The organism is Pseudorhodoferax sp. Leaf265, from assembly GCF_001422365.1.
Taxonomy (GTDB): Bacteria; Pseudomonadota; Gammaproteobacteria; order Burkholderiales; family Burkholderiaceae_C; genus Pseudorhodoferax.
The window spans coordinates 444,327-499,559 of the sequence record NZ_LMMT01000040.1 but is presented as its reverse complement, the minus strand read 5'-3'; the positions used below and the strand labels follow the sequence as shown (position 1 = coordinate 499,559).

Here is a 55,233-nt window from a genome sequence, read left to right as displayed (position 1 = left end):
GAGGCGCCGCACGTAGGTGGCGTCCTTGTTGATCTGGTCGGCCAAGCGCGTCGAATTGCCAGCGCAGTAGACCTGGCGAAGCAGTAGCAGCAACGCCTGAAAGCGCTCGTAGTTCTCCATTGCGTGATGGTGCCGAGGCACTACCTACAGGTAAACGACCCAGGGGTATTGACCAAGACAATACCTTGGGGTATCTTCTCGCCATGGACAACCTCAAGACTCGCATCCTGGGCATGAAGACCGAGGAGCGCGACCAACTCGCCAGTTCTGCCGGCACCACGCGCGGGCTGCTGAACCAGATCGCGTTCGGAGGAAAGCAGATCGAGCTGGGCCTCGCCGACTGCTTCGTCGCCCTCTTGCCGGGTCTCACGCTGGACGGGATTCCGCTCACCGAGCGCGCCCGACGTCAGGCCAAGGTCCGAGCATCCGCGAAGAGGCGTCGACCCGCGGTCGCCGAAGCAGAGCAGGGCGTCTGAGCTATGTGGTCCGCTGCCGCGTCCTGCGCCGTCTTCTCTTTCGCAGGCGCCTGCTGCGCCGTCAGCGAGAGGCCCACCGCTGCATGCGTTCTCGTCGGCGTTGCTGCCGACGCGCTGGTCTCGGGCCATCCATTCGGGTAACGCATCCAGTACGTGCACCCACTCACCAACCGAATCACAAGAACCCAGGGAGTTTGACAGATGGCCTACCGCAACCGTGACCTTGTCCGTGAGCCGCTCGCGTTGATTCGTGGCAGCTGCGACGAGCAGGAGGAGATGGATTTCCTCATCGAGGAATACGGCGGTGTTTCTCGGGCCGAGGCGTATCGGCTGGCTCTGCTGGACATGGCGCGGATGAAAAGACATGCGAGGAATTCTTTGTCGCCGTCCCGAATTGGCCAATCTCTTGACAAGAGCTCGTTCGGCGGACTCGTCGCGGCGTAGCGCCTTATCCATTCATTCAAGGTCGCAAATGAAGGCAGACAACGAGCAACACGACATCGCGACCGTATCCGGCGAAGGCTTTGATGCGCAAGACATTCAAGCTATCAAAGATGAAGCAACGCGGCTTGGCATCTCATTCGATGAGGCCTGCAAGCAGATTCTGCTCGAGCGCGCCCGCCAAATCCGCCGGACCCCTCGCATGAGCGTGCTCGGGAAACTGATCCGTAACTGTTCAGTTCATTAAGAGTTACTCAATAGTTACTCCGAGTGATTTTTCTCACGAAATCAGGAGGCCGCATGCACACGGACCTGTTCGGCTACACCCCCCCCCTGAGCCCATTCAAGGACATCCGCAATCAGCGCAGTGGCGTGGCCGAGGAGAAGGCCATGCTGTGTAAGCGCCTCAACGCGATGCTCCGCCGCATCCCGCAGTCCGTCGCGCACGGCTCCATTCAGAAAGTCCGCGACTACCAGGCCAGCCACAAGGCTGCCAAGAAGACGCTCGAGGACAAGCGCGCCAGCGTGCAGCAGCTGATGTCCGCCATCAACAGCATGGAGCGCTTCGAGTGAACCCCCTGCACCTCGTCCGCGCGACTGACCCGCTGTCGTCCATCCTGGCGGCAGAGCAGGTGCCCAACTTCGCCGAGCACCAACACCGGCAAATCCTGGCCGCTCTGGAATTTCTTTGCGCCGGCCCGCAGCTCGGAGCAACCGCGCGTGAGATTGCCGAGCACTCCGGCCTGACTATGGAGCAGGTGGCCAGGCGCATGCCGGATCTGAAGGCGGCGGGCAAGGCCGCGGTGCTGCAGTACGAAGGCGGCGACCTGATGCGTGGCCGCTGCCGCGTCTGGGCGCTGGCAAAGGCGGCCTTGTGAAGCGCCCCTCCTTCCAGTTCTACCCGGCCGATTGGACGACCGACCTGGCGCTGCGCCGCTGCTCTCCCGCGGCCCGCGGCGTGTGGATGGATGTGCTCTGCGCCCTCCACAACTCCGACGATCAGTATGGCCTGTTGCGCTGGCCCCTCAAGGAGATCGCCAGCACCATCGGTGCGTCGATGGCAGCAATGCGTGAGCTGGTGGAGAAGGGGGTTCTGAAGGGATCCGACAAGCGCATTGATGAGGCCTTGGTGTACGTTCCGAGGCACGGCCGCAAGGATGGCGAACCCGTCACTTTGATCGACACCCAAGCCGGCCCGCTTTGGTACTCCAAGCGCCTCGTGAAGGATGAATACATCCGCACCATTCGCGGCGAATCCTCGCGCTTCGTTGCTGCCGATGGTGACGGGGCAAAGGCAACACCAAAGACTGCACCAAAGCCCCCCTTTGGTGACGGCACTACATCTTCATCTTCATCTTCCCCTTCGGGTAATTCAGAAGCTGACGCTTCTGGCGGCAAGCCGCCGATGACCCACGACGAGATCATCTTCGGCTACGGGCTGGCCATGCTGGTCAACGCCGGCACCCCGGACAAGAACGCTCGATCGTTCCTCGGCGGACTGCGTAAGGCCCATGGCGACGAAGCCTTGATCGACAAGCTGCGCGACTGCGCCAAGGCCAAGGTGCTGCAGCCGCTCGAGTGGCTGGCTGCGGCCTTGCCGCCGGGTGGACACAAGGCCAAGCCAAGGCCTGAGCTCGTTTCCTTTGCCGAACAGGAGCGCCGGGCAGGTTGGGCGCGCTGGGAGGAGATGAGCGGGCAGCGCCACCCCGAGCTGGAGAGGCTCCGCAACGCGGGCGACGTGATCGACGTTCTGCCGGCCAACACCACCACGAGGATCGAACATGTCCCTGCCTAACAAGGCCATCGACCATCTTTTCCAGCGGCTGTCCGGCGTCTACATGGCCGCCTGGGATCGCGAACTTGGCAACTCGCCGTTGAACGACGTGAAGTCGGCCTGGGCGCACGAACTCGCGGAATTCGGCCGTTCGCATGAAGCCATGACCCGCATCGCCTGGGCGCTGGACAACCTGCCAGACCGCCCGCCGAGCGCGCCTGCGTTCAAGCGCTTGTGCCGCCAGGCGCCCGCGGCCGAGACGCCGCAGCTGCCGATGCCCAAGGCCGACCCGGAGCGCGTGAAGGCCGAGTTGGCGAAGATGGGGCATCTGCGCAAGCCCGCCGAGTCCAGCAGCGCCGGCTACCACAAGCAATGGGCGCACCGCATCCTGGGCCGCCATGCACAGGGCGACAAGATCCTTCCGTACACGCTCAAGTGCGCTCAGGATGCCGTGCGCTCGCACCTGCAGCCGGAGGTCGCTTGAGTGCCGCCGCCATGCCCAGCCTGCGAGCTTGTCGCACACAAGCCGCTGTGCGGCTCGTGCCGGATGCAGTGCCTGGAGTGCTGCACGCGCCTCGTGCTCAGCACGCACCCGGACAAGAACCTTGCCGAAGCCATGCTTGCGGCCATCGCGAGGGTGACGGGTTCGCCTTCTCGGGCGGACGTGCTTGCGTGCGTCGGCCAGACATTGACGAGACGCCGCTCAGCAGCGACGAAATCTGGCACGGCCTCGTGCGAGGCCTGATCGCGGAGGCCGCATGCTGACCGTCTCCATCCCACTGCGCACGACCAACGGCCAGAACGCGCGCGAGCACCACATGGCGCGCGCACGCCGCGTGAAGGCCGAGCGCAGCGCTGTCGGCTGGCTCATGCGCCGCCACAAGGCCCCGGTCGGCCCGGTAACGGTGCTGCTGCGTCGCGTGTCGCCGCCCGGCGCCACTGGCCGTTGGGTTCCTCTCGACGAGCACGACAACCTGCGGGGCGCGCTCAAGGCGCCGGTCGATGCCGTGGCCGCCTGGCTCGGCCGCGACGACGCCGACGCGTCCATTCAATGGAAGTACGCCCAGCGCCCGGGCGAAAAGGGCGAATGGGCTATCGAGATCGAGGTGACCGCATGAAAGTCCTGCTGGATCCGAAGTACGAGGAGCGCACCATCGTGTTGGACGCAACGCGCGCGGCCAAGATGGGCGATGCCGTCGAGAAGGCCTGCAGCCACGACCGAGGATCCTGGCAGCGCCAGTTCTGGCTGAACGCCTATGCCAGCGAAAAGCTCCGGGCCAAGTTGGAGGCCAAGCGGTCATGAAGGCCATCCTCATCAAGACTCCGAAGGGCCTGCGCGGCAGTACGCAGCTCGACCAGGACGCCTGGGCCAAATTCCGCCGCAAGCTGGAGACGATGCAGCCGGGCAAGTGGCTCCGCTTCGAGTGGTCCAGCCCGCGCAACGGCAAGCACCACCGCAAGCTGATGGCGCTGCTGCAACTGGTGGCCGAGAACAGCGAGGTCTACCCGACCGTCGAGAAGGCGCTGATCGCCGTCAAGCTGGTCACGGGCCACTTCGACCTCATGGTCGATCCGAAGACCGGCGAGATCGTCCAGATCCCCAAGTCCATCAGCTACGAGGCGATGGGCCAGGAGGACTTCGACTCCTGGTACAGCCAGGCCATCGACGGCGTGCTGCAGCACATCCTGGCCACCATGCCGCGCGAGACGGCCGAGCGGTTGCTGGACCACATTGTTGAGGGCTGGGCCTGATGCTCGCGGCCCGCAACCCCAGCAAGCGCGAGCAGCGCCGCCGCGACGAGCACGACGCTGAGAAGCAGCGCCGCAAGGATGGGCTCCGTGCTGCACTCGTGGCCACGCAGGGCAGAGCGGCCAGCATGGGCCCAGCCCAGCTGACCCCTGCCGCCAAGGACGTGCCGGCACGCAACCCGGCGCTACTGGAGATGGCCCAGGGCCGCCCGTGCCTGCTGATCGCCGTCCCGGACTGCCACGGCATGCGTGAGGACACCAGCACCACGGTGGCCTGCCACCAGAACCAGGGCAAGGGCACCAGCCAGAGGCGCCCGGACCAGTACAGCGTGTGGGGCTGCCGCGCCTGCCACACCTGGTACGACCAGTCCGGCGCGCCGCGCGAGACCAAGCGCGCCCGCTTCCTGACCGCCCACATCCGCCAGGTCGACCACTGGCGCTACATCGCCACCAGCAAGGCCGAGCCGGAGCGCGCCCGCCGTGCCGCGCAGTGGGCACTGGACCGGCTGAACGCGACGCCGGTGTTTGACCTGGAGGCCGCGCCTTGAACGCCGCCGTCATCGAACTCCGCGCCATGCGCGACGAGCTGCGCAGAGCCGGCCGCGGCATCGAAGCCATGGTCATCCAGCGGGCGGTCGACCGCCTGCTGCGCCGGATCGGCAAAGCCAACGCCTCGGGCGCAGCCGAAAGCACGCCGCCCGCCGCGCCAGAGGTGGTCGTAGTCCAGCAAGAGGGAGCCCGCATGCAAGAACCGAACGCCCAAGCCGTGTCGCCCATCCAGGCGCCAGAGGATGCCGACGACTTCGACAGCCCGGTCATCCGCACGCTGGTCGCGGCCGACGGCCTGCCCATCCCGCCCGCCGCCGCCAAGTCCCCGGCCTCCATCTTCCAGCTGGCAGACCGCCCGATCCGCGTGCGCGCGCCCAAGAACGAGGAGCCGATCAGCGCCTGCTACGCGCACCTGTCCGTAGCATCGGGCGTCACCAGGGTTGCCGGCGCGGCGTACCCGATCCGGTGGACGCAGGCCGACCACCAGCGCGAGGTCGAGCGGCGCCAGCGCCAGCGCCCGCCGCGGCCCACCAAGGGCGCGCGCACCAAGAGCAAGAAGCTCCGCAACCTGATCGGGGATGACGATGAAGCGTGAGGCCGCCAAGGCATTGCCGGGCCGGCCCCTACCGCCCGCCGAGCTGTTCGAGGGCGAGTACGCCGCCTTCGCTCCGGCGCCCGAGGTGCTGGAGTGGATCCAGGCCGAGGTGATCGCCGAGGACGGCCGCATCCACAACCCAGACCACATGCACCTGGAGGACTGCGGCCTACAGGTGCTGTGGGCCAGCAGCGGCTTCATCAAGCAGGGACGCACGGTCATCGGCCAGGCCGAGCAGGTCGCCTTCCGCTGCGGAGCCTGGCAGAAGGGCCGGCAGGAGCAGCAGATGCGCGCATGGTTCGGCGAGGTGCCCGCCTTCCTCATCACGCTGGACGCCCGCTACTGCGCCACGTGCACCGACGTCGAGTTCTGCGCGCTGGTCGAGCACGAGCTTTACCACCTCTCGCACAAGGCTGACCCGTTCGGCGCGCCGAGCTTCACCAAGGAGGGCGACCCCAAGATCGAGATCCGCGGCCACGACGTGGAGGAGTTCACCGGCGTGGTCCGGCGCTACGGCGTGGGCTCGCCCGACGGCAACCTCGCCCAGATGATCCGGGCCGCCCAGAAGTCGCCAGAGGTTGCGCCCATCCGCATCGCCCAGGCCTGCGGCACCTGCCTCCTGCGTGTTGCGTAATCCCGACAGGCCCCATACATGGCAAAACTCACTGAACCGATGAAGCTGGCGATCGTCCAGGCGCTGGCCTGCTACGACACGCCGTCCGAAGTGGCCGAGGCCGTAAAGGAGCAGTTCGGGGTGGTCATCACTCGCCAGCAGGTGGCTGGATACGACCCCACGAAGGGATCCTGTAAGGGGATGGCCAGGAAGCTGCGCGACGTGTTCGACCAGACCCGCAAGGCGTTCCTGGCCGACGTCTCGACCATCCCGATCGCACAGCAGGCCGTGCGCCTGCGTGCCCTCCAGCGGGAGTTCGAGCGGGCCAAGATGCGGGGCAACACGGCCATGGTGGCGCAGCTGCTCGAGCAGGCGGCAAAGGAATGCGGCGGCGTGCTGACCAACCGGCGCGAGCTGACCGGCAAGGGCGGCGGCCCGATCCAGCAGGCGAACCTGTCCTCTGAGGAGTTCGCGGAGGCGGCGCGCCGCATCGCCGCGGAAGTGTGAGGCGGGAGTTCACAGCCGGCGAGGCCCTGGCCGCCCAGGAGATGGCGCGCCAGGATCTGTACTTCTTCAGCCGCTGGATGTTCCTGCAGCGCAAGGGCTTCACCTGGCAGCGCGCGCGGCATCACAAGCTGATCTGCGACGCGCTGATGCGGGTCTACCGGGGCGAGTGCAAGCGGCTGATCATCAACATCCCGCCGCGGTACTCCAAGACCGAGCTGGCGGTCGTGAACTTCATCGCCTGGTGCATGGGCAAGGTGCCCGACTGCGAGTTCATCCACACCAGCTACTCCGGCGCGCTGGCGGTCAACAACAGCACTGCGGTGCGTGGCGTGGTGCAGCACGAGGCGTTCGGCGGCATCTTCCCTGGCCTGCAGTTGGCCAGCGACGCGCAACACCACTGGAAGTCCACCAAGGGCGGCGTGCTGTACGCCACGGGCACGGGCGGAACGATCACGGGGTTCGGCGCCGGGAAGCACCGCGAGGGGTTCGGCGGCGCCATCGTCATCGACGACCCGCACAAGGCCGACGAGGCCAGCTCGGATGTGATCCGCCAGGGCGTGATCGACTGGTTCCAGAACACCCTGGAGAGCCGCAAGAACAGCCCGGACACGCCCATCATCGTCATCATGCAGCGGCTGCACGAGAAGGACTTGGCCGGCTGGCTGCTGGGCGACCGCGGCAAGGATGGGACGGGGCCAGCGGTGGCTGGCGGCAATGGCGAAGTCTGGGAGAACCTGCGGCTGTCCGCCTGGAACGACGACGACACGCCGCTGTGGCCCGAGAAGCACAGCGCCGAAGACCTTCGCCGCATGGAGAGGGCCGCGCCGTACGTGTTCGCCGGCCAGTACCGGCAGCTGCCCGCGCCGCCCGAGGGTGGGGTGATCAAGCCGGACATGCTGGTCGAGGTCGACGCCGTGCCGCACAACGTGGTCGAGTGGTGCCGGGGCTGGGACTTGGGCGCCTCAGCTAAGGGCGACTTCACCGCAGGCGCGCGCATGGGCCGCCTGGCTGATGGCCGCTACGTCATCGCTGGAATGGTGCGCGAACAGTTCGAGACCAACAAGCGCGACACGCTGATCAAGACCACGGCCGACAACGACGGCCGCGGCCGCGTGAAGCAGTCACTGCCGCAAGACCCTGGCCAGGCCGGCAAGAGTCAGGTGCTGGCCTTTGCGCAACTGCTGGCCGGGCACGCCGTGCACTTCAGCCCCGAGACCGGCGACAAGGTCACGCGCGCGACACCGCTGGCAAGCCAGATCAACGCCGGCAACGTGCTGATCGTGAAGGGCGCATGGAACGACCCGTTCAAGGAGGAGTGCCGACTGTTCCCGAATGGCAGCTATGACGACCAGGTGGACGCGGCGTCGCGCTCGTTCAACCAGCTGCTGCATACTTCGGCCGGCATATTCACATAGGTCGGAAGATGGACAAGAAAGAAGAAAAAGAGGCGAAGGATTTCTCAACGGCTGCGCTGTGCATCGCATTGGGCTTCGCTCTCGGAGGGGTGCTATTCGTGCCAATCTCGAAGTTTTTGCCTGAAGCGTTTCAAACCTCAATCGAGGTGAATGGGCAGTTTGGAGACTTCATAGGCGGCCTGCTTAATCCCGTTATTGCCCTCTTGGCATTCGTCTGGCTGCGTAAAGGGGTAATCGCCCAGCGCGAAGAACTGTCGGCAACTAAAACGGCGCTGGATTCTTCAGCTACCGCCCAGTCAACTCAAGTCCAGATTGGTGCCGTGACAGCAATGCTTCAGGTGTTGACTGTGCGGATGAATGTGTTGGATACGAACCTGGACAGAATTCGTGGCGCGATGGAGAGAACTCAGCAACTCCAAGCTAGCGAGCCACGGGAGAACGTGCTAGGGGCAGCCATGAGGGGTGAGCAGACCTATTTGGAGAAAAAGCAGGCGCAGCTGCGTCGGGATTACCAACTCACTCAAGCCCGACTGATAGAGGCGCACGATCAGCAGGTTTTCTACTTTGACTTTCTAAAAACTCTGGCCCCGGAATTTGCAAAGCAGAAGGAAGACGAGAAGCAGAAGCCGTCTGAGGGGCATGCTCCCTAGCATGGGCGCATGCCCGATCAGCTCGCCGTCAACACCTACGAACTAGCCCGCGCCCGCGAGGACTTCGCTCGGGCCTTCGGCGCACTGGACGCCAAGCGCCCGACGGCCTGGGCGCAGTACGGTTACCCCGAGCACATTAGCTTTCCGCAGTACCTGCAGGCCTACTCGCGCGGCGGCCCCGGCCACGGCGCCGTGCACCGGCTGCTCGACAAGTGCTGGCAGGGCAACCCTCGCATCAAGTCGCCGACCAGCGACGAGGAGACGCCGTGGGAAGTCGGCGTCAAGAAGCTGCTGGACGGCATCCTGGCCTGGAAGAAGTTCAAGGATCTGGACCGCCGCAACATGGTCGGGCGCTACGCCGCGCTGATCTACCGTGTCGGCGACGGGAAGGCGCTGCGTGAGCCCATGGAGACGGCGCAGCGCCTTGTCAACATCGTCCCGCTGTACGAGGACCAGATCAAGGTCACGCAGTGGCACAACGATCCGAACCAGGAGAACTTCGGCCAGCCGGCCATGTTCCAGTACCGGATGCGCAGCCCTAGTAATCTGGCCATCGATACGCAGGGCCGGCCGGACGAGTGGGCGGATGTGCACCCAAGCCGCGTGCAGATCCTGGCCGAGGGCAGCGCGGGCGACATGTTCGACGGCGTGCCGCTGCTGCAGGCCGGCTTCAACGACCTGGTCGACCTGGAGAAGATCACGGGCGGCTCGGCCGAGAGCTTCCTGAAGAACTCGGCCCGCACGCTGGTTTTCGAGTACGAGAAGGACGCGGCAGTCTCCACCATCGCCCAGCCCGGCGCCGACGGCACGCCGGCCAAGACCGTCCGGCAGGTGCACAGCGACCAGACGCGCGAGCTGAACCGCAACCAGGACAGCAGCATCGTCATCCAGGGCGGCAAGGCCAACACGCTGCAGACGTCGATCAGCGACCCGCGCGGGGCGTTCGAGGTGGCCGCGTGCTCGTTCGCGGCCTCGGTCCAGATCCCGTTCACGATCCTGTTCGGCCAGCAGACTGGGCGCCTGGCTAGCGACGAGGACAAGGAAGACATGGCCGCCCGGTGCACCGCGCGGCAGAAGAACGAGCTGACGCCCATGCTGACCGAGTTCGTCGCGCGCATGCAGGCGGCTGGGATCATCGAGAAGGGCGAGTTCGAGATCGAGTGGCCGGCCGTCAATGCCCCCAGCGACAAGGACAAACAGGAGATCCTGGAGAAGGCCACGTCCTCCATGCAGAAGGCCTTCCAGGCTGGGCTGACCGAGCCGCTGTTCGACGCCAACGAACTGCGCGCCATCGTGGAGTACGAGCCGCGCGCCGATGACGGCATGCCGGAAGAGGGCGACCCCGAGGAAGACGCGCAAGCTGACCCGGACGCCCAGCGCCAGGCCAAAGCGCAGAAGGGCGCCGCGCCATGAGGATCAGTCGGGACAAGTCGCACCCTGCGTTCAATTCGCGATGCAGAGGCTCGCGTGTGCTGCTCGACGGTGTCGAGCAAACCGGCGTGCTCACGGCCGACGAGGAGCGGGGTTACATCGTCCGCTACTGCAGGGACGCGGCGGGAAGATTCTTCCTCAACGAAGACCGCACGGAGGTCGTGCGCGAGCAGGTCTCCGGCGCGGTCCGCGTCGACCTGCCGGCGCGGTTCTGGGCGTGACGCCGGTCCGCACGCCGAACCCGATCGTTCCCGGCACGACGCGGGACCGCACCGGCGCCGCCGGCATCCTGCACCGTGCGGTGGCGGACATCAACGCCCGCTTCCGAGGCCTGCAGGTGGATGTCCTGGCCATCTTCTCGCGCGTGCCGATCTACGCCGCCAACGACGTCGGCGACATCACGCTGTACGGCCTCACGCCGGAGCAGATGCAGGCCATCTCGGCCGAACTGCTGGCGGCCGTCGAGCGCTGGATCGCATCCGGCCGCGACCCGGCCTACAGCTTCTGGTGGGGCGCCTACGACCAACAGGCCGCGCAGCTCGGCGCAGCGCAGAGCGCTGCCAACCTGGCCAACCTGTCGGCCTCCTACGCGGCCAGCCGGTCGCTCGAGCAGATCATCTACAGCACGCCTTACAAAACCCGCCTGGGCATGGCGCAGGTGCGCAGCTACGAGTACTGGACGGGCCTGGCTGTCGCTCAGAAGACCGAGCTGGCCCAGATCATCGGCCGCGCCGTGGTGGACGGCAAGAACCCGAAGGCCGTGCGGACCGAGATCATGGAGCGCCTGGGCGTGGGCCGCGCGCGCGCCGCGCTCTACGCGCAGACCGACATCACCAACACGCTGCGCGAGGCGCGCCAGGCCGAGGCCGACTACGCCGAGGCCGAGCTGGGGCTGAAGACCGGCCTGTTGTGGACGTCGGCCCTGCTGCCCACAACGCGCGCGTGGCATGCGTCGCGCAACGGCAAGGTCTACACGACCGATGAGGTGCGGGACTTCTACTCCAAGAACGGCAACCGCTTCCGGTGCCACTGCGCGCAGACCGAGTGCCTGCTGGACGCCGAAGGCAAGCCCATCCTGACGAAGAAGCTGAAGTCCACGATGGCCAACGAGTTGGCCGCCTGGAAGAGGGCGAACCCGGAATAGTCGGTCGGAGGCAGATGCTGCGCAGCCTTCTCCGCAGCCTCTGCGGCGGCCTGCTCGGCGGCCAAGCGCTTCTCCTTGGTCACGTACGCGCCAAGTATCTGGAAGGCGGTGTCGTCGTGGTCCGGGATCACGGGGGGCTGCGGTGACGGCGTCATCCCGGCAGTGTAAGTGGCCTCCCTAGCATGGCTCGCATGTCCAAACGCGTCCACATCCTCTCGGCCGTCAACGCTGCCAACGTCAGCAAGGAAGGATCGATCTACACGATCCGAGACGTGTGCGGCGCCGTCGACGACATTGTCATGAACCGCCGCCTGTACCCGGCTGATCAGCTGGCGGCCGGCGCTCTCACGTTGGAGGGCAAGCCGGCACCGGCCGGCCATCCGAAGAACGCGGCGGGCCAGCACATCAGCGCGCTCAACGGCGAGGCCCTGGCCAACGCATGGATTGGCAGCTATGTGCGCAACGCGCGCCACGCCGCCGGCCGCACGCTGGTCGACGTGGTCGTGAACGAGGCGCAGGCCCGCGCGCACCCCGACGGGGCAAAGCTGATCGAGCGCCTGGACGCGGCCATCGCCGGAACCAATTCCGAGCCGATCCACGTGTCCACCGGTTTGATGCTGGACGAGATCAAGGCCAACGGCGAAAGCCACGGCAAGGCCTACGACACGATCGCCACGAACCTGCGCTACGACCACCTGGCCATTCTGCTGAACGAGCAGGGCGCGGGCACGCCTCAGGAGGGTGTTGGCATGTTCCTGAACAGCGCCGGCCAGCCAGAGGAGGTCGAGACCGTCACGGTCAACGCTGGCCCCGAGGACAAGCGCCACGCCGGCCTCATGGGGCTGATTCGCAAGCTGATCACGAATGGCGGCGACGTCTCGTTCGACCAGATCGTCGATGGCATCCGCCTGCTGTTGCCCAAGGACGCCTACCCCCGCGAGGTGTTCCAGCGCTACGTGGTGTGGGCCGACTACTCCACCGACAAGCTGTTCCGCCAGGACTATGCGGTCGGTTCTGACGGCTCCGTAGCATTTATTTCTGACCCCGTCGAGGTCACTCGAAAGGTCGAGTACGAGCCCGTCACCAACACGCAAAAGGACGATCCAGTGAAAGAACAAATCCTCGCCGCGCTGAATGCAGCAGGCATCCACACGGCAGGCCTGGACGACCCCCAGCTGCTGACCGCCTACAACTCGCTCGTGGCCAAGCCGCACCAGGACGCGCTCACGGCCACGAACAGCAAACTCGCCGCCCTGGAGCTTGCGGCCAACGCCACGAAGGACGCAGAGCTGACAGCCCTGGCGACCGAGCTGGCCGCCAACACCTCGCTCAAGCCCGAGGACTTCAAGGCCATGGGCCTGGAGCGCTGCAAGGAGCTCAAGGCCAACGCCAAGGCCGCGCCTGTCGTTGTCGGCACGACCACTGCCACGAACGCCGCCGCCGAGTTCGAAGGCTACGACCTCAACGCGCTGTAAGGAGCACGATCCATGAACCGCATCTTCCGCAGCGGCAGCGGCGTCCCGCGCCCCCGCACCATCTCCGACAAGACCGTCTCGGGCGCACTGCTGCCCGGCACCTTCGTCCAGATCGGCGCCACCCAGCTGACGCAGGCAACCTCCGCCAGCGGTGGCCGTCTGGCCATCCTGGGTGACCGCGACTTCTACAGCACGCAAGGTGTCGGCACGAACACCGATCCCCTGATGACGCCCTACGCCTCGGGCGAAACGGGCATCGCCTACCTGCCCAAGCCCGACGACGAGTTCGCCGTCGCCTTGGCTGCCGGCACCTACACCACCGGTCAAGAGCTGACGGTCGGTGCTGCCGGCCGCCTGACCGCCGCTGCGTCCGGCGGCATCGTCGTCGCCCACTACGACCAGGGGGGCAAGACCGTCATCGCTGGCGAGCTGGCCGACGTGGTCATCGCCAACTTCTACACCAAGGCCTGACATGCTGAAGTTCACCCAGACCCAAACGGCCACGATCATGGCCGCGCGCGCCGCCTTCAACGAGCGCGCGGCCGCCATGGCCGCCAACTCGGCTGGCGTGATCGAGGGCAACTCGCTCGCGATCCCGCTGGACGCGTGGCGTCGCATCGACACGCGCGCGCAGCTGCTGGCGCGCACCCGCCTGCCGATCTTCAACCGCCTGGCCCAAGCCAACACCATCCCGGTCAGCATCGCCGACCTGGTGAACTTCTACCCGCGCGTCGGCGACAGCGGCGAGGTGCTGGTGTCGATGGACGGCCGCAATGCTGCCAAGGCCGATGCGCCTGCGCTGGACTACGCCGGCACGCCCGTGCCGATTCTCACGTCCAACTCGCGTCTGGGCTGGCGTCAGATGGAGGTCATGCGCAAGGGCGGCAGCATGCTGGACACCACGGCCATCGGCAACAACCAGCGGAAGATCGCCGAGAAGATGGAAGACATGGTCCTGAACGGCCTGTCCTCGATCAACGTCGGCGGCAACACCATCTACGGCCTGCGCAACCTGCCGGCGCGCAACACCTTCGTCCACGGCTTCGACCTGGCGTCGGCCACGGGTGCGCAGTGGCTGTCGGTCGTGAAGGCGGCCATCGCCCAGGCCATGGGTGACAACCAATACGGCCAGATCACGCTGTTCGTGAACCAGGGCGACTACACCGCCGCTGACACGACCGACTACGCGGCCAACTACCCCGGCACGATCCTGACCCGCCTGAAGACCATCGGCCAGCTGAAAGAGATCATCCCGGCCTCCTCGCTGCCGATCAACGAGGTCATCGGCATCGTCGACCTGGACGCGGGCGAGTGGGGCGGCATCCTGTCCGCGATGCCGCTGGCCACGCGGCCCAAGACCCGCATCGAGCCGGAAGACGACTACGTGTTCGGCGTGATCGCCGCGGCTGCTCCGCAGTTCCGCAGCGACTATGCCGGCCAGTCGGCCTTCATCCACGGCACCAAGGCCTAAGGACGGGCGCCATGCTGTACGAGATCAAGGCGCTCAAGGCGCCCTGGCCGGCCGGCGCCAAGGTCGGCGACGTTGTGGAGATGCCCAGCGTGCCGACCTGGGCTGTGGGCAAGTGCACCCCCGCCCCGGAGGGTGCCGACGCCACCGTCGAGTTCGTCGAGCCCGTCGCTGGCGATGGCGTGAATCGCCCGCTGGAGTCGGAGAACGACCAGGCCATCCGTGCCGTCGAGCACTTCCGCGCCCAGGCGCAGGAGGCGATTCGCCGCGCCGAAGAAGCCCACGCTCTGGAACTGGCCGAGCTGCAGGCCGAGTTGGACGCAGCCACCGCAGGGGCGGCCGACCTCCGCGCCAAACTGGATGCATCGGAAGCGCGAGCCGCATCCCTTCAGACCAAGCTCGACGAGGCCGAGAGCGACGAGGGCAAGGCGGCCGCCGCACTCAAGGAGGCCGAGCAGCAGGCCGCCACCGAGCGCGCCGCATCCGAGGCAAAGGCCAAGGGCAAGAAGTGATCACGAGCACGCAGGCGCAGCAGTACCTGGATCAGGCGCTTGGCGTCAGCGTGCCGTCCTTCATCGTCGATGCCGCGGTTGCCCAGGTGGCCGCGGCAGAGCAGGCCATGGTCGATGCCGGCTACAGCGAGCAGAAGCGTCTGCTAGTGCAGACCTACGCCGTCGCGCTCATTGCCTCGGCCGGCGCACCGCGCCGCATCCAGTCCCAAGGAGCGCCATCCGGCGCGTCCCGCTCGTTCAAGAACCAGGACGACGCGATGACGCAGCTGCGTCGCTCGCTGGCCAGCCTGGACACCGCGGGCACCGTCGCGGGCCTCATCGGTCCAGATCCCGCGTCTAACACCCTATTCATGGTCGTTTGTTGACGGCCGCCGGAGAACTTAATGCCGATTCTGAGCGCAGGCGCCCACGCAGACGTGGTGCTAGCCGTCGGGGAGGTGCTACGCGTTAGCACTGCCGGCGTGGCCACTGTGGCCGCCTCCTACGGCGCGCCGGCCGGCACCACGACGGTGACCGCCAACACCCAGGACTTCGGGCCCTATTCGGTCCCAGCCAAGCTCGCTCTCACCGCGGTGAGCGGGTCCAGCAACTACTCGATGCCGGGCCAGTTCCCTGTCACTTACGACCCGTCGACGGGCGTATTCAACCCGCCCATCAGTCCGGAGGTCACAGTGCAACCCATCCGAACAGGGAGTTCCGTCGCCGCGCAGTCCGACGCGGGGACCATCATCCCCGTCTCTGGGGCGGCCAGCTACCGCATTGATGCGGGACTGATCGGCTTCAGCGCGCAGCTGCTTCGGCACGACGCTGGCACGCTCACGGTGCAATCTGGCGCTGGCGTCACGCTGTTCCACGGCGGCGTTTCGATCTCCTCGCTGAGCGTCACGCTCAAGGGCCAGTGGATCCTGTTGATGCCAGGCGCGGCGGCGAATGAGTTCTACCTGACGCGCTACGTGGGGGGCTGAGCATGCTGATGTTCGATTCCACGACGACCGCCGCACTCAACGGCGCTACTTCAAAAACACTCTGGTGCGAATTGCTGGCGCTGAGCCTCGGCAGCTCCCGCAAGATGGTGTGCGCACGAGCCGATGCCGGCGATCCATTCAACGCATCGAATGCGACTCGTCAAGTGTTCCGCGACCTGGATCTGTCTGGCGCGATCAGTACCGATGGCGCATTCATTTCGAACTTTGGGTCGACAAGAAATGCGCGCGTGAAGCTTGCCGCGGACCTGTCGGCCGGGGTGGCCGCAATTCGCATCACGAACACCGATGGGAGCAGGTGGCTGCAGGGCACTCTTGGTTTGCCGGGGTCTGGCGCTGATTTTGTGTTGTCCGCGAACCCAACGGCGACTAGTGGCGAATCCATCTCTGCAACGGTGCTCCCGCCACAAACTTTGGCAAGCGGGCTGGGCCCTGCGGCGCCCGAGTGGCATGCGCGTACGCCTAAGACTGCCGTCCTGGAGTCGTATAGCGGCGGCGTTTGGTCTGAGGTGGATCGAGTTGACTTCACCGAACGCCAGAAGGACGTGTCGCTGTCCCACCAGTTTCTGGGGTCGCAGATCGGCGACGTGGCATGGTGGAACACTTCTCGCGGTATGCGTCTCGACGGACCCGACGGCGAGGCCCACTGGTTTTACCCGCAACTGTTTCGGCACGACGCTAGCTGCGGCCGGTCGGGCACTCGTCCGTACGAAACGATTTGGGTCAGCGCTCGACCGGTAGACGACGGCCTGCCTGGAGACTGGAGCACGTTCCCTGCCATGGGCACTGGCCCACAAAGCGGCGGCACCATCGTCTACAACAAGGAGAACCCACGCCACTCAACCATCCCGCTCAACTTTCGTCTTCGTTACCTCAATGCGCAGGGGGTTGAAGAGGGTAGGAGCGACTGGTACGACCGGACTGGCGCATACCCACAGGGGCGGCCGATCAACGACCGGACAGCGGTCCAGAACCAGTTCTACGACCCGGCGACCGGCGGGAAAGCCGCGCTTACCGTCGTCACGCCGCCCGCCGTTCCGGACGGCACGGGGCCGGCCTGGGGCGATGCTGGCGTTGTGGTTGAGCCGTTCTGGAACATCGCGCAGCCGATATGGTGGGAAAGCGAGATGCCGGCTGACATGCCTGGCGTGCTGATGAACGGCTTCGCAAGCGATGTCCTGATCCCGCAGGCGCGGTACTACTCCACGACGAATCCTGCAGACTATCAATACGCTCGTTATGCCGACCAAATGCTCGGCATGAATTTCCCGTGGGTGATGACTGAATACCCGCGAAGCCGTGGCGTGCAAACTCACATGACACCGGCTGATCCGCAGTCATCCGATCCGAACAACGTCGGCGACTATCGTGGGTGGGCAATCGGCTATCGCTACGTGCCAGGCTGGCGCAATGGTCACGACATCTACCCTGGGCCTGGCGGCCAGCGATTTGACCGCGCGGCCATCCCGCATCAGGTGGCCCTGTTCTTGTCAGATCGGGAGGGCGTGCGCACGGAAGGCGCCGTGCCGAATCGAACAATCGCGTGGGAGTTCTGCAAGGGGTATGCAAACCTATCGCGCGCCTTCGTAAAGGATCGGTTTCTGGGCAGTATTCCGAAAAGCGACGGCATCGCCGGGGCCTGGAGCCTCAAGGCTGCCCACTACGGCTCTGGCAACAAGGCGCTCGACAAGCAAATCGAGATGTGCAAGATTGCGGACGCAAAGTACCAAGCCGTCGACTATGCCGGACGTCATCCCTACAGCTGGCAGCAGCCAGAAGGGATTCACCATGGCTACACGCATGCGGGCATTGGCCTGCTGGCGTTCAAGGACATCCGCTTCGCCATCCTGCAGCGCTTCCACTGGGACACGCACTGGATGTCGACGCTCGGCTACTCTGGCGCATCGGCCAACCCGGCCGGGGAAACCGAAGGTCACTTTGGCACTCGTCAAGGAGCTTGGCGCTTCCAGGCGCACCTATGCACGTGGCTTGCAGCCGGTGAGCATCCTTTGCTGCACTCCATGAGCTCGGTGGAGAACCGCTTCCAGACGGAGCTGCAGCTGATCGGTTCGAATATCTGGCAACCAGCCATGGTCGCCAATGAGCAGACGCTCTACATGCAGGGAGTCAAACGATTCGGCCAGCCAATGAAGGTGGGGGCCAATGTCAACGGTGGCGTCGAGGTTGGCGGCAACAAGGCTTACTACATGGGCCTCATCGCGTTTGTGATGAAGACATCTGGCATGTGGGACAAGATGAAAGCCAAGTCCCCCGGCTGCGCCAACGGCTTGGCGGCCACGCTGCACATGCTGGACACCGGCAGCATCGACTGGGTGATGGGAACGGATGCAAAGTGGACAGGCTACGTCTTCGCAGGCGATCCGAACGACGACACCAACGACACCGGCACAAACTCAGGCCACATGATCTGCTCTGCCGACAAGACGACGGGCACGCCCACCGTTGCTGATCTGCCTGCGGATTGGTATGGCGTCCCGGCCGTCATGTCGCTGAACAACCTGGATGCAGGCTTCCTGAAAACCCAGAATGGGGCCTTCCGCATCACTGACTGGGATCCGCCCGAGCACAACCGCGCTGCGTGGCCGGCGCTGCGCCTGGTTGCCGGCTTCGCTGCGGACTATCCGAAGGCCAACGTAGCAGCAGCCAGGGATCGTTTCGCGGCGTACTACGCCGAACGCACCGCCTGGTCCAATGAATCGACGACGGAGTTCGGCAGGATGTCGCGCAACTGCCGGTCTCGCATCGTTCCGATGGGCTTCCCCAATCCGCTGGCAGAGGTCTAAGGAATGGCAACTATCGCTTTGCACTACGGCACCGGTCAGGCGTACACGACCTGGCAGGATCTGCGCGCTGCGGCGGTGGCGATCAACCTTGCTGGGACGGACCAGCAGGGCGAGATCATCCTGCACGAGAGCATCACGATTGCGAACAACACCCTGGACTGGCTGGGCCTGGGGATCGACTTGAACCACTATTGGCGGATCAAGCCCGCGCCGGGTCTTGGCTGGAGGGATGCGGGCTTGGCCTATAGCAAGCCTGCAGCGGGCATCAAGATCACTGCAAATGCAGGCGCATCCAATGGCTTCAAGGCGTCGAACGGGTTCGTTCTGGATGGATTAATCCTAGAGGGCACGAACACCACGGCCGCAAAGCCGCAGTTCGACATCGGTCGTACTTCTGGCACCGACAGCGATGTTGCCGGCGTGGAAAACTGCTGGATGGATCTTGGCAACGGCGCCTGTTACCCGTTGATCGTGCGGCGCTCGCCGAAGACAACTGGCGCGGTTCCGACCGTGTTCGCCCGTCGCAATGTCATTGTGGTGAGCGGCGGCACGCAGCCGGCCCTGGTCACCCAAGGAAACCCGCTGGTGGAGCGGAACACCATTCGTGTGCCGACGCCAGCAGCCGTCAACGGCCTTCGTCTGATCATCGGCGCCAACAATCACGGCGGTTGGTGTCGGGACAATGCAATTGACGGGAGTATTCTTGAGGAGCACAGCGGGGCGTTCAGCGTCGAGACAGCGGCTTCCACCGCAAGCGTCAACAACCACTACTCCGGCGTGTTCACCAAGACCGGCACAGGGGCGGGCTACAACCTAGCCGGCTGGATCAACGACCTGACGTCAGCAGCGTTTGACGGCGCCGGCTACCGCCCAGCAGACGGCGGCGTGCTGATCGGAGCGGCGAGCGCGACCGCCGAGAACACGCCGGACATCAACGGAAACAACAGCGGTTTGGACCCGGATGTCGGGGCGATTCAGCGCAATGCCGCTGCGCCACTGGCCACGGGCTCCATCACCGGTGTTACAACCAGTGGACAGCAAGTCTCCGTCAGCGGCACGCAGTCGCTGGCGGTCTCCGGCTCGGCGTCTCTCACGGGGACGACGTCCGGCGGCACGGTCCCGCTAACGATTGGCTCTGGCGTTTTTAGCGCCGAGTTTGCGGACGTGCCCCCCGGGACTTACTCCTGCCAGGTGTTGCTGTACAACTCTGAAGGCGCTGTTACGTCGATCACAGGCGGGGCCGTGGTCATAAGCGACATCACCGGCTCGCCTGAAGGCCCGGCGGTTGAGGACGCCATCCCGCCGCAGATGCAGGGAACGATCAGCCTGTCGGGGCTGACGCACAACAGCTACACCACGGGTGTGGATGCCGCGACCGACAACGTCGCAGTGACGGGCTACCGCGTCAGCCAAGACGGCGGGTCGACGTGGATCGACAAGGGGGCGTCGCGGACCCACAACCACACCGGGCGCACGCCCGGCGCGACGGACCAAGTGCGCTGGAGCGCGCGCGACGAGGCTGGAAACTGGGCGACGCCATTGTCTCGCGCGGTGACGCTCGCTGCCGCGCCCGATACGACCGCGCCCGTCATGACCGGGAGCATCGCCGTCTCGGCTAAGACCCACAACAGCTACACGCTGACGTGGCCGGCCGCGAGCGATGCCGTCGGCGTGACCGGCTACGAGTACAGCCTGAACGGCGGCACGAGCTACATCGATGCCAGCGCGATCCTGACCATCAACGTCACCGGCCGGACGCCCAGCGCCACCGATCAGGTCCGCGTGCGGGCCTACGACGCGGCCGGGAACAAGGCCACGCCGCTTTCCGCCTCGGTCACCCTCGACGCCGCACCCGACACCCAGGCGCCGGTGATGACTGGCGCGATCGCGTCCTCGCTGGTGACCCAAACGAGCTACACGATCGACTGGCCGGCAGCCACTGACAATGTGGCCGTCGCCGGCTACGAGTTCAGTGTCAACGCCGGCTCGACCTACACCGACAACGGCACGACCCGCACGCGCGCCGTGACCGGCCGGACCCCGAGCAGCACCGACCAGGTGCGGGTCCGGGCCTACGATGCTGCTGGCAATCGCGCGACGCCGCTCTCGCTCAGCGTGTCGCTGTTGGCCGGCGGCGGCGTGCTGCCTCCCGGGCCTGGCGGGACGATCGCTGGCTTCTCGCCGGCGACCTTCTTCCAGATGCTGGCGATGGCCGGGGAAAGCTGACGTGAGCGCTGTTGCCAACTGGTCCTACACCGCCAGGGCCACGGTCTGGCCCTGGCTTGGGCGGGATGACTGGAGCGGGGTGGAGCAATTCGGGTTGCCCGAGGTGTTCGCCTGCGACTACAGCGCCGAGTCCAAGCGCATGACGGACGCGACGGGCGTCGAGTTCACGACGCGCCAGATCCTGTACACCGAGCGCGCAGACATCAAGCAGGGCGATCGGGTCCTGATTGGCGAGAGCCTGGAGGTCAGCCCGATCGCGGCCGGCGCGCTCGAGGTGCGAGCCGTGAAGCGCGACGCCGACACCTTCGACAGGGCGGCAGACGACTACCAAGTCATCACCTGATGGCCCGGCCGCGCATCACCAATAACTTGCCACGCTTCACCGCAGGCGTGCAAGTCAGGGCCGCGCGCGGCATGAACCAGGCTTTGATCCTGGGCGCGAGCGAGGCCAGCGTGCTGACGCCGATCGACACCAGCAACCTGCTGAACTCGCAGTACCGCAGCGTGGACAAGCAGGGCGACAGGATCGTCGGAACGGTGGGCTACACGGCCGAGTATGCGGCGGCTGTGCACGACGCCGACAACGCGCAGACCTTCCGGCGGCCGTCAGCCGAGAAGGAGTTCCTCAAGCACGGCTTTGAGCGCGCAGAGCCCAACATTCGGGCCGTCATCAAGGGCGCGATCAAGACGTAGGCCCCCTCCGTAGCATGGCCGCATGACCGCCGCCGATGCCCTGCGCACCTTCATCACCGACCTGCTGCCGGGCTGGCGCGTGCAGTTCGGACGCTGGCGCGACGACGGCGGCGCGCACAAATACGCCGTGGTCAAGCCCGTGGGCGGCCTGCCCGCGGAGCTTGTCCGCCGGCCTGAGTTCACGTTGTCGTTGGTAGGCCAGGCGAACGCCGACGCCGACCAAGTGACGGCAGCAGGGGAATCCGTCATCGAGGCCATGCGCTCCAGCAGTGGGGCGCTCGTCTTCATGCAACCGGGCGAGCCGGTTTTCTTGGCCACCAGCGACGGCCGGCCACTTCTTGAAATCGCCATCTCGGCAATCACCAACTAGGAGTCACCATGGGTGCACATGTAGGGCGCGACGTACTCGTCGAATTCGCCATCGCGGACGAGGATGCAAACCCTGCATCGCTCACCTTCATCAACCTCGGCATGATGCGCGGCAAGTCCATGAAGACGAGCTGGGACACCGCCGACACGACGGCCGACGACTCCCCGAACTTCACCAAGACTTCGCTGGTGACGTTCAAAAACGTCGAGTTCTCCGGCGACGGCGTGAGCTACGACGACGCCGTGTTCAACCAGGAGGCCCTGGAGGCGCACGTCGTCAGCCCGGGCCCTGCCACGGCCAACCAGCCCAAGGTCTGGTTCCGCTTGACCTATCCGAGCGGCAAGAAGTACGAGGGCCCGTTCATCGTGTCCGAGTGGTCCAACGACAGCCCGTACGCCGACGCCGCCACCTGGAGCATCACCGCCGCCAGCAACGGCGACGTTGCCCTGATCCCCGCCTAAGGAGCCTGAAACATGGCAGCCATCCCCTCTCTCGACGCCGGCCAGGTCGGCCCGTTCGCCGCCACCATCGCGACGCTGTCCGCCGACGACACGATCACGATCAATCCCAAGAAGAAGCAGCTGCTGGTGCTGACCAACACCACGGGCGGCTCGCTGACGGCCACCATCGACGGCACTCTCGGAACGACGGTCAGCGTGCCTGGCGTGGGCTCGGTGGACGTGTCCGCAGGCAAGGCCATCGTGGTCGCCGCCGGCCTGAGCGTGGCCGTGATGCTGAACACGATCAGCGCCTACTGCCAAGGGGTGGTTCACATCACCGGCGCGGCGACGCTCAAGGCTCAGCTGTTCGACATCTGACCCATGCTGGTCGAGTGCGGGTTTGTTCGCGCATGCACCCACGACGGCCTTGAATTCACTTTCAAGCCGTCGTTCCGGCGCATTTCCGAACTGGGCGACCCGCAGGCCATCGTGGCCACGTATGCGGGCCTGTTCGGCCCGCGCGCAGAGCTGGAGGCGGCATTCGTGCTGGCCTGCCTGTGCGAGCAGGAAGACCCGACTCCCTTGATCGGCTGGACCGATGACCTTGGCCCGCATGCCGGCGCCATGCCAGCGACCGAGCAGATCCTGATCGCTCGCCACCTCATGCAGCACGGCATCGCCGGCAAAGCCCGGCCCGGCAAGGGCGACGGCAAGTTCGCCGACCGCTTCAACTGCGCCGAGTACATCAGCGCGGCGCGCGTGCACCTCGGTTTGTCGAGCGCCGACGCCGAGGCTTTGAGCATGACCGAGTTCCAAATCATGTTTGCCATGAAGTTCCCCAGCCAGGGGAGCAAGGATCGGGACGTGCCAAGCCGCGAGGAGTACGACGCAGCCATGAAGGCCCACCAGGAGCGCAGCCGTGGCTGACAAAGTAGGCAGCATCTACTACGACGTGACCCTGGACACCCAGGGTCTTGTTGCCGGCCAGCGCCAGGTCGACCGCGAGCTCCGGAACACCACTGGGAGCCTTGACGGTTTCGAGAGGAAGTTGACGCAGGTCGCTGGCGCCATCGGCGCTTATGCCTCGGCCCTGTACCTGATCAAGCAGTCGGACGCGTTCACGAAGATGAACGCCCAGCTGAAACTTGCGACCGAGAGCACGCGCGAGCTGGCGGTAGCGCAGGCCGACGTGCGGCGCATCGCCCAGGAGGCGCAGACCGACATCTCCGGCGTGGCCGTGCTGTACGCCCGCGTCACGAACGCGACGAGGGAAATGGGGACCAGCCAAGCCCAGGTGGCCAACATCACCCGGACAGTCGCGCTGGCGCTGAAGGTTAGCGGAGCCAGCGCGCAAGAGTCGGCCAGCGCTACCCTGCAGCTGTCGCAGGCGTTCGCCTCGGGCGTTCTACGCGGCGAGGAGTTCAACTCAGTCAGCGAGGCTGCTCCGCGCCTCATGCGGGCCCTGGCGGACGGGATCGGCGTCCCCGTCGGCCAGTTGCGCGGCATGGCGGAGGCCGGCAAGCTCACCAGCGAGGTGCTCGCCAACGCACTACCCAGGGCTCTGGCAGGCCTGGAGCAGGAGGCCAAGCAGGTTCAGACCATCAGCGGCGCTTTCCAGCATTTGAACAACGAGCTGATGTTGTTCATCGGCCAACAGACCACTGCCAGCGGCTCGGCCAAGCTGGCGGCCGATGCGATCGGCGTGCTCGCCAACAACCTCGATTTGCTCGCCGCAGCGGCCATCGGCTTCGCCGCCGCCAAGCTGGCCGGCGTGTTGATCGCGGCCGGATCTGCTGCCGCATCCAACACCGTGGCCATGATCGAGAACGTGGCCGCCCAGCGCGCCGCCACCGCCGCTAGCCAGGCCGCCGCGGCTGCGACCCTGGCAGAGTCGGCTGCCAAGCTCGAGAACATCACGCTGACCCAGTCCATGCTGGTGATCTCGCGTCAGGAGTTGGCCGCGAAGCTGGTGGCAACGAATCAGACCCTGGCCCAGGCCGCCGCCCAGGCCGCCGCCGCGCGCGCAGCCGGTGCGCAGAGCTTTGCGCTGTCGATACTGCGCGAAGCCGAGATGACCACCGCTGCGGCGGAGGCCTCCCGCGCCGCGATCCTGCGCCAGATGGCGGTGCTGGGTCAGCAGCAGACGGCAGTGACGGCCGCAATGACGGCAGCAACGACTGCTCACACCGCGGCCCAGGCGGCCAACACAGCGGCCCTGGGCGCGGCGAGCGTCGCGTCGACCGTGGCCAGCCGGGCGCTGGCGGCCGTCGGCGGGCCGATCGGCCTCATCACGACCCTGCTGGGCCTGGGCGTCACAGCCTGGATGCTGTGGGGCAACTCCGCGAAGGAGGAGAGCGCCAAAGCCGCCGGCGAGGTGGAGGCCAGCAGCCGCGAGATCATCGCCAGCCTGGACCGGCAGAACGCCAAGCTGCGCGAGCGCATCGCACTGGCCAAGGCCGGTAACGCCGATGCGGCCAAGAGCGGGAGCAAAGACGCCGAGAAGCTGGCGGGCACGCTGACCGAGATCAACAAGCTCAAGGCGAAGGGCGCGGCGCTCACAGGGCCGGAGCAAATCCAGTTGATCGAACTCGAGGGCCAGTACCGGGACATCTCTGCGGCCCTGGGCACGAACCGCGATCTGACCAAGCAGCTTTCCGACATCGGCCAGCAGTCAAAGGCGGGCGAGTGGGCGACCAAGTACGCGACCGACATCGAGCGCGCGAACGCCGAGGTCGCCAAGGCCAAAAAGGAGTTGGGCGACGCATTCACGCCGGAGCTCGAGCAGCGCATCCGCCAGAAGATCAACCCGCCAAAGAAGGAAAAGAAGGTCGCCAAGACCGCTGACGAGAAGTTCGACGATGCGGCCTACCTTTCCGCCCTGCGTGTGGCTCAGGCCTCAGAGATCAACGTCGTCAACGAAACGGAGACCGAAAAGCTGCGCGTCGCCAAGAAGAACCTGGACGAGAAGAAGATCAGCGAGGCAACCTACGCAGAGGCCGTCAAGCTGATCGTGCAGACGGCAGAGGATGACCGAGTCAAGGTGATGGCCAGGGCCCAGGAGAAGATCGACAAGGACCGAGAGAAATCCGACAAGGAGGCCGCCGACGCGCGCGAGAAGAACAAGCGCGAGCAGGAAAAGGCCATCGAGTACGCGGCGAACCTCACCAGGGCGATCAACCCCGTCGACGCGCTGCGTCAGGAGTACGAAGCCAAGCTGCAGCTGGTCACCCAGTACGAAGGGCTCATGGCCCAGGCTGGCGTGGACATCACCGAGCAGGGTCTGCTGGCGCGCGCGCAACTCGAGAGCCAGTACCAGCTGCAGCGCACCGCCTTGGCGGAGCAGACGTTCCGGTCTCAGAACGAGGCGAACGCCTTCCTGATCGACTCGCTGAACGCACTGAGCTCGTCGGCGACGGGCACGATCATGGGTCTGATCGACGGCACCTTGACCGCCCAGGAGGCAATGCGCGGGCTGGCCACGACGGTCTTGAACGAGGCTGTGAGCGCCCTGGTGCAGATCGGCGTGCAGCAGATCAAGAACGCGCTGCTCGGCGACACGCTCGCGGCGGCCGACAAGGCGAAGAAGGTGGCGAACGGTGCCGTCTACGCCGCTAGCATCGGCGCACAGGTCACCGGCATGAGCGCCCTGGCGGCGCAGAACGCTTTCGCCGCGACGGCGGCAATCCCGATCATCGGCCCGGCTCTGGCGCCTGCCGCCGCTGCTGCCGCCGGTGCAGCCGCCGCAGGCCTCGGCGCGCCAGCGCTGGCGACCGCCCCTCTTGCCGGCGCGCGGCAGTACGGCGGACCGGTGTCGGCCGGCGGCATGTACCGCGTCAACGAGACCGGCGCCCCTGAGATGTTCACCGGCTCCAACGGCCAGCAGTACATGCTCCCGACCAAGTCTGGCCAGGTCACGGCGGCCGATCAGGTCGGAGGCAATCCGGAGTGGAAGATCATCATCAACCAGGCTCCGCCCGGCACAACCGCCACAGTCGACCAGACCGAGCGGACGGTCAAGATCGCCATCGGCGAGATCGCAAGCCAGTTCCGAAGCAATGAGGGAGAGGCGTGGTCCGCGCTGCGCGGTGCATCGAACGTGCGCGGCGCGCTCTGAGCGACTACTTCCGCGGCTGATCGCCCGTGGCGGGCTGGATCTGGCCGGCGGCGGCGCCCATGCCGTTGCCCGTGGCGCTTGAGGAACTGGTGGTGTCGATCAGGCGGTCGCTGGAATCGAATCGCAGGGTCGCCGTGTTCGTCGACGAGTCTGAGCCGCCCGCGAACGCGCCGGCCACCGGGATAAACGTTGCCGGCCGGACCTTGGCCTCGTAGTAGCTGTAGACGACCATGGATGTTCCGTCGGCCAGACGCATCTGCATGGTCGGCGCGCCTAGGGCGCCAATCACCTGCGCCTTGGTGGTCTCGCCGGCCTTGAAGCGGGTCAGCTGGTCGTCGGTGACTCTGACGCCGCCAGCTGCGCAGGCGACAAGGGCGGCCGACAGGGCGATGGTGGCGAGAGTTCTCATGGGGCGTCCGGCGGGCTGCGATGGGCGCGAGTCTAAGGCAGGGGCGCTCCGTAGCATGACTCCGTGCCGATCCCCGCCTACCCAGCCACCTTGCCCCCCTTGCTGCGGGCGACCAAGAGCCGAAGCCAGGCAGCGTCGTTCACCGTCGCTGAGCCCCGCCGCGGGTATGGCTACGCCCAAGCCACGGGCACAGACGTGCCGGTGTTCTGGGATGGCGAGCTGCGGTTTGACCAGTACCAAAGCATCGCTTTCCAACTGTGGCTCAAAACGGTGGTGCTTGGCGGGCTGCTCGAGTTCAGCATGCCGATTCGCACCGAGTTCGGCTTGATCGAGCACGTGTGCCGATTCCTGCCTGACGGCCTCGCCGACGCCACCGAGCAGGCGGGGATCTACACCTACAAGGTGAAGATCATGGCGCGCGCGCAGGTGGTCCCTGATGGCTACATCGAGGCGGCTGACCTCATCATCGGGTTGCCGAACTGGCCGCAATGGCTGGACCCGCTGGACCGCGCGATCAACGTCGAGATGCCGGAGGCCTGATGGACAAGGCCACCTTCTGGTCTACCAAGAACCCAGGCCCGCAGTACGAGGCGGTCACGTTCTCCAACTCCGCTTTCGCGGCGCCAATCAGGCTCGTCTCCAACGTGTTCGAGCCGGTCACACTTGGTGGCCAGGTCTACCAGCCGGCGCCGATGACGATCAAGCCACCGGACAAGACCAGCACGACAGCGAAGCTCACGCTGGCATTTCCTCGCAACGTCGTCGGACGCGAGTTCAAGCGGCAGCTGGCCTTGCTCCGCGCCGCGGGCTCGCGCGAGCCGATCGCCGTGCAGTACGCCGTCTATTTCGACGACCTGTCTGCGCCAAAGGTCGCCTGGCAGCTGTACGTGGCAGAGGAGGGCGGCGTCGCGTTCAACGCGGAGGCCGTGCAGGTCACGGCGACCGTGGACAACCCAGCGCGGCGCTCGGGCGCCATCATCTACGAGCCCGGCGTGTTCACGGGGCTGGAGCTCATCTAGCCACGCTCCCTAGCATGGGGCTGGTGCCGGACCTCCTGACCCCCTCTCAGTTCGCTCACCGCGCTGTGGGCATCCCGTGGATCCGCTGGCGGTCCGACTTCGACGGCATGGACTGCTTCGGGTGCATCGTTCTGTATCACCGGCATGTGCTCGGGATTGAGCTAGGGGAAGTGCCGGCGACAGACATTGCCACAGGCTTCCATGCCACGGCCGGCTGGCGCGAGTGCGAGCCCGAGGCCGGCGTCACCTGCTTCATGGCCTGGCGCAACGGCGCGCCGACGCATTGCGGCGTGCTGCTGACGAGCACCGAAGTTCTGCATTCCGAAGGCAGCCAGGACCACCCAGGCAGCGTCCGCGTGTCGCGGCTGGCTGTCGTGCAGCGCGCCTACGGCGAGATCAAGTTCTACCGGTACACCGATGCTCACGATACTCAATGACCCGACGGGCGCGCTGGGCCTGCACCGCCACGCATGGGACTACAGCCGCACGATCCAGCAGAACATTGAACAGCACCTGCTGAGCGGCGGCGGCGCCAAGCTGCTGTTCAATGGCATCGGGGTCGACCCGCTGACCGAGCCGCGCATGGATGCCGCGCCGTCGATCGCCGACTTCGTGACCGTCGTCCGCCGGCCAGAGGGCTTCGACCCGATCACCTGGCTCTACATCGCGGTCGCTGCTCTGGCGGTGGCAACCTACGTGCTGATGCCGAAGCCTCCCGGGGCGGGTGGCGTGGGTAAGGACAGCCCCAACAACAGCCTGACAGGGCAGACCAACGTCGCGCGGACCTACCAAGCCATCCCCGACGTCTACGGCCATCGCCGTGTGTGGCCCGACCTGATCCAGCCCAGCACGGTCGAGTACATAGACCAGATCAAGTACGTCACGGAATGGATGTGTGTGAGCCGCGGGGTAGGCACCATCTCCAACGTCCAGTACGCAGAGACGCCGCTCGGCGACATCGAAGGCGCCAGCTACGAGGTGTTCGCGCCGGCGCCGTCCGCCGGGTACGCCGAGTTCAGCACCACCACGCTCGTCGACGTACTGGAGACCTTCTCCAGCGAGGAGGTGAACGGCCAGGAGGTGGAGTACCCAGTTGCGTTCGCCGCTGTAGGGGCTGTGGGATCGTTCTCGGCCATCGAGGATGCAACGACTTTCACGGTGACTATTCCCGACTCACCATCGCTGGCGCAGCTGAAGTCCTTGGCCCCCACTGGCTTGGCGGGCGTGTCGTTCTCCTACCCGCCGGACGAGACGTTCAGTGAGGCTTGCGCCGTTCTTGGTGTCTCGGTCACATCCGGTGTCGCCACCTTCACATTCGGCTGCACTCCCTGGGTTGCAGACCAAGCTCACACGGGAGTCGTTTTCACGATAACGCCGCACGGTCAGGTAACCAGCACCCTCGGCCCTTACACCTTGCCGCTGGACGGCCAGCGCCTCCGATGGAACACAGTTTTCCTGCGCGGGCTGAAGGGCGCGGTGACGATTCGCGCGGAGTGGTGGAAGGTCGACGGCGCTGGCGTCGAAGTGCCTGGCACGCGCGAGCAGCAGGACAACACCTATACCGCCAACACCTACGACCAGAGGTTCTACACCAACGACGCCACGCCTGCGGCGGGCACGGGCCGCTACCGCGTCCAGTTCACCCGCACGACGCTGCAGATCGGTGAGAGCGGCGCCGACGTCGCGAAGCTGGAGGAGCTGTACGCCGTCCGCCACTATGCCGAGAAGGTGCTGCCCGGCGTCACAGTCCTGCGGGTGACCACGAAGGCCACCATCGAAGCAACTGGCTTCAGCGACCGAAAATTCAATCTACGCTGGCTGCGCCACGTGCGCGGCCTCAGCACCGATGCCGTGGGCGAGTCGCGCAACTTCGGGCGCGCGATCGCCCACATCTGGACGCTCGCAGGCAACAGCATCAGCGAGATCGACACCGACAAGCTTGCCGCTATCAATGCAGATCTAGGGGAGAACTCGCCGCTGTTGTCGTTCGACATGAGCATCGACGACCTGGATATGAGCCTGGGTGAGCGCCTGCAGTTGGTGGCGGACGCGGCGCGGTGCGTGGTGTGGCGCGACGGGACGAAATGGACCTTCACGCGCGACCAGGCGCGCGCATACCCCGAGTTGCAGCTGGACTACCGCAATCTTGCCGGCGACGGGGAATCAGCGATCAGCTACGCCGCACACCTGCCGGCCTCCAACGACGGGGTCGAGGTCGAGTACGTCGACGAGGCCAGCCAGTCGAAAAAGGCCTATGTGCGCCTGGACATCACGTCTGGCTCAGTGGTCTCCGGCCTCAGCGGCAACCCCAAGAAGATCAAGCAGCCCGGGTGCACCACGCTTGCCCAGGCGACGAACCGCGCCCAACTGGAGGCGCGCCGGCTGCTCTACCAGCGCGTCAGCGTCAGCGACACGGCCATGAGCGATGGCGGGTCACTCGGCCGCGGCTCACTGGTCCGCTGGGTCGACCCCAACGATTTCGCCGGCGACGACGGACTGCAGGCCGGTGAGGTGTTGGCTATCGACGGCCTGGTCATCAAGACCAGCGAACCGATCTACTGGAAGGGGCAGGCCGAGGGCCGGATGCTGTTCACTGGCGCCGATGGCGCCTACCTCGGCGCGCCGATCCGCTGCTACCCCGATGCGGCAGGCGTGCGGCTGGAGAGCGCGCCGGCCGGCGTCTATGTGGCAGGCGGAGAGCGACAGCTCGGCAGCCGCTACGCCTTCGCTGTTGGCCTGACCGCCGCAGAAATGGAGGGGGCCGGCCTGTACACGGTGACCGACATCCGCGCCGTCGGCAAGAACAGTTGCTCCCTAGCATTGGTGAGCTATGACGAACGGATCTACGGAGCTGATGCATGACCACCCCGACGGCTAGTCCGGTTCCCAGCAGCAATCCCGTGGACCTGCTGTTCAACGCGGAGAAGCTGGATGAGATCGTCAACTCGCAAGGCTTGACGTACGCAGACCGTTTCGGGCAAACCAGGACCACGGCGAGTGGAGCGGTCTATTCGATTAAAAGCATCACTCCGCGTGGCGCCTGGTCCGCATCAACAAACTACGACAGCAAAGATGTGGTGCAGGTCGCCGGGACTTGGTACATTGCAGTTGAGTCGCATTTCTCTGGCAGTACCTTTGCTTCGGATCAGGCCAAGTGGCGGGTTTACCAGGGCGTCGTGGCGGGCGATCTTGCATCCCCAACCGGAGCATCAGGAGTCGGGTCACAGCAGTCTGGCGGCGGCACTGTGGCGCGGACAGTCCAGCAAAAGCTGGACGACTTCAAGTCCGTCTCCGACTATTCGTCTCTCGCCAATGCCGCGAAGGCTGGCGCGGTGTACGTTCCGGCGGGAGCGACTGCTATTCCGTCCGGAACTCCGGCCACCGCCTACAGCACGTCGTGGATCTTCGACAGCTACCGGGCAGTTCCCGTCTATCTGGCCGAGGCTGGCGAGACGGCCCAGTTTTCTCGCCGCACGCAGTACGACAGGATGCCAGGCCCGCACGTTGGCATCATGAATCAGGCCAGCGCGCTCATCGCGCGACCGGTTGGGTCGGGTACGAACGGCCCCACGAGCGCCGACTACGGCATGACGATCAGCATGATCAAAGAGGGCTGGCCATCCAGCACCGTGGCCGGCGAGATTGACGGGCTGAACATTGTGGTACGCAACTCATCGTCCACGGGCGGGGGATACAACGGCGATTGCGCAGGCATCTTGGCAAACGTCGGAGTAACCGGAAACGGATACGCAGCAGTGCTGGAAAGCCAGTGCAGCGTGCTCTCAAATACCGGCGCCATCTTGCACCAGATCGCGGCGCAGCAGTCGGTGGTCGACCCAGTCGCTGGCAACTATCTGGGTTACTACTGCACGCCTAGCGTCGGCGACGGAACGGCGGCCTTCTACGCTGCAGCATCCAACAGCAACAGCTGGGAGTATCTATTCCGTGGTGACACGTCTCAAGGTGTGCCGGGCCGGCAGGCATTCAACATCACGGGCACCGGCCAGGCTGAGTTCTTCGACATCTTGGGAGGTGGCTCGAGACGGACTGTTCGCAATAACGCTGGCGTCCTGTCGGTGCTCAACAACGCCCGCACGGTGGAGACGCTCACCCTGAACGACGCGGGGACGCTCTCGGTTACCGGCTCCATGAACACCGGCGCCGGTGGCAATTACGCCATTGGCAACGTCCAGGTGGTTAGGGCGCGCGAAGTGGGGTACGCGGCAATGACTGGCACCGCCGATAAGGGCTCGGTCTTCAACCAAAGCACTGTGACGCTGCAGCAGCTAGCAGCTCGGGTCAAGTCCTTGCAGGACTCTCTGATGCTGCATGGCCTGATTGGGGTGTAAGCATGCAGATTGAACTCTTGGTCGAAAAACTGCACCGGGCTCGCCTGGCTGAGGAAAACATCCGGCTGAAAGGTCTCCTGCTGGGACGCGACCTGAAGGACGTGCAACACGAGATCGAGCAACTGGAGGCGCATCTGCGGTCTGCTGGCCCGATGGCTGAACAGAACGGCCGGACACCGGGAATGGCGTGATGAAAACCCACATCTCCGCAGCTCTGCGCTTCTTCGGGAGCGCGTCCGTGGTGTTCACCTCGGAGGTCGCAGCCGGTGACGATTGGAGCCAGCGCCGCATGGTCGTGGAGTTGGACATTTGCCGAGTTGCGTAGCTGCGCACAGGATTTGCCAGACACCCGCCGTGGCCGCCGCGAAAGACCATCATGACTAGCAGAAGCCGATCCATGCCTCTGGAGGCGGAGCACCACGACACCAACGAAGGGCGACGCCTCGTGAAGTTCGACCCCACAGTGAACACTGGCACGATCATCCAGATCGGCACGATCATCTTCATGGGGGCCCTGGGGTTCGCCATGCTCCAGGGCGAGCTCAAGACGCAGAAGGTCGAGTTGGAGGCGGTCAAGCTTGCTGCCGAGCGCGACAACAAGCGAAACGAAGAGGCGTTGCGCGAGATCAAGACCGACGTACGCGAGCTGCAGAAGTCGATCAACGACATCAAGGAAGGTGTCGCGATTTTGCGCGGCCGCGCGGCAGACGTGGGGTCGAAGCGATGAAGCTTCTTCAAGACTGGCCGCGCCTGGTCCGGCGCGCATGGAGTGTGCGCCTGGCCATCCTGTCGGCGGGCCTGTCCGCGGTCGAGTTCGCGCTGCCCTTCGTAGCGCCAGAGCGGCCGAGCGGCTGGTTCGCCGGCGCCGCGGTGCTGGTGTCCCTGGCGGCCGCCGGCGCGCGCATCGTCGCTCAGCCCAGGAGCCTGCCGTGAGCCCGGTGCTGCGCAAGCGCCTGCTGGCCGTTGCGGCGAGCGTGGCCGTGGCCGGCGGCGCCTTCATCGCGGGCCAGCGCCCGAGCGCCGAGGTGCTGCTGGCGATGGAGCTCGGCGCCCACTTCGAGAGCTCGGGCCGGCACATCGGCACGCCCTACGTCGACCGGCTCGGCAAGGGCCAGCCGCTGACGGTCTGCAACGGCATCACCGGCCCCGAGGTGGTTGCCGGCCGCACCTACTCGCCCGAGGACTGCCACCGCATCGAGCTGCCGCGCTACCGCGAAGCCGAGAAGCAGGCGAAGGCCCGGCTGCGGCATTGGGACACCTACAACCCGTGGGTGCGCGCGTCGTTCATCGACATGGTGTTCAACCTGGGCCCCGGATCGCTGGACGGCACCACGATCCAGCGCCTGGCCAATTCCGGTGACCTTGCCGGCGCCTGCGCGCAGATGCCGCGCTGGGTCTACGGCACCGTGGCTGGCCAGCGCACGAAGCTGCCCGGCCTGGTGGACCGGCGCAACACCACGAACGAGCTGTGCGCGGAGTGGGGCAGGAGCGGCCACTTCTCGGCCGGCCTGCTGGCGGGGGGGGCGCCATGAGGCTCGCGCTCAAGAAGACCGCTCGGCCCACGCTGTTCGGCCCGGTCTCGCACGTCATCGGCAAGCGCCTTGACCATGGCCCCTACAGCCACGTCGAGCTCATCCTGCCCAACGGGCTCAGTGCGAGCGCGGTGATGGGCGAGGGCGTCCGCATCAAGGCCATCACCTACAGCGGCGGCTCCGAAGCGTGGGACTTCTACGAACTGCCGGGCGCGCTCGGCGCGCGGGCGCACCGCTGGTTTACTGACCACGACGGCGAGGGCTACGACTACGGCGCCATGGTGCGCTTCTGGTGGGGAGTGGTGGCCGAGGAGCGAGGCCGCTGGACCTGCTGCGAGGCCGTCGGCGCTGCGCTGGGCTGGAGCCGGCCCTGGCCGTACAGCCCGAGCGGCCTGCTGGCGCGGGCGGTGGACCACTACGCCGCCCGAAAGGTGGCCGGCCCGTGGCCGGACGACATGGAGCGCATGTCGCCTGCGCTGCGCCATCTGATCGGGTCAGGCCAGGCGGCGCTGAGCGATTGGGGGCGGCTATGAGCGCGATCGCCTGGGCGATGTGGGCCTACTGGTGGCGCGCAGTACTCGGGCCGGCCGTGGTGGCCGAGCGTGGGCCAGCGCGCGCAGCGCCGACCGACCAGTGCACCAGTTGCCTGCGCTTCGGCCACGTGGCGGCCAACTGCCCCGACGAAGCCTGGAGGCTGCGATGAACTGGGTCCGCATTGCCGCGTGGGCCGGACTGGCCGCGCTCGTGCTGGCCGGCCTGCACTGGTGGACCAGCAGCATCGAGGCGCGCGGCTACGACCGCGGCCGCAACGACGCCATGGCCAAGTGGGCCCAGGCCGATCTGGCCCGCGCGCGCGCCACGCTGCGCCAGTCCGAGGTCAACCGCGAAGAGGAAACCCGGCGGGAAGCCGCCAAGCAGAAGGAGATCGACCATGCCCAAGAACAACGCCGAGCCGCGGTGGCTGCCGCTGCTCGTGCTGACCGTGCTGCTGACGGCCTGCGCGGCCAGCTCGCCACCTTCCTCGCTGACGCCAGATCCCGCGCCCGCGTGCCCGCGGATCCCGGCACTGCCGGCGGAAGCCCGCCAGTCGGCGGCGATCTCGATCTGCTCGCCGAGCTGTACCGAGGCGCTGACGCTCGAGCGGGAGAGCTCGCGAAAGCGCTTGATGTATCCCGGGCTGCCGGGCACACCTGCGAGCGGCTCTACGACGCCTTGACGGCGCACGGGCGATAAGGCGCTGCTGGGTCACACCAATCAGGCCATTACCGACCGCTACAACGACGACAGGGGGCTCACGGCCCGGGAGTTCAAGCGCGTGGCGATCGCCGTTGACACGCCAAGTTAGAACGGGCAGGGCGGCCGCGGCGCGCGCACGTAGTCGAGGAGCCATACCCAGTAGTGCCGCGTCAGCGCCTGGCCCGCGCACAGGCGTTCAAGATCATGCGGCACGGGCCAGCCATCGGCGCGCAGCTGCTCGGCCACGTCGGCCGCCCAGGCCTGTAGCTCTGGCGTCACGATGACGGTGTGCACCATCGGGTCGGTGCCCGTGGTGTCGAAGTCGTGAGCAGGGGCTTCTATCATGCGCTGGTCGCCATCTTGGAAAGCACTCCACGCGCGGCCTCTACGTTGGGTGCACAGAACCATGTCTGCTGCCACCGCGCCATGGCCTTCTCGCCCCATTCGATCCCGCTGATCTGGCGGAAGCCGCCGCGGGCCCTGGTCACGTCGATCTCGTGCATGGACATGGTCACGATCGCCATGTCCGGCACCTGGTACAAAAAGGCCGTCCAGTTCGGTTTCGTGAAGTCGTCGTTCACGATGAGCGCGCCGGCGACCGGTGTCAGGTTCAGCAGTTCGGCGATTGGACGACGCTGGCCCTTGAGTCTCATCGGGTAGACCACGCAGGGCAACGCGGCGTCCCGCAATGCCTGCACCGCAGCCGGCGTGCCGGGAGGGGTGGCCCCATTGCGATGCCACCCGCTGCCTCGCTCGAAGATCGGTGGCGTGGTCTGCTTTCGCATGTGCTGCGGCGGGCTGAAGAAGCTCGTGTTGTGGGCCCTTGCCGGGACGCCGTTGATCCAGAGCTTGCCGCTGTCAATGCGCTCGAACGCACGCGCTGTGGGCTGCTGAGCGCGGATGTCTTCCTCGGTCGCGCGGTGCCGCGTGGTGTACCTCTTGCCGGTGGCATCGGTCACCCGCCAGTAGTAGATCCAGTGGGGTTCCATCGCTGCAAAACACTGTTTGGGTAAACAGTATATGGCGACGTGCCCCACCGTCCAAAACCACCACGCAAGTAATTGATTCCAAACAGCTTGAAATGGTTGAATTTGAACGCTTCTACGCGGCGCAGAAAGCAAAAAAGCCCATTGAAATCAATGGGCTTTCGCTGGAACAAGGTGTCTGCAGATGCCACCGGACCGCAGCCTGAACCGGCGGTTCAGGTGGGCGAGGTCAGCCCGGAGTTGGGATCATCTGACGCGAGACGTTCACGCTCCCCAGGAAATGTTCCAAGCCCGTGCTCATATGAGCATTGGTTCAAGGACATAAAAGCCCGGTGCGCACCGCAGACGCCTTCATTCTAGGACGAATGCGCGGCCTCGGTTGCGCAAAGAGCGTACAGAGTGCGGTGTTGAGGCTTTACAGGAGCCTGCCGTCGTCACCCAGCGCCGCGTCAAGCTGCGCGAGGATGGCGGCCAGCTGCGCATCGGCGGGCACAGACGCGGCGGTCGCGCCACCGGCTGCGGGCGGCTCGGTCTGGTCGAACGCGAGGTTCAGCGCGGCCAGCACCGCGATGCGGTCGCGCGCGCGGATCTTGCCGGCGTCGCGGATCGCGCACATGGCACTGTCCACGCGGTGCACGGCCTCGAGCATGCGCTGCTCGCCACCGTCCGGGCAGCCCAGCAGATAGGTCTGGCCGAGGATCTTGGCTTCGATCTGCTTCATGGCAGGTCTCCCACGTCCTGGCCATCCTTGCGGTAGGCCGGGGCAGGCGCGACCGTGACCGACTCGGGCAGACGTTCGAGCAGGGCGTCGATGCGGGCACGGGCCGCGCCAAGGCGCGACTTGAGCGAATCGCGCTCGTGCGTGAGCAGCGCGACCTGCTCGGTCAGCAGCGCGTTGGTGCGCTGCAGTTCACGGTGGCGGACCAGCAGCCGCTCCGTGCGTTCGGCGATCTGCTGGATTTGCGTGGCTTGGTCCATGGCGGGGCGCATTGTAGGAGGCGTGCGGGTTGGCCGGCCCGTAGAATCCGCGCCGTTGGTGCTCGCGGCGTGGTTCACGCGCCGCGGTTCAACGGGAAGCAGGAGGGTGCCGCCCCACACGGGCCATCTAACCTGCGCTGCCCCCGCAACGGTAAGCGGCCGAAGCCCTCCACGGGCTTCTCCTCCATCACGACGTCACTGCGAGCCTTGCTCGTGGGAAGGCATTGGAGTGTGCACCGCCAGCCCGGATACCGGCCAACAAGGTGGCTGCGCGCTGCGCAGCCTGTGTGCCCATCGCCGGCGGGGAAGCTGGCGCGGGCGGTTTATTCGGGTTCCGCTTCCATGAAGTTCTCTTCGTCCCACGTGCGCCTGGCTGCGCTCCCCCTGGCCCTGTCCGCCTGCTGGCCGCTCGTTGCCACGGCGCAGAGCCAGCCTGCGTTGCAGGACACCGTGGTCACCGCCACGCGCAGCGCCCGGCCACTGGCCGACCTCGTGGCCGATGTCTCCATCATCGACCGCACGACCATCGAGCGCAGCGGCGCCATCGGCGTGGCCGACCTGCTGGCGCGCCTGCCCGGTGTGCAGTTCGCGCGCAGCGGCGGCCCGGCTGGAACCACCAGCGTGTTCGTGCGCGGCGCCGAGTCGCGCTACACCCCGGTCTACCTGGACGGCGTGCGGCTGGACTCGCAATCCACCGGCGGTGTGCAATGGGAGCAGATTCCGCTGTCGCAGCTCGACCGCATCGAGCTGCTGCGCGGCCCGGCAGCCGCGGTCTACGGCTCGGATGCCGTCGGCGGCGTGGTGCAACTGTTCACGAAGAAGGGCGAGGTCGGCAAGCCCGCGCCCTTCGTCGGCGTGGGCGGCGGCAGCCACGGCAGCTGGCGCGCCGAGGGCGGCATCAGCGGCCGTGCCGGCACCGACAGCGCGATCGACTACGCCCTGGGCGTGACCAAGGAGCGCAGCAGCGGCTTCGATGCCATGCCGGCGCGGCAGCGCGGCGCCTTCGACAGCGCCACGAACCCGGACAAGGATGGCTACGAGCGCCTGTCCGGCAATGCGCGCCTGGGCCTGCAGATCAACAAGGCGCACCGGATCGACGCCACGCTGCTGGCCAGCCAGCTGGAATCGCAGTACGACGACTCCTTCTCCTACAACCCGGCCAGCCCGCAGGACGACCGCACCCACAACCGGCTGCGCACCGCAGGCGTGACCCTGTCCAGCCAGTGGACCGAGGCGTACAGCACGCGGCTGCAGTTCACCGACTCGCACGCACGCTACGCCACCACGCCGTCCTTCTACCGCACCGAGACCGACCTGCGCGGCTACCTGTGGCAGAACGAATACCGCCTGGGCGTGCACACGTGGTCGGCCACGCTGGAGCGCCGCGAGGACGGCCTGCGCAACGACCCCATCGACCGAGACCGCAGCCAGAACGCACTGGCGCTGGGCTACGGCCTGAACGCCGGCCCGCACGCGCTGCAGCTGCACCTGCGCCGCGACGACGACAGCGAGTTCGGTGGCAAGACCACCGGCAGCGCGGCCTACGGCTACGCCATCACGCGCGCGCTGCGTGCGACCGTGTCGGCCGGCACCTCGTTCCGGGTGCCCACGCTGTACCAGCGTTTCAGTGAATATGGCTCGGCCAGCCTGCAGCCCGAAGCAGGCCGCAACATCGAAGCCGGCCTGCGCTGGACCGAGGGCGCCAGCAGCGCCAGCGTGACGGTCTACCGCAACCGCGTGCGCCACATGATCGACTACATCGACGGCGCGGGCGCCTGCGCCTCGTCCTGGGGCTGCTACCAGAACGTGAACCGCGCGCAGTACCAGGGCATCACGCTGGCGGGCCAGCACCAGATCGCCAATGTGCGGCTGCGCGCCTCCGTCGACTTCCAGGACCCCAGGGACCTGGAGAAGGATCGGCAACTGGCACGCCGGGCCAAGCGCTTCGCGACGCTGGGCGCGGACACGCAGGTCGCCGGCTGGACGCTCGGCGCCGAGGCGCAGCTGTCCAGCAAGCGCCGCGAGTACGACGACTTCGGCGGCACCGTCTACACACTGGGCGGCTACACGCTGCTCAACCTGCACGCCAGCACGTTGGTCGCACGCGACTTCACGCTGAGCGCACGCGTCGACAACCTCACCGACAAGCAATACGAGACCGCGCGGCTGTACGACACGGGTGGCCGCACGCTGTGGGTCGGACTCAAGTGGGCGCCGAACTGAGCCAGCGCTGCCCGGCCATCCTGGTCGCCGCGCCGGCCTCGGGCCAGGGCAAGACCACGGTGGCCTGCGCGCTGGCACGGCTGCATGCGCGCCAGGGCCGGCGCGTGCGCGCCTTCAAGTGCGGGCCGGACTTCCTCGACCCGTTCTGGCTCACGCAGGCCAGCGGCGCGCCCGTGCACCAGCTGGACCTCTGGATGACGGGCGAGGACGACTGTCGCGCGCGCCTGCACGCGGCGGCGGCCGGTGCCGACCTGGTCATCGTCGAAGGCGTGATGGGCCTGTTCGACGGCGAGCCCAGCGCGGCCGACCTGGCACGCCGCCTCCATCTGCCGGTGCTGGCCGTGGTCGATGCTGCGGCCATGGCTGGCACCTTCGGTGCGCTGGCCTTCGGCCTGCAGCACTACCAGCCGGGTTTGCGCTGGGCTGGCGTGCTGGCCAACCGCGTGGCCAGTGCGCGCCATGCCCAACTGCTGCAGGCCGGCCTGCGCGAGCCGGCCGACTGGCTGGGCGGCCTGCCGCGCGACAAGGGCCTGGCGCTGCCCGAGCGCCACCTGGGCCTGACCGTGGCGACCGAACTCGACGACGCCATGGCCCGGCTCGATGCCGCTGCCGATGCGCTGGCGGCCACGCCGCTGGGCCAGATGGATGGCGCAGGCCTGCAGCGCTGGGAGGTCGACTTCGCCGCGCCGCAGGACGCCGTCGCGGCTGTGCATCCGCTGGCCGGCCGCACCATCGCCATCGCGCGCGACGCGGCCTTCTGCTTCATTTATGCGGCCAACCTGGATTGCCTGCGCGCACTCGGCGCCGAACTCGTCTTCTTCTCGCCGCTGGCCGACGCGGCGCTGCCGGCCTGCGACGCGCTGTGGCTGCCCGGTGGCTACCCCGAGCTGCACGCGGCCCGCCTGTCGGCCAACACCGGTCTGCGCGCCAGTCTGCAGGCGCACGTGCTGGCCGGCAAACCGGTCTGGGCAGAATGCGGCGGCATGATGGCGCTGTTCGACACCCTGGTGGACACCCAAGGCCAGGCGCACGCGCTGTGGGGCCTCTTGCCCGGCCGCGTGCAGATGCAGCCGCGGCTCGCGGCGCTGGGGCCGCAGCAGCTGGCGCTGCCGGCCGGCACGCTGCGCGGCCACACCTTCCACTACTCCACCTGCGCGACGCCGCTGGCGCCAGTCGCGCGCACATCGCGTCCGGGCCAGGCGCCTGCGCCGGATGCCGGCGAGGCCCTGCTGCAGCAGGGCGGCATCCGCGCGAGCTACTTCCACGCCTGGTTCGCGTCCTCACCGGCCGCGACGGCTGCCCTGTTCACATGGCCGAACTGATCCTGGGCGGCCAGAAGAGCGGCAAGTCGCGCCGCGCCGAACTGCTGGCACGCGACTGGCTGGCCGGCGACACCGGGCGCAGCGCCGTGCTGATCGCCACTGCTCACGGCCATGACGCGGAGATGCGCGCACGCATCGCGCGCCACCGCAGCGACCGCGCCGCGCGCGTGCCGGGCCTCGCCACGGTGGAAGAACCGCTGCGGCTGGCCGAGACCATCACGGCACTCGGCACGCCGCACACCCTGCTGGTGGTGGACTGCCTCACGCTGTGGCTGACCAACCAGTTGATGCCCCTGGCCGGCCCGGCTTGCAGCGCCGCTGAACTCGAAGCCGCGCAGCAGGCGCTGGAGCAGGCTGTGCGGGGCGCGCGTGGCCCGCTGCTGCTGGTGGGCAACGAGATCGGGCTCGGTGTGATCCCCATGGGGCGCGAGGTGCGCGCCTTCGTGGACGCGCTGGGCACGCTGAACCAGCGCATGGCGGCCTGCTGCGCGCGCGTGACGCTGATGGCCGCGGGCCTGCCGCTGGTGTTGAAGGACGAACCCGCATGACGCTCGCCCGTTTGCTGCTGGCGCTGGCCTGCGGCTGGAGCACGCTGGCCGCGGGCCACGAGGTCACCGACGAGACCGGCACGCGCGTGCACCTGGACGCGCCGCCCGCGCGCATCGTCTCGCTGCTGCCTTCGCTGACGGAGACCGTCTGCGCGCTCGGCGCCTGCGCACGCCTGGTCGGCGTGGACCGTTTCTCCAACTGGCCGCCCGAGGTGCGCCAGCTGCCGCAGCTGGGCGGCGGCGTGGACCCCCACATCGAGGCCGTGGTGCGCACGCGGCCCGACCTGGTGCTGGTCTCGCACAGCGGCCGCGTGGCCGAGCGTTTGCGCGCCCTCGGCCTGAAGGTGGTGGTGCTGGAGCCCAAGAACCACGCCGACGTGCGCCGCGTGCTGGGCACCGTCGGCCAACTGCTGGGCCTGCCGGAGAGCGCGCCCGCGGCCGTCTGGCAGCGCATCGAGCAGGGGCTCGACGAGGCCGCCGCCATGCTGCCCGCCCAGGCCCGCCAGGCGCGCGTCTATATCGAGGTCAGCCGCGGCCCCTACGCGGCCAGCGCTGGTTCCTTCATCGGCGAGACGCTGGCCCGCCTGGGCGTGGCCAACGTGGTGCCGGCCACGCTGGGGCCATTTCCCAAGCTCAACCCCGAGTACGTGGTGCGCGCCGATCCCGACATCCTCATGCTGGCCAACCGCACCATGCAGGCCGAGATCGACTACCCGGGCTGGCGCGCCATGCGCGCGGTGCGCGAGCAGCGCATCTGCCTGTTCTCGCTGGACGACGCCGAGACCGTGGTGCGGCCCGGGCCGCGCATGGACCAGGCCGCGCGTGTGATGGCGCAATGTCTGAAAGCCAAGGCGCCGTGAACCAACGGCGTGCGACATGGCTGGCCCTTGCGCTGGCGCTGCTCTCCGCGGCCCTCGCGCTGCTCGGCGCCAGCGTGGGCAGCACCGGCTTCGACTGGCCCTGGCGGCTGCAGGACGACCCCATGGGCTGGCAGATCGTCCGGGACATCCGGCTGCCGCGCACGCTGGGCACCTGGCTGGCCGGCGCGCTGCTGGGCCTGGCCGGCGCCATCGCGCAAGGCCTGTTCCGCAACCCGCTGGCCGATCCCTACCTGCTGGGCAGCGGCTCGGGCGCGCTGCTGGGCGTGGCCACCAGCATGGCGGCGCTGGGCGGCTCGCCGTTCGCGCTGTCGTGGATCGCGCGCATGGGCCTGGCCGGCGCGGCCTTCGTCGGCGCCGTGGCCGGCGTGCTGCTCACGCTCGCGCTGGCCCAGGGCGTGCAGCACACACTGCGCCTGCTGCTGGCCGGCGTCATCGTGGGCGTGGTGCTGAGCGCATTCACCTCGCTGCTGATGCTGCTGTCGCCCGAGATCATGCAGGCGCTGCAGGCCTTCATGCTGGGCAACACCAGCACGGTCGGCTGGTCGGCCTGCGCGCTGATGGCGGCGCCGTTGGCGCTGGCCGCGCTGGTGGCCTGGGCACTGTCGCCCACGCTGGATGCGCTGGCGCTGGGCGAGGCCACCGCCACCAGCCTGGGCATCCCGCTGCCGGCGATGCGCATGGCGCTGGTCGCCACGCTGGGCCTGGCCACCGGCGCGGCCGTCGCGCAGACCGGCCTGGTGGCGTTCGTGGGCCTGGCGGCGCCGCACCTGGCGCGCTCGCTGGTCAAGGTGACGCACGGCCGGCTGATCCTGCTGGCGGCCGGCATGGGCGGCGTGCTGCTGCTGGCGGCCGACATCCTGGCGCGCTGGCTGATCGCGCCGCAGGAACTGCCCGTCGGCGTGCTGACGGCCGTGCTGGGCGGCACCTACCTGCTGTGGCGCATGCGCCAGCGCACACGTGCAGGGGGAATGCTGTGAGCATCGCGCTCGAAGCCCGCCATCTGCGCGCCTCCCAGGGCCTGGCCGAGGTGCTGCACGGCGTGGACCTGCGCCTGCCGGGCGCCTGCTGGACCGCCGTGGTCGGCCCCAACGGCGCGGGCAAGTCCACGCTGCTCAAGGCGCTCGCCGGGCTGCTGCCCAGCACAGGCCAGCTGCTGCTCGACGAACGGCCACTGGCCACTTACAGCGGGCGCGAGCGCGCCCGCCGCATCGCCTGGCTGGGCCAGAACGAGGCGGCGGCCGACGATCTCTCGGTCTATGACGTGGTCATGCTGGGTCGGCTGCCGCACCGGGCCTGGCTGGCCGCGCCGGGCGCGGCCGATCACGCCGCCGTGGAGGAGGCGCTGCGCGCCACCCATGCGCTGGCCTGGTCGGCGCGGCCGCTGGCCCGTCTGTCGGGCGGCGAGCGCCAGCGCGTGCTGCTGGCGCGCGCACTGGCCGTGCAGGCGCCCGTGCTGCTCATGGACGAGCCTCTGGCCAACCTCGACCCGCCGCACCAGGCCGACTGGCTGGCCATGGCGCGTGCGCTGGCGCGCGCCGGCCGCACGGTCGTCAGCGTGCTGCACGAGCTGCCGGCCGCGCTGCAGGCCGATGCGCTGGTCGTCGTCGAACGCGGCCGCATCGTGCACCACGGCCCCAGCGGCGACGCCGCCACCCACCGCGCGCTGGAGGCCGTGTTCGACCAGCGTGTCGCCGTCCATTGCATCGCCGGCCAATGGATCACCATCCCCCGCTGAAAACCACCCCATGCAGATCGAAACCCCACCCAGCACCAAGCCCTACGAGAAGCCCGAGGGCGAGCGCCGCGGCATCGTCATCGTCAACACCGGCGACGGCAAGGGCAAGAGCACGGCCGCGTTTGGCCTGGCGCTGCGCGCGCACGGCCGCGGCAAGCGCGTGAAGGTCTACCAGTTCATGAAGGTGCCCACGGCGCGCTTCGGCGAGCACCGCATGTTCGAGCAGTTCGGCATCCCGATCGAGGGCCTGGGCGATGGCTTCAGCTGGAAGAGCCAGGACCTGGAGCGCTCGGGCCAGCTCGCACGCGAGGGCTGGGAGAAGGCCAAGGCCGCCATCCTGTCGGGCGCGTACTTCATGGTCACGCTGGACGAGATCACCTACCCGCTGATCTACGGCTGGCTGCCGCTGGACGACGTGCTGGCCACGCTGCGCGCACGGCCCCGGGAGGTGCACGTGGTGCTGACCGGCCGGCGCTGCCCGCCCGAACTCATCGAACTGGCCGACACCGTGACCGAGATGACGCTCATCAAGCACGCGTTCAAAGCCGGCATCCCGGCCCAGCGCGGCATCGAGGATTGACGGCCGCGGCCGCCCTGTGGATCGCGCTGCTGGTGGACCGCCTGTGGGGCGAGCCGCCAGCCGCGCTGCACCCGGTCGTGGCCATGGGCCGCTACCTGGGCTGGGCCGGCCGGCGGCTGCCGCAGGCACCCCGTGCGGCCTTCACGGCCGGCGCGCTGGCCTGGTGCGCCGGCGCGCTGGTGGTCGGCGCGCTGGCGGCGGCGCTGCAATGGGCCGTGCTGGCCTGGCTGCCCGGCTGGGCCGCCGCACCGCTGCTGGGCCTGGCGCTCAAGCCCATGCTGGCCTGGCGCATGCTGCACGACGAAGTGCAGGCGGTCGAGACCGCGCTGGGCCAGTCGCTCGCAGCGGGGCGGGCCCGGCTGGCCATGCTGGTCAGCCGCGACGTGGCACTGCTGGACGCCGGCACCGTGCGCGAGAGCGCCATCGAATCCTTGGCCGAGAACCTCAACGACTCGGTCGTCGCGCCGCTGTTCTGGTTCCTCGTGGCGGGCCTGCCGGGCGCCGCCGTGTTCCGTTTCGCCAACACGGCCGACGCCATGTGGGGCTACCGCTGCGTGCGCGGCGGGCGCGACTGGGAGTGGGCCGGCAAATGGGCCGCCCGGGCCGACGACGTGCTGGGTTGGGTGCCGGCGCGCACCACGGCCGTGCTGCTGTGCCCGCTGCGCGCCCACGCTGCCCTGGCGGTGGAAGCGGGCCGCACCAGCTCGCCCAACAGCGGCTGGCCGATGGCGGCCATGGCCCTGCGCTTGGGCGTGCGGCTGCGCAAGCCCGGCGTCTACGCGCTCAACGCCCAGGGCCGGGCGCCGCAGGCTGCCGATGTGGCGCGTGCCCTGCGGCTGGCCGGGCGCGCCGTGGCCACCGTGGGCGTGTCGCTGGGCGTGCTGGCGGCGCTGCTTCGCTGATGCGCGCAGCGCAGCAAAACCCCTACCACATGGCGTTCCGCCTGAGAACTGCTGTCGATATAGGTCGAATCCTTGGACGAATTCCTTTATAAACGGTAACAACTCCACAACCGGCCCAGACTTCACGCGAGGAGCGCCCACGGATGCCTGTTCCGTCACCGACGACGTTTCCGTTGCGCGCCTGAACAAGTCCTGCCGCCATGCGCGTCGCGCCCCCCATGCAAGAGAGCGGCTCCACCGCCAACACCGTGGTCGCGCGTCCCGCGCCGCGCGCGCTGCTGGTCTGCGACGCGGCCGGTCGTGTCCAGCAGGCCAACGCCGCCTGGTTGCGCCTGTTCGCCGCGCCCGGCGGCCCGGCGCCTTCCCTGCTCGATGCCACCCTGCATGTGGATGCGCAGGCCGGTCCCCAGCAACTGTTGCGGGCGCTGGAGGCCGGGGGCGGTGCCGTGCAGGACCTGCGGCTGCCGCTACGGCGCCACGACGGATCGGTGTTCATGGCCAGCGTGCAGTGCACCAGGCTGCAGGCGGGCGACCAGACCTGGTACACGGCATGGGTCGGCGAGGAGGCCGAGCAGGGTGAGGCCGACAGGCCCTTGCAAGGGCCGGGCGGTGAAGCCGAACTGCTGCACAGCCTGCAGGTGGGCATCGTCCTCATAGGCGGCGGCAGGATCCTGCGCGCCAATGCGAAGTTCGCGCAGATCTACGGTTTCGCCGATCCGCAGGCGCCGGTCGGCCTGGACACGGCATGCCTGTACGAGGACGAGGCCGAGGCCCAGCGCGTCGGTGCCGAACTGGCCCGCACCTTCGCGCAGGAGACGAACTACAGCGTCACCTGGAGCGCCCGCCGCCAGGACGGACGCCGCTTCATGGCCTGCGGGCGGGCCCGGGCGATCGAGATTCCCGGCTGCAACGACGCCACGGTCTGGATCATCGAGGACGAGGCGGAGATTCGCGATGCGGAGGAGATCCGCAAGGAGAACGAGAGCTACAGCCGCATGTTCCAGCAGTCGCACATCGCGATCTCGATCTACGACCCCTCGACCGACTGCTATGTGGACTGCAACGAGGCGGCGCGCAAGCTCTACGGCTTCGAACGTGCCGAGGACCTGCGCGGACGCACCGTGCTGTCGATCTCCGCGCCCATGCAGGAGCGCGGCCCGACCGAGAAGATCCTGGCGGCCGGCCGGCGCAACCTCAACGAGGCCGGCCGCGAGTCGCCGAGCTTCGAGTGGCGCCACCGCCGCCCGGACGGCACGGACTGGATGGCCGAATGCCGCGGCACCACCTTCCGCTACCGCGGCAAGACGCTGATCCAGTTCACGCTGATCGACATCACCGCGGCCAAGGAGACGCAACGCCAGGTCAAGGAGATGGCGGTCTTCCTGCAGACCATGATCGACCGCATGCCCAATGCGGTGTTCTACAAGGGTCCGGACACGCGGCTGCTGGGTTGCAACGAGGCTTTCGAGCAGGCCTTGGGCGTGCAGCGCGCCGACCTGGTCGGCAAGCGTGTGGACGAGCTGGAGCAGATGCCCGAGGCGCTGCGCGACCAGTTGCAGGCCGAGGACGAGCGCGTGATCGCCGAAGCGGCGCACATGCAGCGGGAAACCACCTTCCCGTTCGCCGATGGCCGGACGCACCAGGTGCTGTACTCGGTCAGCGGCTTTCGCCAGCGCGACGGCAGCCCGGGCGGCCTGGTCGGCGTGATCGTCGATCTGGAGGCCCTGAAGGCCGCCGAGAACGCACTGGGCGTGGCGCAGAAGGAGCAGGCCGCGATGTTCGAGGCGGCGGGCGTGGGCATCGCCTTCGTGCGCGACGGCACCATGGCGCGCTGCAACCGCGAACTCGACGGCATGTTCGGCTATGCGCCAGGTGAACTGCAGGGCCAGCCCATCGGCATCTGGTACGGCGGCGATGCGGACCATGCGGCGGCCCGCGTGCGGCTGCGCGAGCTGATCGGCGCGCCGCGCGACAGCCTGCACGACCAGGAGTTCGTGCGCAAGGACGGCACGCGCTTCTGGGGCCGTGTGACCGCGCGCTACATCCACGAGGACACCACCCAGGGCAGCGTCTGGTTCATGGAAGACGTGACCGAAGAGCGCGCCATCGCGCAGGCGCTGGCCGAGGCCAAGCAGGCGGCCGAGGAATCGGCACAGGCCAAGTCCATGTTCCTGGCCAACATGAGCCACGAGATCCGCACGCCGATGAACGCCATCATCGGCTTGTCGATGCTGGCGCTGCGCACGGATTTGGACAAACGGCAGCGCGACTACGTGAGCAAGGTGCACAACGCGGGCACGGCGCTGCTGGGCATCATCAACGACATCCTGGACTTCTCGAAGGTCGAGGCCGGCAAGCTGGACATCGAGTCCGCGCCGTTCCGCCTGGACGAGGTGTTGGACAACGTGGCCGCGCTGCTGGCCCAGAAGGCCGGCGACAAGGGGCTGGAGCTCCTGTTCGATACCGAGCGCGAGGTGCCGCCGGTGTTGGTGGGTGATGCGCTGCGCATCGGCCAGGTGGTCACCAACCTGGTCAGCAACTCGGTCAAGTTCACCGAGAAGGGCCAGGTGGTGGTCTCGGTGCGGCTGCTGGAGCAGGAGGGGGAGGGAGCAGGTGCCCAGGTGCGCCTGCGCGTGGACGTGCGCGACTCGGGCATCGGCATGACGCCCGAGCAGGCCGCGCGCCTGTTCCAGGCGTTCACGCAGGCCGATGGCTCGACCACGCGCAAGTACGGCGGCACGGGCCTGGGCCTGACCATCAGCAAGCGGCTGGTCGAACTCATGGGCGGGGAGATCCATGCCGAGTCCACCGCCGGGCAGGGCAGCCTGTTCTGGTTCACGGTGCGCCTGGGCGTGGGCGAGGACAAGGGCGGGCGCGACGTTGCGGCCCTGGGGGCCATGCGCGGCATGCGTGCGCTGGTGGTGGACGACAACGACGCGGCGCGCGAACTCATGGGCGCGCAGCTCTCGGGCATGGGCTTTGCGGTGGACACGGTGGGCAGCGGCGAGGACGCATTGGCCGCGGTGGCACGGGCGCAAGGCGGCAAGCCCTATGGCCTCATGGTGGTGGACTGGCAGATGCCGGGCCTGGACGGCATCGAGACCGCGCGGCGCGTGCGCGCCCTGAACGACGGCCTGCGCATCGTGATGGCCACGGCCTACGGGCGCGACGAGGTGCGCGCACACGCCGAAGAGGCCGGCATCGAAGCCTTCGTGGTCAAGCCCGTCGGGGCCTCGGCACTGGTGGACGCACTGATGACGGCGCTGGTGCCGAACACTGCACCGTCCTCGCGCGCCGTGCAGAGCCAGGAGATCGCGGCCGACCTGCTGCGCGGCGTGCGGCTGCTGCTGGCCGAGGACAACGAGATCAACCAGCAGATCGCCATCGAGCTGCTGGAGGGTGCGGGCGCCAGCGTGCGCGTGGCAGGCAACGGCAAGGAGGCCGTGGACCTGGTGCAGTCCGGCGAGCCCTTCGACGCGGTGCTGATGGACCTGCAGATGCCGGTGATGGGCGGGCTGGAGGCCACGGGCCTGATCCGCGCGGACGCGCGCTTCAACGCGCTGCCCATCATCGCGATGACGGCGCACGCCATGGTGGAGGAGCGCGAGCGCTGCCTGGCGGCCGGCATGGTGGACCACATCACCAAGCCGCTGGACCCGCCGGCCATGTTCAAGTCGCTGCTGCGCTGGGTGCAGGCGTTGCCGGCCGAGGCCGCGGTTGCCGCATCCCGGCGGGAAGCCCAGTCTGTGCAGGACCTGCCCGACATTCCCGGCCTGGACACCGCCGCCGGTCTGCGCCGCGTGGGCGGCAACCGCGCGCTGTACCTGCGGCTGCTGCACCAGTTCGTCGACGGCCAGGCCGACGCCGTGCAGCGCATCGAGGCCGCGCTGGCCGGCGGCCGGCAGGAGGAGGCCAAGCGCGCGGCGCACACCGTGCGCGGCGTGGCCGGCAACATGGGTCTGGCGCCGCTGCAGGCTGCTGCGACCGAACTGGAGGAAGCACTGCGCCATGGCGGCGACGTGCCAGGGGCGCTGTCGGCTTTCGGTGCCGAGTTGTCGGCCCGCGTGCAGGCGCTGCGCGCGGTGTGGGGCGCGGACACCGGCATGCCGCGTGCGGCCCCGGCCAGTGCGCCGGCCATCGACGCGGCGCAGGCGGCCGGCCATGCCCAACAGTTCGCCCGGCTGCTGGCCGACTGCGATGCGCAGGCCGAGGACTACCTGGCCGCGCACCGCGCCGCGCTGGTGCAGGTCTGCGGGGCCGAGGCCGTGGCCGCCACCGCGCGGGCCGTGCAGGCCTTCGACTTCGACGCCGCGCTGCAGACCGTGCGCGATGCCGCCGTGCAACAGGGCGTTGTGATCGAGGCGACAGCTTGAAGCAGGCGCCCCGCCAGCCTCGGACCGCCGGCAGCCCTGGCCAGTCTGCAGAATGGCTACTCGTGCAGATCAAATCCGCCGCCGAATTCATTTATAAACGGCAACAAACCAACGCCACCCGTCTTTCCATGCACCACAAGCGCTTTCGGATGGTTTCGTCGACACCGCCGGCAACGCTGCACGGGTAGGTGGCCGCGTCTGCCATGCCTGCCCCGTCCATGCAGGACCGTGATGCCCCAGACGTCGCCGCTGTGCCCGGCTCTGCGTCTGCGGCGCTGATCGTGTGCGAGCGCGGCGGGCAGATCCAGCGCACCAATGCCGCCTGGACGCGCCTCTTCGGCCGGGCGGCCGGGCCGGGCCCCTCGCTGTTCGAGGCGGCGCTGTATGCCGAGGGCGATGCCGGGCTGCGCCGGCTGCAGCAGGCGCTGGCGGACACCGATGGCGCCGTGGATGCACTGGAGCTGCGCCTGCTGCGCCGGGACGGTTCGGCGTTCCTGGCCCGTCTGCAGTGTGTGGCATCGTCGGCCGGCAGCCAGACCTGGTACAGCGCCTGGGTCATCCCCTGCGATCCGCCCCCTCCGGCCGCCCAGCAGTCGGATGCGGAGCAGGCGCTGCTGCTGGGCGGCCTGCTGGCCGGCACCGCACTCGTCGGCAATGGCCGGCTGCTGCGGGCCAACGCCAGCTTCGCGCGCATGCATGGCTACGCCGATGCCGACGGCATGGTGGGCCTGGAGATCCCGGGGCTGTTCGAGGACGCCACCGAGTACGAGCGTTTTTGCACCGAGACCGCGCGCTCGTTCGCGGATGGCCCGACCTGCAGCATCACCTGGCGTGCGCGGCGCCAGGACGCCAGCGTGTTCCAGGTCTATGCGCGGGGTCGCACGGTGGAACTTCCAGGGGGCGGCAGCGCAGTGGCGTGGATCGTCGACGACGAGAGCGACCTGCGCCGCGCGCAGGAGGCGCGGCAGGACAACGAAACCTACAGCCGCATGCTGCAGGATTCGCACATCGCGATGTCGATCTACGACCCCGTCAACGACTGCTACACCGACTGCAACGAGGCCGCCCGCCGACTCTACGGCCTGGAGCGGCGCGAGGATCTGCTCGGGCGCAACGTGTTGTCGGTTTCCGCGCCGGTCCAGGAGAACGGCATGTCCTCGGCCGAGATGCTGGCCATGGGCCGCAAGAACCTGTCCAGCCGTGGCAAGGAGATGCCGACCTTCGAGTGGCTCCACCAGCGGCCCGACGGCACGCAGTGGATGGCCGAAGTCCACGGCACGCCGTTCCGCTACCGGGGCCGCACACTGGTCCAGTTCACCGTGAGCGACATCACGGCCGCGAAGGAGGCGCGCCGCCAGATGAAGGAGATGGCGGTGTTCCTGCAGACCATGATCGACCGCATGCCCAACGCGGTCTTCTACAAGGGGCCGGACACGCGCTTCCTGGGCTGCAACCATGCCTTCGAGGAGGCCTTCGGTGTGCCGCGCGAGGTGATACTGGGCAAGCGTCTGGACGAACTGGAGCACATCCCCGAGCCGCTGCGCAGCGAGTTGCAGGCCGAGGACGAGCGCGTCATCGCCGAGGCCGGCCATGTGCGCCGGGAGATGCGGTTCCGCTTCGCCGACGGCAGCGTGCACCAGGTGCTGTACTCGGTCAGCGGCTTTCGCCAGCGCAATGGCAAACCGGGCGGCCTGGTCGGCGTGGTGGTCGACCTCGAAGCCCTGAAGGCGGCCGAGAGCGCGCTGGGCGTGGCGCAGAAGGAACAGGCCGCGATGTTCGAGGCGGCAGGCGTGGGCATCGCCTTCGTGCGCGACGGCACCATGGCCCGATGCAACCGCGAGCTCGACAGCATGTTCGGCTATGCGCCGGGCGAACTGCAGGGCCGGCCGCTGGGCCTGTGGTACGGCGAGCATGCGGACCTGTCCGAGGCCCGGATGCGGCTGGAGCAACGCATCGGCATGCCGCGCGACAGCCACCACGACCAGGAGTTCGTGCGCAAGGACGGCACGCGCTTCTGGGGCCGCATCACGGCTCGCCACATCGACGCCGACACCAGCCAGGGCAGCGTGTGGTTCATGGAAGACGTGACCGAGGAGCGGGCCATCGGCCAGGCGCTGGCCGAGGCCAAGCAGGCGGCCGAGGACTCCGCGCAGGCCAAGTCCATGTTCCTGGCCAACATGAGCCACGAGATCCGCACGCCGATGAACGCCATCATCGGCCTGTCGATGTTGGCCCTGCGCACCGAGCTGGACAAGCGCCAGCGCGACTACGTGAGCAAGGTGCACAACGCGGGCACGGCGCTCTTGGGCATCATCAACGACATCCTGGACTTCTCCAAGGTGGAAGCCGGCAAGCTGGACATCGAGTCCGCGCCGTTCCGGCTGGACGAGGTGCTGGACAGCGTGGCCGCGCTGCTGGCGCAGAAAGCCGGCGACAAGGGGCTGGAGCTGCTGTTCGACGCCGCACGCGAGGTGCCGCCGGTGCTGGTGGGCGATGCGCTGCGCATCGGGCAGGTCATCACCAACCTGGTCAGCAACTCGGTCAAGTTCACCGAGAAGGGGCAGGTGGTCGTGTCGGTGCGGCTGCTGGAGCAGCAGGGTGCCGAGGTACGCCTGCGCGTGGACGTGCGCGATTCGGGCATCGGCATGACGCCCGAGCAGGCCGCGCGGCTGTTCCAGGCCTTCACGCAGGCCGATGGCTCGACCACGCGCAAGTACGGTGGCACCGGGTTGGGCCTGACCATCAGCAAGCGGCTGGTCGAGCTCATGGGCGGGGAGATCCATGCCGAGTCCACGGCCGGGCAGGGCAGCCTGTTCTGGTTCACGCTGCGCCTGGGCGTGGGCGAGGACCAAGGCGGGGTGGACATCTCGGCGCTCGGCGCCCTGCGCGGCATGCGTGCGCTGGTCGTGGACGACAACGACGCCGCACGCGAACTCATGGGCGCGCAGCTGTCGGGCATGGGCTTCGCCGTGGACACGGTGGGCAGCGGCGAGGATGCGCTGGCCGCGGTGGCCCGGGCGCAGGCCGGCAAGCCCTACGGGCTGATGGTGGTGGACTGGCAGATGCCGGGCCTGGACGGCATCGAGACCGCGCGGCGCGTGCGCACGCTGAACGACGGGCTGCGCATCGTGATGGCCACGGCCTACGGACGCGACGAGGTGCGCCAGCACGCCGAGCAGGCCGGCATCGAGGCCTTCGTTGTCAAGCCAGTCGGATCCTCGGCGCTGGTCGATGCCCTGATGACCGCGCTGGTGCCCAACGCGGCACCGTCCTCGCGCGCGGTGCAGGCGCAGGAGATCGCACCCGACCTGCTGCGCGGCGTGCGCCTGTTGCTGGCCGAGGACAACGAGATCAACCAGCAGATCGCGATCGAGCTGCTCGAGGGGGCCGGCGCCAGCGTGCGCGTGGCGGGCAACGGCAGGGAGGCGGTGGACCTGGTGCGGTCCGGCGCGGCTTTCGACGCCGTGCTGATGGACCTGCAGATGCCGGTGATGGGCGGGCTGGAGGCCACGGGCCTGATCCGTGCGGACGCGCGCTTTGCCGCGCTGCCCATCATCGCGATGACGGCGCACGCCATGGTCGAGGAGCGCGAGCGCTGCCTGGCGGCCGGCATGGTGGACCACATCACCAAGCCGCTGGACCCGCCGGCGATGTTCAAGTCGCTGCTGCGCTGGGTCCAGGCGCGGCCGGCCAGCGCCGCAGTTGCAGCCGCCGCGCCGCAGGAGCCGAACCAGGCCCTGGATCTGCCCGACATCCCCGGCCTGGACACCGCCGCCGGCCTGCGCCGCGTGGGCGGCAACCGCGGCCTGTACCTGCGGCTGCTGCAGCAGTTCGCGCAAGGGCAGGCCGACGCGGTGCAGCGCATCGAGGCCGCGCTGGCCGCGGGCCGGCCGCAGGACGCCGAGCGTGCCGCACACACCGTGCGCGGCGTGGCCGGCAACCTGGGCCTGGCGGCGTTGCACGCGGCTGCGGCCACGCTGGAGGACGCAGTGCGCCATGGCGGCGACGTGCCGGCCGCGCTGTCGGCCTTCGGGGCCGAGCTGATGGCGCGTGTGCAGGCGCTGCGCGCGGCCTGGGGCACGGATGCCGGCATGCCGGTGGTGGCGCCGGCTGGCGCGCCGGCCATCGATGCGGCCCGGGCGGCCGGCCATGTCCAACAGTTCGCCCGGCTGCTGGCCGACTGCGATGCGCAGGCCGAGGACTACCTGGCCGAGCACCGCGCCGCGCTGGCGCAGGTCTGCGGGGTCGAGGCCGTGGCCGCCATCGCACGTGCGGTGCAGGCCTTCGACTTCGATGCCGCGCTGCAGGCCTTGCGCGACGCGGCCGCGCAGCAGGGCGTGGTGGTCGAGACGACCGCCTGAAGGCAGCGTCCCGGCCTGGGGCCGGGTCTATCATGGCCCGCTCCTTTTTCCAGTGAAGTCTCCCCCCATGGACCACATCCGTTTCGGCCGTACCGGCCTGCAGGTCTCGCGCCTGTGCCTGGGCTGCATGAGCTACGGCGCGCCCGAGCAGGGCAACCATGCCTGGACCCTGCCCGAGGCCGCGAGCCGGCCCTTCCTCAAGAAGGCGCTGGACCTCGGCATCAACTTCTTCGACACCGCCAACGTCTACTCGGCGGGCACCAGCGAGGAGATCGTTGGCCGCGCCCTGGCCGACTACGCGCCGCGCGACGAGGTCGTCGTGGCGACCAAGGTGCACGGCCGGATGCGGCCCGGTCCCAACGGCGCCGGCCTGTCGCGCAAGGCCATCCTGTCGGAGATCGACAACAGCCTGAAGCGCCTCGCCATGGACCATGTGGACCTCTACCAGATCCACCGCTGGGACCACGCCACGCCGATCGAGGAGACCATGGAGGCGTTGCACGACGTGGTCAAGGCCGGCAAGGCGCGCTACATCGGCGCCTCGTCCATGTACGCGTGGCAGTTCGCCAAGGCCCAGGCCGTGGCCGAGCGCCATGGTTGGACGCGCTTCGTCTCCATGCAGAACTACCTGAACCTGCTGTACCGCGAGGAGCAGCGCGAGATGCTGCCGCTGTGCCGCGACCAGGGCGTGGCCGTGATTCCCTGGAGCCCGATGGCGCGCGGCCGCCTCACGCGCGACTGGGACAGCGCCAGCGCGCGTGCCGAGACCGACGCCTTCGGCCGCACGCTGTACGCCGCCACGGCCGAGGCCGACCGCAAGGTGGTGGAGGCCGTGGCCGCAGTCGCAGCCTCCCGTGGCGTGCCGCGTGCCCAGGTCGCGCTGGCCTGGGTGCTGCAGCAACCGGGCGTGACGGCGCCCATCGTCGGCGCGACCAAGGTCGAGCACCTGGACGACGCCGTGGCCGCGCTGTCTCTCAAGCTCACGCCCGAGGAAATCGCCACGCTCGAGGCGCCCTACGTGCCGCACGCCGTGGTCGGTTTCTCGTGACCGAAACCCTGCTGGCCGCGGCGCGCGCGGCCCAGGCCAATGCGCATGCGCCGTACTCGCGCTACAAGGTCGGCGCCGCGCTGGCCACGCCGGACGGGCGCGTGTTCTCGGGCTGCAACGTCGAGAACGCGGCCTACCCGAGCGGCACCTGCGCCGAGGCCGGCGCCATCGCGGCCATGGTCGCGGCCGGCGGGCGCACCATCGCCGAGATCCTGGTCGTGGGCGATGGCCCCGAGCCGATCACGCCCTGCGGCAACTGCCGCCAGCGCATCCGCGAGTTCGCCAACGGCGTGGCGCGCGTGCACGCGGCGGGCGCGGCCGG

Annotated in this window: 64 protein-coding genes and 1 riboswitch (2 of these 65 running past the window's edge); of the genes, 58 read left to right on the top strand and 6 right to left on the bottom strand. The window is 67.9% G+C overall.

Annotated elements, in window-relative coordinates; translation table 11 throughout:
* On the bottom strand, nt 1-120 hold the 5' portion of the coding sequence (locus ASF45_RS35750; protein ID WP_156473288.1) for a hypothetical protein. It extends 543 nt beyond the left edge of the window; only the first 120 of its 663 coding nucleotides appear in the window; it begins with the start codon at nt 118-120; its stop codon lies off the left edge, out of view.
* Between the two features lie 83 nt (nt 121-203).
* On the opposite strand from ASF45_RS35750, the gene ASF45_RS33730 reads away from it, so the two are divergent.
* The 34 genes from ASF45_RS33730 (at nt 204) to ASF45_RS33570 (ending at nt 26,429) form a co-directional block, all read left to right on the top strand.
* A complete protein-coding gene (locus tag ASF45_RS33730) occupies nt 204-476 on the top strand; it encodes a hypothetical protein (RefSeq protein ID WP_056674171.1) in 273 nt (90 codons plus the stop codon).
* Between the two features lie 201 nt (nt 477-677).
* Complete coding sequence (locus ASF45_RS33725) at nt 678-920, top strand: hypothetical protein (RefSeq protein WP_056674168.1); 243 nt, start codon at nt 678-680, stop codon at nt 918-920.
* 28 nt (nt 921-948) lie between these two features.
* Nucleotides 949-1,164, top strand: coding sequence for a hypothetical protein (locus tag ASF45_RS35745; RefSeq protein WP_156473287.1), 216 nt, complete (start codon nt 949-951; stop codon nt 1,162-1,164).
* Between the two features lie 53 nt (nt 1,165-1,217).
* On the top strand, nt 1,218-1,490 hold the full coding sequence (locus tag ASF45_RS33720; protein WP_056674165.1) for a hypothetical protein: 273 nt from the start codon (nt 1,218-1,220) through the stop codon (nt 1,488-1,490).
* A complete protein-coding gene (locus tag ASF45_RS33715) occupies nt 1,487-1,795 on the top strand; it encodes a hypothetical protein (protein ID WP_056674162.1) in 309 nt (102 codons plus the stop codon). The genes ASF45_RS33720 and ASF45_RS33715 overlap by 4 nt, the downstream gene beginning before the upstream one ends.
* Entirely contained in the window at nt 1,792-2,712 is a 921-nt protein-coding gene (locus ASF45_RS36775) for a hypothetical protein (protein ID WP_235581109.1), read from the top strand. Before ASF45_RS33715 ends, ASF45_RS36775 begins: the two co-directional genes overlap by 4 nt.
* Nucleotides 2,699-3,175, top strand: coding sequence for a hypothetical protein (locus ASF45_RS33705; RefSeq protein WP_056674158.1), 477 nt, complete (start codon nt 2,699-2,701; stop codon nt 3,173-3,175). Before ASF45_RS36775 ends, ASF45_RS33705 begins: the two co-directional genes overlap by 14 nt.
* Before the next feature lie 274 nt (nt 3,176-3,449).
* Nucleotides 3,450-3,809, top strand: a complete 360-nt coding sequence (locus tag ASF45_RS33700; RefSeq protein WP_056674154.1) for a hypothetical protein — start codon at nt 3,450-3,452, stop codon at nt 3,807-3,809.
* Nucleotides 3,806-3,994 carry a hypothetical protein gene (locus tag ASF45_RS33695; protein ID WP_056674152.1) on the top strand — a complete coding sequence of 63 codons (189 nt, stop codon included), beginning with the start codon at nt 3,806-3,808 and terminating at the stop codon, nt 3,992-3,994. The genes ASF45_RS33700 and ASF45_RS33695 overlap by 4 nt, the downstream gene beginning before the upstream one ends.
* Nucleotides 3,991-4,443 (top strand): DUF1367 family protein, encoded by a 453-nt coding sequence (locus ASF45_RS33690; protein ID WP_056674148.1) that lies wholly within the window; start codon nt 3,991-3,993, stop codon nt 4,441-4,443. The genes ASF45_RS33695 and ASF45_RS33690 overlap by 4 nt, the downstream gene beginning before the upstream one ends.
* Nucleotides 4,443-4,988 carry a DUF1364 family protein gene (locus tag ASF45_RS33685; protein WP_056674145.1) on the top strand — a complete coding sequence of 182 codons (546 nt, stop codon included), beginning with the start codon at nt 4,443-4,445 and terminating at the stop codon, nt 4,986-4,988. Before ASF45_RS33690 ends, ASF45_RS33685 begins: the two co-directional genes overlap by 1 nt.
* A complete protein-coding gene (locus ASF45_RS33680) occupies nt 4,985-5,584 on the top strand; it encodes a hypothetical protein (RefSeq protein ID WP_056674142.1) in 600 nt (199 codons plus the stop codon). The genes ASF45_RS33685 and ASF45_RS33680 overlap by 4 nt, the downstream gene beginning before the upstream one ends.
* The gene (locus ASF45_RS33675; protein ID WP_056674139.1) at nt 5,574-6,218 is read left to right on the top strand and encodes a putative metallopeptidase; all 645 of its coding nucleotides are present in this window, start codon (nt 5,574-5,576) and stop codon (nt 6,216-6,218) included. The genes ASF45_RS33680 and ASF45_RS33675 overlap by 11 nt, the downstream gene beginning before the upstream one ends.
* A gap of 18 nt (nt 6,219-6,236) precedes the next feature.
* Entirely contained in the window at nt 6,237-6,704 is a 468-nt protein-coding gene (locus tag ASF45_RS33670) for a DUF2280 domain-containing protein (RefSeq protein WP_056674136.1), read from the top strand.
* On the top strand, nt 6,701-8,119 hold the full coding sequence (terL, locus tag ASF45_RS33665; RefSeq protein WP_235581105.1) for a phage terminase large subunit: 1,419 nt from the start codon (nt 6,701-6,703) through the stop codon (nt 8,117-8,119). The genes ASF45_RS33670 and terL overlap by 4 nt, the downstream gene beginning before the upstream one ends.
* A gap of 8 nt (nt 8,120-8,127) precedes the next feature.
* Nucleotides 8,128-8,769: a hypothetical protein gene (locus ASF45_RS33660; RefSeq protein WP_056674132.1), complete on the top strand. Its 642-nt coding sequence runs from the start codon at nt 8,128-8,130 to the stop codon at nt 8,767-8,769.
* A 9-nt stretch (nt 8,770-8,778) separates the two neighbouring features.
* On the top strand, nt 8,779-10,182 hold the full coding sequence (locus ASF45_RS33655) for an anti-CBASS protein Acb1 family protein (protein WP_056674129.1): 1,404 nt from the start codon (nt 8,779-8,781) through the stop codon (nt 10,180-10,182).
* Between the two features lie 56 nt (nt 10,183-10,238).
* Nucleotides 10,239-10,421: a hypothetical protein gene (locus ASF45_RS36770; RefSeq protein WP_056674126.1), complete on the top strand. Its 183-nt coding sequence runs from the start codon at nt 10,239-10,241 to the stop codon at nt 10,419-10,421.
* Complete coding sequence (locus tag ASF45_RS33645) at nt 10,418-11,344, top strand: phage minor head protein (RefSeq protein WP_056674122.1); 927 nt, start codon at nt 10,418-10,420, stop codon at nt 11,342-11,344. The genes ASF45_RS36770 and ASF45_RS33645 overlap by 4 nt, the downstream gene beginning before the upstream one ends.
* A gap of 191 nt (nt 11,345-11,535) precedes the next feature.
* Nucleotides 11,536-12,819 (top strand): hypothetical protein, encoded by a 1,284-nt coding sequence (locus tag ASF45_RS36765; RefSeq protein ID WP_056674119.1) that lies wholly within the window; start codon nt 11,536-11,538, stop codon nt 12,817-12,819.
* Nucleotides 12,820-12,831: 12 nt separating this feature from the next.
* Nucleotides 12,832-13,290, top strand: a complete 459-nt coding sequence (locus ASF45_RS33635) for a hypothetical protein (RefSeq protein ID WP_056674116.1) — start codon at nt 12,832-12,834, stop codon at nt 13,288-13,290.
* 1 nt (nt 13,291) lies between these two features.
* Entirely contained in the window at nt 13,292-14,290 is a 999-nt protein-coding gene (locus ASF45_RS33630; RefSeq protein ID WP_056674114.1) for a major capsid protein, read from the top strand.
* Between the two features lie 11 nt (nt 14,291-14,301).
* On the top strand, nt 14,302-14,799 hold the full coding sequence (locus tag ASF45_RS33625; RefSeq protein ID WP_056674111.1) for a hypothetical protein: 498 nt from the start codon (nt 14,302-14,304) through the stop codon (nt 14,797-14,799).
* Nucleotides 14,796-15,164, top strand: a complete 369-nt coding sequence (locus ASF45_RS33620) for a hypothetical protein (protein WP_056674108.1) — start codon at nt 14,796-14,798, stop codon at nt 15,162-15,164. The genes ASF45_RS33625 and ASF45_RS33620 overlap by 4 nt, the downstream gene beginning before the upstream one ends.
* A gap of 18 nt (nt 15,165-15,182) precedes the next feature.
* Nucleotides 15,183-15,764, top strand: coding sequence for a hypothetical protein (locus ASF45_RS33615; protein ID WP_056674105.1), 582 nt, complete (start codon nt 15,183-15,185; stop codon nt 15,762-15,764).
* A gap of 2 nt (nt 15,765-15,766) precedes the next feature.
* Nucleotides 15,767-18,586: a hypothetical protein gene (locus tag ASF45_RS33610; RefSeq protein WP_156473286.1), complete on the top strand. Its 2,820-nt coding sequence runs from the start codon at nt 15,767-15,769 to the stop codon at nt 18,584-18,586.
* A gap of 3 nt (nt 18,587-18,589) precedes the next feature.
* Complete coding sequence (locus ASF45_RS33605; protein WP_156473285.1) at nt 18,590-20,812, top strand: hypothetical protein; 2,223 nt, start codon at nt 18,590-18,592, stop codon at nt 20,810-20,812.
* Between the two features lies 1 nt (nt 20,813).
* Nucleotides 20,814-21,155, top strand: coding sequence for a hypothetical protein (locus ASF45_RS33600; protein WP_056674096.1), 342 nt, complete (start codon nt 20,814-20,816; stop codon nt 21,153-21,155).
* Complete coding sequence (locus tag ASF45_RS33595) at nt 21,155-21,505, top strand: HK97 gp10 family phage protein (protein WP_063887840.1); 351 nt, start codon at nt 21,155-21,157, stop codon at nt 21,503-21,505. The genes ASF45_RS33600 and ASF45_RS33595 overlap by 1 nt, the downstream gene beginning before the upstream one ends.
* 22 nt (nt 21,506-21,527) lie before the next feature.
* Nucleotides 21,528-21,875 (top strand): hypothetical protein, encoded by a 348-nt coding sequence (locus tag ASF45_RS33590; protein WP_056674089.1) that lies wholly within the window; start codon nt 21,528-21,530, stop codon nt 21,873-21,875.
* Nucleotides 21,876-21,883: 8 nt separating this feature from the next.
* A complete protein-coding gene (locus ASF45_RS33585) occupies nt 21,884-22,336 on the top strand; it encodes a phage tail tube protein (RefSeq protein WP_056674086.1) in 453 nt (150 codons plus the stop codon).
* Between the two features lie 12 nt (nt 22,337-22,348).
* Entirely contained in the window at nt 22,349-22,693 is a 345-nt protein-coding gene (locus ASF45_RS33580; protein ID WP_056674083.1) for a hypothetical protein, read from the top strand.
* Nucleotides 22,694-22,696: 3 nt separating this feature from the next.
* The gene (locus ASF45_RS33575) at nt 22,697-23,242 is read left to right on the top strand and encodes a DUF6246 family protein (RefSeq protein WP_056674080.1); all 546 of its coding nucleotides are present in this window, start codon (nt 22,697-22,699) and stop codon (nt 23,240-23,242) included.
* Nucleotides 23,235-26,429 carry a tape measure protein gene (locus ASF45_RS33570; protein WP_156473284.1) on the top strand — a complete coding sequence of 1,065 codons (3,195 nt, stop codon included), beginning with the start codon at nt 23,235-23,237 and terminating at the stop codon, nt 26,427-26,429. Before ASF45_RS33575 ends, ASF45_RS33570 begins: the two co-directional genes overlap by 8 nt.
* 4 nt (nt 26,430-26,433) lie before the next feature.
* On the opposite strand, the gene ASF45_RS33565 is transcribed toward ASF45_RS33570, so the two are convergent.
* Complete coding sequence (locus tag ASF45_RS33565; protein ID WP_056674073.1) at nt 26,434-26,838, bottom strand: hypothetical protein; 405 nt, start codon at nt 26,836-26,838, stop codon at nt 26,434-26,436.
* Nucleotides 26,839-26,901: 63 nt separating this feature from the next.
* Here ASF45_RS33565 and ASF45_RS33560 point away from each other — a divergent pair, with 63 nt between their 5' ends.
* From ASF45_RS33560 to ASF45_RS33515, 12 genes are all read left to right on the top strand, one after another.
* On the top strand, nt 26,902-27,378 hold the full coding sequence (locus ASF45_RS33560) for a hypothetical protein (RefSeq protein WP_056674070.1): 477 nt from the start codon (nt 26,902-26,904) through the stop codon (nt 27,376-27,378).
* Complete coding sequence (locus tag ASF45_RS33555; protein WP_056674066.1) at nt 27,378-27,857, top strand: hypothetical protein; 480 nt, start codon at nt 27,378-27,380, stop codon at nt 27,855-27,857. Before ASF45_RS33560 ends, ASF45_RS33555 begins: the two co-directional genes overlap by 1 nt.
* A 14-nt stretch (nt 27,858-27,871) precedes the next feature.
* Nucleotides 27,872-28,294, top strand: coding sequence for an NlpC/P60 family protein (locus ASF45_RS33550; RefSeq protein WP_056674063.1), 423 nt, complete (start codon nt 27,872-27,874; stop codon nt 28,292-28,294).
* Nucleotides 28,275-30,719 carry a host specificity factor TipJ family phage tail protein gene (locus tag ASF45_RS33545; RefSeq protein ID WP_056674060.1) on the top strand — a complete coding sequence of 815 codons (2,445 nt, stop codon included), beginning with the start codon at nt 28,275-28,277 and terminating at the stop codon, nt 30,717-30,719. Before ASF45_RS33550 ends, ASF45_RS33545 begins: the two co-directional genes overlap by 20 nt.
* Complete coding sequence (locus ASF45_RS33540; RefSeq protein ID WP_156473282.1) at nt 30,716-32,206, top strand: hypothetical protein; 1,491 nt, start codon at nt 30,716-30,718, stop codon at nt 32,204-32,206. The genes ASF45_RS33545 and ASF45_RS33540 overlap by 4 nt, the downstream gene beginning before the upstream one ends.
* Before the next feature lie 2 nt (nt 32,207-32,208).
* The gene (locus tag ASF45_RS33535; protein ID WP_056674054.1) at nt 32,209-32,397 is read left to right on the top strand and encodes a hypothetical protein; all 189 of its coding nucleotides are present in this window, start codon (nt 32,209-32,211) and stop codon (nt 32,395-32,397) included.
* Nucleotides 32,398-32,603: 206 nt separating this feature from the next.
* Nucleotides 32,604-32,933 carry a hypothetical protein gene (locus ASF45_RS33530; RefSeq protein WP_056674051.1) on the top strand — a complete coding sequence of 110 codons (330 nt, stop codon included), beginning with the start codon at nt 32,604-32,606 and terminating at the stop codon, nt 32,931-32,933.
* On the top strand, nt 32,930-33,139 hold the full coding sequence (locus tag ASF45_RS35740; RefSeq protein WP_156473281.1) for a hypothetical protein: 210 nt from the start codon (nt 32,930-32,932) through the stop codon (nt 33,137-33,139). Before ASF45_RS33530 ends, ASF45_RS35740 begins: the two co-directional genes overlap by 4 nt.
* Entirely contained in the window at nt 33,136-33,738 is a 603-nt protein-coding gene (locus tag ASF45_RS33525; protein WP_056674048.1) for a glycoside hydrolase family protein, read from the top strand. Before ASF45_RS35740 ends, ASF45_RS33525 begins: the two co-directional genes overlap by 4 nt.
* The gene (locus ASF45_RS33520; protein ID WP_056674045.1) at nt 33,735-34,271 is read left to right on the top strand and encodes a hypothetical protein; all 537 of its coding nucleotides are present in this window, start codon (nt 33,735-33,737) and stop codon (nt 34,269-34,271) included. Before ASF45_RS33525 ends, ASF45_RS33520 begins: the two co-directional genes overlap by 4 nt.
* Nucleotides 34,268-34,441 carry a hypothetical protein gene (locus ASF45_RS35735; RefSeq protein WP_156473280.1) on the top strand — a complete coding sequence of 58 codons (174 nt, stop codon included), beginning with the start codon at nt 34,268-34,270 and terminating at the stop codon, nt 34,439-34,441. The genes ASF45_RS33520 and ASF45_RS35735 overlap by 4 nt, the downstream gene beginning before the upstream one ends.
* Entirely contained in the window at nt 34,438-34,971 is a 534-nt protein-coding gene (locus ASF45_RS33515) for a DUF2514 family protein (protein WP_056674039.1), read from the top strand. Before ASF45_RS35735 ends, ASF45_RS33515 begins: the two co-directional genes overlap by 4 nt.
* Before the next feature lie 108 nt (nt 34,972-35,079).
* Here ASF45_RS33515 and ASF45_RS33510 read toward each other — a convergent pair whose 3' ends face one another.
* From ASF45_RS33510 to ASF45_RS33495, 4 genes are all read right to left on the bottom strand, one after another.
* The gene (locus ASF45_RS33510) at nt 35,080-35,319 is read right to left on the bottom strand and encodes a hypothetical protein (RefSeq protein WP_056674036.1); all 240 of its coding nucleotides are present in this window, start codon (nt 35,317-35,319) and stop codon (nt 35,080-35,082) included.
* Nucleotides 35,316-35,963, bottom strand: coding sequence for a hypothetical protein (locus ASF45_RS33505; protein ID WP_056674033.1), 648 nt, complete (start codon nt 35,961-35,963; stop codon nt 35,316-35,318). The genes ASF45_RS33510 and ASF45_RS33505 overlap by 4 nt, the downstream gene beginning before the upstream one ends.
* A 412-nt stretch (nt 35,964-36,375) precedes the next feature.
* Nucleotides 36,376-36,681, bottom strand: coding sequence for a cell division protein ZapA (locus ASF45_RS33500; RefSeq protein ID WP_056674030.1), 306 nt, complete (start codon nt 36,679-36,681; stop codon nt 36,376-36,378).
* Entirely contained in the window at nt 36,678-36,938 is a 261-nt protein-coding gene (locus ASF45_RS33495; RefSeq protein WP_056674026.1) for a cell division protein ZapB, read from the bottom strand. The genes ASF45_RS33500 and ASF45_RS33495 overlap by 4 nt, the downstream gene beginning before the upstream one ends.
* Nucleotides 36,939-36,977: 39 nt before the next feature.
* A riboswitch (cobalamin riboswitch) is annotated at nt 36,978-37,213 on the top strand.
* 67 nt (nt 37,214-37,280) lie between these two features.
* On the opposite strand from ASF45_RS33495, the gene ASF45_RS33490 reads away from it, so the two are divergent.
* The 12 genes from ASF45_RS33490 to ASF45_RS33435 all read left to right on the top strand — a co-directional run.
* A complete protein-coding gene (locus ASF45_RS33490; RefSeq protein WP_056674023.1) occupies nt 37,281-39,161 on the top strand; it encodes a TonB-dependent receptor domain-containing protein in 1,881 nt (626 codons plus the stop codon).
* Nucleotides 39,146-40,483: a cobyrinate a,c-diamide synthase gene (locus ASF45_RS33485; protein WP_235581104.1), complete on the top strand. Its 1,338-nt coding sequence runs from the start codon at nt 39,146-39,148 to the stop codon at nt 40,481-40,483. The genes ASF45_RS33490 and ASF45_RS33485 overlap by 16 nt, the downstream gene beginning before the upstream one ends.
* A complete protein-coding gene (locus ASF45_RS33480; protein ID WP_056674021.1) occupies nt 40,471-41,031 on the top strand; it encodes a bifunctional adenosylcobinamide kinase/adenosylcobinamide-phosphate guanylyltransferase in 561 nt (186 codons plus the stop codon). The genes ASF45_RS33485 and ASF45_RS33480 overlap by 13 nt, the downstream gene beginning before the upstream one ends.
* On the top strand, nt 41,028-41,891 hold the full coding sequence (locus tag ASF45_RS33475) for an ABC transporter substrate-binding protein (RefSeq protein WP_056674018.1): 864 nt from the start codon (nt 41,028-41,030) through the stop codon (nt 41,889-41,891). The genes ASF45_RS33480 and ASF45_RS33475 overlap by 4 nt, the downstream gene beginning before the upstream one ends.
* Nucleotides 41,867-42,889, top strand: a complete 1,023-nt coding sequence (locus ASF45_RS33470) for an iron ABC transporter permease (RefSeq protein WP_200932245.1) — start codon at nt 41,867-41,869, stop codon at nt 42,887-42,889. The genes ASF45_RS33475 and ASF45_RS33470 overlap by 25 nt, the downstream gene beginning before the upstream one ends.
* Nucleotides 42,886-43,647, top strand: coding sequence for an ABC transporter ATP-binding protein (locus ASF45_RS33465; RefSeq protein WP_056674015.1), 762 nt, complete (start codon nt 42,886-42,888; stop codon nt 43,645-43,647). The genes ASF45_RS33470 and ASF45_RS33465 overlap by 4 nt, the downstream gene beginning before the upstream one ends.
* A 10-nt stretch (nt 43,648-43,657) precedes the next feature.
* A complete protein-coding gene (cobO, locus tag ASF45_RS33460; RefSeq protein ID WP_056674011.1) occupies nt 43,658-44,227 on the top strand; it encodes a cob(I)yrinic acid a,c-diamide adenosyltransferase in 570 nt (189 codons plus the stop codon).
* Nucleotides 44,224-45,129 (top strand): adenosylcobinamide-phosphate synthase CbiB, encoded by a 906-nt coding sequence (gene cbiB, locus ASF45_RS33455; protein WP_056674008.1) that lies wholly within the window; start codon nt 44,224-44,226, stop codon nt 45,127-45,129. The genes cobO and cbiB overlap by 4 nt, the downstream gene beginning before the upstream one ends.
* A 200-nt stretch (nt 45,130-45,329) precedes the next feature.
* Nucleotides 45,330-49,502, top strand: a complete 4,173-nt coding sequence (locus ASF45_RS33450; protein WP_082551416.1) for a response regulator — start codon at nt 45,330-45,332, stop codon at nt 49,500-49,502.
* Between the two features lie 203 nt (nt 49,503-49,705).
* Nucleotides 49,706-53,863, top strand: a complete 4,158-nt coding sequence (locus ASF45_RS33445; RefSeq protein ID WP_156473279.1) for a PAS domain S-box protein — start codon at nt 49,706-49,708, stop codon at nt 53,861-53,863.
* Nucleotides 53,864-53,930: 67 nt separating this feature from the next.
* Entirely contained in the window at nt 53,931-54,911 is a 981-nt protein-coding gene (locus ASF45_RS33440; RefSeq protein ID WP_056674000.1) for an aldo/keto reductase, read from the top strand.
* A protein-coding gene (locus ASF45_RS33435; protein WP_056673995.1) for a cytidine deaminase crosses the window boundary here: on the top strand, nt 54,908-55,233 show its 5' portion. 73 nt of this gene lie beyond the right edge of the window; only the first 326 of its 399 coding nucleotides appear in the window; its start codon is at nt 54,908-54,910; its stop codon lies off the right edge, out of view. Before ASF45_RS33440 ends, ASF45_RS33435 begins: the two co-directional genes overlap by 4 nt.

Bases quoted from the DNA above. Each gene is read 5' to 3' on its own strand.
- ASF45_RS33655 (WP_056674129.1), top strand. From the start codon at position 8,779: ATGCCCGATCAGCTCGCCGTCAACACCTACGAACTAGCCCGCGCCCGC.
- ASF45_RS33590 (WP_056674089.1), top strand. From the start codon at position 21,528: ATGACCGCCGCCGATGCCCTGCGCACCTTCATCACCGACCTGCTGCCG.
- ASF45_RS33615 (WP_056674105.1), top strand. From the start codon at position 15,183: ATGCCGATTCTGAGCGCAGGCGCCCACGCAGACGTGGTGCTAGCCGTC.
- ASF45_RS33635 (WP_056674116.1), top strand. From the start codon at position 12,832: ATGAACCGCATCTTCCGCAGCGGCAGCGGCGTCCCGCGCCCCCGCACC.
- ASF45_RS33700 (WP_056674154.1), top strand. From the start codon at position 3,450: ATGCTGACCGTCTCCATCCCACTGCGCACGACCAACGGCCAGAACGCG.
- ASF45_RS33505 (WP_056674033.1), bottom strand. From the start codon at position 35,963: ATGGAACCCCACTGGATCTACTACTGGCGGGTGACCGATGCCACCGGC.
- ASF45_RS33510 (WP_056674036.1), bottom strand. From the start codon at position 35,319: ATGATAGAAGCCCCTGCTCACGACTTCGACACCACGGGCACCGACCCG.
- ASF45_RS33540 (WP_156473282.1), top strand. From the start codon at position 30,716: ATGACCACCCCGACGGCTAGTCCGGTTCCCAGCAGCAATCCCGTGGAC.
- ASF45_RS33530 (WP_056674051.1), top strand. From the start codon at position 32,604: ATGCCTCTGGAGGCGGAGCACCACGACACCAACGAAGGGCGACGCCTC.
- ASF45_RS33565 (WP_056674073.1), bottom strand. From the start codon at position 26,838: ATGAGAACTCTCGCCACCATCGCCCTGTCGGCCGCCCTTGTCGCCTGC.
- ASF45_RS33500 (WP_056674030.1), bottom strand. From the start codon at position 36,681: ATGAAGCAGATCGAAGCCAAGATCCTCGGCCAGACCTATCTGCTGGGC.
- cobO (WP_056674011.1), top strand. From the start codon at position 43,658: ATGCAGATCGAAACCCCACCCAGCACCAAGCCCTACGAGAAGCCCGAG.
- ASF45_RS33720 (WP_056674165.1), top strand. From the start codon at position 1,218: ATGCACACGGACCTGTTCGGCTACACCCCCCCCCTGAGCCCATTCAAG.
- ASF45_RS35740 (WP_156473281.1), top strand. From the start codon at position 32,930: ATGAAGCTTCTTCAAGACTGGCCGCGCCTGGTCCGGCGCGCATGGAGT.
- ASF45_RS33475 (WP_056674018.1), top strand. From the start codon at position 41,028: ATGACGCTCGCCCGTTTGCTGCTGGCGCTGGCCTGCGGCTGGAGCACG.
- ASF45_RS33670 (WP_056674136.1), top strand. From the start codon at position 6,237: ATGGCAAAACTCACTGAACCGATGAAGCTGGCGATCGTCCAGGCGCTG.
- ASF45_RS35745 (WP_156473287.1), top strand. From the start codon at position 949: ATGAAGGCAGACAACGAGCAACACGACATCGCGACCGTATCCGGCGAA.
- ASF45_RS33440 (WP_056674000.1), top strand. From the start codon at position 53,931: ATGGACCACATCCGTTTCGGCCGTACCGGCCTGCAGGTCTCGCGCCTG.
- ASF45_RS33495 (WP_056674026.1), bottom strand. From the start codon at position 36,938: ATGGACCAAGCCACGCAAATCCAGCAGATCGCCGAACGCACGGAGCGG.
- ASF45_RS33625 (WP_056674111.1), top strand. From the start codon at position 14,302: ATGCTGTACGAGATCAAGGCGCTCAAGGCGCCCTGGCCGGCCGGCGCC.
- ASF45_RS33685 (WP_056674145.1), top strand. From the start codon at position 4,443: ATGCTCGCGGCCCGCAACCCCAGCAAGCGCGAGCAGCGCCGCCGCGAC.
- ASF45_RS33470 (WP_200932245.1), top strand. From the start codon at position 41,867: ATGTCTGAAAGCCAAGGCGCCGTGAACCAACGGCGTGCGACATGGCTG.
- ASF45_RS33490 (WP_056674023.1), top strand. From the start codon at position 37,281: ATGAAGTTCTCTTCGTCCCACGTGCGCCTGGCTGCGCTCCCCCTGGCC.
- ASF45_RS33675 (WP_056674139.1), top strand. From the start codon at position 5,574: ATGAAGCGTGAGGCCGCCAAGGCATTGCCGGGCCGGCCCCTACCGCCC.
- ASF45_RS33595 (WP_063887840.1), top strand. From the start codon at position 21,155: ATGGCCCGGCCGCGCATCACCAATAACTTGCCACGCTTCACCGCAGGC.
- ASF45_RS33520 (WP_056674045.1), top strand. From the start codon at position 33,735: ATGAGGCTCGCGCTCAAGAAGACCGCTCGGCCCACGCTGTTCGGCCCG.
- ASF45_RS33450 (WP_082551416.1), top strand. From the start codon at position 45,330: ATGCGCGTCGCGCCCCCCATGCAAGAGAGCGGCTCCACCGCCAACACC.
- ASF45_RS33605 (WP_156473285.1), top strand. From the start codon at position 18,590: ATGGCAACTATCGCTTTGCACTACGGCACCGGTCAGGCGTACACGACC.
- ASF45_RS35735 (WP_156473280.1), top strand. From the start codon at position 34,268: ATGAGCGCGATCGCCTGGGCGATGTGGGCCTACTGGTGGCGCGCAGTA.
- ASF45_RS33535 (WP_056674054.1), top strand. From the start codon at position 32,209: ATGCAGATTGAACTCTTGGTCGAAAAACTGCACCGGGCTCGCCTGGCT.
- ASF45_RS33555 (WP_056674066.1), top strand. From the start codon at position 27,378: ATGGACAAGGCCACCTTCTGGTCTACCAAGAACCCAGGCCCGCAGTAC.
- ASF45_RS33725 (WP_056674168.1), top strand. From the start codon at position 678: ATGGCCTACCGCAACCGTGACCTTGTCCGTGAGCCGCTCGCGTTGATT.
- ASF45_RS33480 (WP_056674021.1), top strand. From the start codon at position 40,471: ATGGCCGAACTGATCCTGGGCGGCCAGAAGAGCGGCAAGTCGCGCCGC.
- ASF45_RS33580 (WP_056674083.1), top strand. From the start codon at position 22,349: ATGGCAGCCATCCCCTCTCTCGACGCCGGCCAGGTCGGCCCGTTCGCC.
- ASF45_RS33630 (WP_056674114.1), top strand. From the start codon at position 13,292: ATGCTGAAGTTCACCCAGACCCAAACGGCCACGATCATGGCCGCGCGC.
- ASF45_RS36765 (WP_056674119.1), top strand. From the start codon at position 11,536: ATGTCCAAACGCGTCCACATCCTCTCGGCCGTCAACGCTGCCAACGTC.
- ASF45_RS33445 (WP_156473279.1), top strand. From the start codon at position 49,706: ATGCCTGCCCCGTCCATGCAGGACCGTGATGCCCCAGACGTCGCCGCT.
- ASF45_RS33550 (WP_056674063.1), top strand. From the start codon at position 27,872: ATGGGGCTGGTGCCGGACCTCCTGACCCCCTCTCAGTTCGCTCACCGC.
- ASF45_RS33705 (WP_056674158.1), top strand. From the start codon at position 2,699: ATGTCCCTGCCTAACAAGGCCATCGACCATCTTTTCCAGCGGCTGTCC.
- ASF45_RS33585 (WP_056674086.1), top strand. From the start codon at position 21,884: ATGGGTGCACATGTAGGGCGCGACGTACTCGTCGAATTCGCCATCGCG.
- ASF45_RS33660 (WP_056674132.1), top strand. From the start codon at position 8,128: ATGGACAAGAAAGAAGAAAAAGAGGCGAAGGATTTCTCAACGGCTGCG.
- ASF45_RS33730 (WP_056674171.1), top strand. From the start codon at position 204: ATGGACAACCTCAAGACTCGCATCCTGGGCATGAAGACCGAGGAGCGC.
- ASF45_RS33610 (WP_156473286.1), top strand. From the start codon at position 15,767: ATGCTGATGTTCGATTCCACGACGACCGCCGCACTCAACGGCGCTACT.
- ASF45_RS33690 (WP_056674148.1), top strand. From the start codon at position 3,991: ATGAAGGCCATCCTCATCAAGACTCCGAAGGGCCTGCGCGGCAGTACG.
- ASF45_RS33515 (WP_056674039.1), top strand. From the start codon at position 34,438: ATGAACTGGGTCCGCATTGCCGCGTGGGCCGGACTGGCCGCGCTCGTG.
- ASF45_RS33575 (WP_056674080.1), top strand. From the start codon at position 22,697: ATGCTGGTCGAGTGCGGGTTTGTTCGCGCATGCACCCACGACGGCCTT.
- ASF45_RS33545 (WP_056674060.1), top strand. From the start codon at position 28,275: ATGCTCACGATACTCAATGACCCGACGGGCGCGCTGGGCCTGCACCGC.
- ASF45_RS33695 (WP_056674152.1), top strand. From the start codon at position 3,806: ATGAAAGTCCTGCTGGATCCGAAGTACGAGGAGCGCACCATCGTGTTG.